Annotated in this window: 54 protein-coding genes, 1 tRNA gene and 2 pseudogenes (1 of these 57 running past the window's edge); 28 read left to right on the forward strand and 29 right to left on the reverse strand. The window is 71.6% G+C overall.

Annotation, left to right across the window (positions count from 1 at the left end; all coding sequences use genetic code 11):
* Together ACZ68L_RS29360 and dapD are read left to right on the forward strand one after the other, a co-directional pair.
* Positions 1-868, forward strand: an 868-nt coding sequence (locus ACZ68L_RS29360) for an MFS transporter (RefSeq protein ID WP_469582527.1), incomplete at its 5' end; no start/stop codon positions are given.
* 80 nt (positions 869-948) lie between these two features.
* Positions 949-1,938 (forward strand): 2,3,4,5-tetrahydropyridine-2,6-dicarboxylate N-succinyltransferase, encoded by a 990-nt coding sequence (gene dapD, locus ACZ68L_RS29365; protein ID WP_469582530.1) that lies wholly within the window; start codon positions 949-951, stop codon positions 1,936-1,938.
* A gap of 71 nt (positions 1,939-2,009) precedes the next feature.
* Here the strand turns inward: dapD and dapA are convergent, their stop codons facing one another.
* From dapA to ACZ68L_RS29380, 3 genes are all read right to left on the reverse strand, one after another.
* Positions 2,010-2,894, reverse strand: a complete 885-nt coding sequence (gene dapA, locus ACZ68L_RS29370; RefSeq protein ID WP_469582533.1) for a 4-hydroxy-tetrahydrodipicolinate synthase — start codon at positions 2,892-2,894, stop codon at positions 2,010-2,012.
* Between the two features lie 95 nt (positions 2,895-2,989).
* On the reverse strand, positions 2,990-3,172 hold the full coding sequence (locus ACZ68L_RS29375; protein ID WP_469582536.1) for a GNAT family N-acetyltransferase: 183 nt from the start codon (positions 3,170-3,172) through the stop codon (positions 2,990-2,992).
* A gap of 300 nt (positions 3,173-3,472) precedes the next feature.
* Complete coding sequence (locus tag ACZ68L_RS29380) at positions 3,473-4,606, reverse strand: lipid II:glycine glycyltransferase FemX (protein ID WP_469582539.1); 1,134 nt, start codon at positions 4,604-4,606, stop codon at positions 3,473-3,475.
* A 153-nt stretch (positions 4,607-4,759) separates the two neighbouring features.
* Between ACZ68L_RS29380 and ACZ68L_RS29385 the strand changes: the two genes are divergently transcribed.
* Positions 4,760-5,473, forward strand: coding sequence for an antibiotic biosynthesis monooxygenase (locus ACZ68L_RS29385; protein WP_469582543.1), 714 nt, complete (start codon positions 4,760-4,762; stop codon positions 5,471-5,473).
* 12 nt (positions 5,474-5,485) lie between these two features.
* Here ACZ68L_RS29385 and ACZ68L_RS29390 read toward each other — a convergent pair whose 3' ends face one another.
* Entirely contained in the window at positions 5,486-7,351 is a 1,866-nt protein-coding gene (locus ACZ68L_RS29390) for an endonuclease/exonuclease/phosphatase family protein (protein ID WP_469582546.1), read from the reverse strand.
* A 195-nt stretch (positions 7,352-7,546) separates the two neighbouring features.
* Here ACZ68L_RS29390 and ACZ68L_RS29395 point away from each other — a divergent pair, with 195 nt between their 5' ends.
* The 5 genes from ACZ68L_RS29395 (at position 7,547) to ACZ68L_RS29415 (ending at position 13,142) form a co-directional block, all read left to right on the forward strand.
* Positions 7,547-9,001, forward strand: a complete 1,455-nt coding sequence (locus tag ACZ68L_RS29395; protein ID WP_469582549.1) for a hypothetical protein — start codon at positions 7,547-7,549, stop codon at positions 8,999-9,001.
* Between the two features lie 273 nt (positions 9,002-9,274).
* Positions 9,275-10,732 (forward strand): alkaline phosphatase PhoX, encoded by a 1,458-nt coding sequence (locus tag ACZ68L_RS29400; RefSeq protein ID WP_469582553.1) that lies wholly within the window; start codon positions 9,275-9,277, stop codon positions 10,730-10,732.
* Positions 10,733-10,813: 81 nt separating this feature from the next.
* Positions 10,814-10,895, forward strand: a tRNA-Ile gene (locus tag ACZ68L_RS29405).
* A gap of 358 nt (positions 10,896-11,253) precedes the next feature.
* Positions 11,254-12,837 (forward strand): TROVE domain-containing protein, encoded by a 1,584-nt coding sequence (locus ACZ68L_RS29410; RefSeq protein ID WP_469582557.1) that lies wholly within the window; start codon positions 11,254-11,256, stop codon positions 12,835-12,837.
* A gap of 74 nt (positions 12,838-12,911) precedes the next feature.
* The gene (locus ACZ68L_RS29415) at positions 12,912-13,142 is read left to right on the forward strand and encodes a hypothetical protein (protein WP_037711258.1); all 231 of its coding nucleotides are present in this window, start codon (positions 12,912-12,914) and stop codon (positions 13,140-13,142) included.
* 108 nt (positions 13,143-13,250) lie between these two features.
* On the opposite strand, the gene ACZ68L_RS29420 is transcribed toward ACZ68L_RS29415, so the two are convergent.
* Positions 13,251-14,462 carry a TerD family protein gene (locus ACZ68L_RS29420; RefSeq protein WP_469582562.1) on the reverse strand — a complete coding sequence of 404 codons (1,212 nt, stop codon included), beginning with the start codon at positions 14,460-14,462 and terminating at the stop codon, positions 13,251-13,253.
* Positions 14,463-14,585: 123 nt separating this feature from the next.
* The gene (locus tag ACZ68L_RS29425) at positions 14,586-15,395 is read right to left on the reverse strand and encodes an NAD-dependent epimerase/dehydratase family protein (RefSeq protein ID WP_469582565.1); all 810 of its coding nucleotides are present in this window, start codon (positions 15,393-15,395) and stop codon (positions 14,586-14,588) included.
* Positions 15,396-15,724: 329 nt separating this feature from the next.
* Between ACZ68L_RS29425 and ACZ68L_RS29430 the strand changes: the two genes are divergently transcribed.
* Positions 15,725-16,684: a 5-dehydro-4-deoxyglucarate dehydratase gene (locus tag ACZ68L_RS29430; RefSeq protein ID WP_469582569.1), complete on the forward strand. Its 960-nt coding sequence runs from the start codon at positions 15,725-15,727 to the stop codon at positions 16,682-16,684.
* Positions 16,681-17,859, forward strand: coding sequence for a hypothetical protein (locus ACZ68L_RS29435; protein ID WP_469582571.1), 1,179 nt, complete (start codon positions 16,681-16,683; stop codon positions 17,857-17,859). The genes ACZ68L_RS29430 and ACZ68L_RS29435 overlap by 4 nt, the downstream gene beginning before the upstream one ends.
* A 43-nt stretch (positions 17,860-17,902) precedes the next feature.
* Here the strand turns inward: ACZ68L_RS29435 and ACZ68L_RS29440 are convergent, their stop codons facing one another.
* On the reverse strand, positions 17,903-19,111 hold the full coding sequence (locus ACZ68L_RS29440) for an MFS transporter (protein ID WP_469582830.1): 1,209 nt from the start codon (positions 19,109-19,111) through the stop codon (positions 17,903-17,905).
* Positions 19,112-19,374: 263 nt separating this feature from the next.
* Here ACZ68L_RS29440 and ACZ68L_RS29445 point away from each other — a divergent pair.
* From ACZ68L_RS29445 to ACZ68L_RS29455, 3 genes and pseudogenes are all read left to right on the forward strand, one after another.
* Positions 19,375-19,527: pseudogene (locus tag ACZ68L_RS29445) on the forward strand (GntR family transcriptional regulator); the annotation flags it as partial.
* Positions 19,528-19,873: 346 nt separating this feature from the next.
* Positions 19,874-20,587, forward strand: coding sequence for a tectonin domain-containing protein (locus tag ACZ68L_RS29450; RefSeq protein WP_469582574.1), 714 nt, complete (start codon positions 19,874-19,876; stop codon positions 20,585-20,587).
* 204 nt (positions 20,588-20,791) lie between these two features.
* Entirely contained in the window at positions 20,792-20,977 is a 186-nt protein-coding gene (locus ACZ68L_RS29455; RefSeq protein WP_469582849.1) for a hypothetical protein, read from the forward strand.
* A 70-nt stretch (positions 20,978-21,047) separates the two neighbouring features.
* Here ACZ68L_RS29455 and ACZ68L_RS29460 read toward each other — a convergent pair whose 3' ends face one another.
* The 3 genes from ACZ68L_RS29460 to ACZ68L_RS29470 all read right to left on the reverse strand — a co-directional run bounded on the left by ACZ68L_RS29460 (position 21,048) and on the right by ACZ68L_RS29470 (position 23,938).
* The gene (locus ACZ68L_RS29460; RefSeq protein ID WP_469582577.1) at positions 21,048-22,499 is read right to left on the reverse strand and encodes a penicillin-binding transpeptidase domain-containing protein; all 1,452 of its coding nucleotides are present in this window, start codon (positions 22,497-22,499) and stop codon (positions 21,048-21,050) included.
* Between the two features lie 192 nt (positions 22,500-22,691).
* The gene (locus ACZ68L_RS29465; RefSeq protein WP_469582580.1) at positions 22,692-23,165 is read right to left on the reverse strand and encodes a GNAT family N-acetyltransferase; all 474 of its coding nucleotides are present in this window, start codon (positions 23,163-23,165) and stop codon (positions 22,692-22,694) included.
* Between the two features lie 2 nt (positions 23,166-23,167).
* Positions 23,168-23,938, reverse strand: a complete 771-nt coding sequence (locus ACZ68L_RS29470) for an IclR family transcriptional regulator (RefSeq protein WP_351078905.1) — start codon at positions 23,936-23,938, stop codon at positions 23,168-23,170.
* A 172-nt stretch (positions 23,939-24,110) separates the two neighbouring features.
* Here ACZ68L_RS29470 and ACZ68L_RS29475 point away from each other — a divergent pair, with 172 nt between their 5' ends.
* The 4 genes from ACZ68L_RS29475 to ACZ68L_RS29490 all read left to right on the forward strand — a co-directional run bounded on the left by ACZ68L_RS29475 (position 24,111) and on the right by ACZ68L_RS29490 (position 27,885).
* The gene (locus tag ACZ68L_RS29475) at positions 24,111-25,625 is read left to right on the forward strand and encodes an aldehyde dehydrogenase (NADP(+)) (protein ID WP_469582584.1); all 1,515 of its coding nucleotides are present in this window, start codon (positions 24,111-24,113) and stop codon (positions 25,623-25,625) included.
* On the forward strand, positions 25,622-26,233 hold the full coding sequence (locus ACZ68L_RS29480) for a DUF1349 domain-containing protein (RefSeq protein WP_469582587.1): 612 nt from the start codon (positions 25,622-25,624) through the stop codon (positions 26,231-26,233). The genes ACZ68L_RS29475 and ACZ68L_RS29480 overlap by 4 nt, the downstream gene beginning before the upstream one ends.
* A 108-nt stretch (positions 26,234-26,341) precedes the next feature.
* A complete protein-coding gene (locus tag ACZ68L_RS29485) occupies positions 26,342-26,713 on the forward strand; it encodes a hypothetical protein (RefSeq protein WP_469582590.1) in 372 nt (123 codons plus the stop codon).
* Between the two features lie 218 nt (positions 26,714-26,931).
* On the forward strand, positions 26,932-27,885 hold the full coding sequence (locus ACZ68L_RS29490; protein WP_469582593.1) for an immunity 49 family protein: 954 nt from the start codon (positions 26,932-26,934) through the stop codon (positions 27,883-27,885).
* 83 nt (positions 27,886-27,968) lie between these two features.
* Here ACZ68L_RS29490 and ACZ68L_RS29495 read toward each other — a convergent pair whose 3' ends face one another.
* Positions 27,969-28,529: a GNAT family N-acetyltransferase gene (locus ACZ68L_RS29495; protein ID WP_469582595.1), complete on the reverse strand. Its 561-nt coding sequence runs from the start codon at positions 28,527-28,529 to the stop codon at positions 27,969-27,971.
* Positions 28,530-28,643: 114 nt separating this feature from the next.
* Complete coding sequence (locus ACZ68L_RS29500; protein ID WP_469582599.1) at positions 28,644-28,802, reverse strand: DUF397 domain-containing protein; 159 nt, start codon at positions 28,800-28,802, stop codon at positions 28,644-28,646.
* Positions 28,803-29,031: 229 nt separating this feature from the next.
* Here ACZ68L_RS29500 and ACZ68L_RS29505 point away from each other — a divergent pair, with 229 nt between their 5' ends.
* From ACZ68L_RS29505 to ACZ68L_RS29535, 7 genes are all read left to right on the forward strand, one after another.
* The gene (locus ACZ68L_RS29505; protein ID WP_469582604.1) at positions 29,032-29,688 is read left to right on the forward strand and encodes a hypothetical protein; all 657 of its coding nucleotides are present in this window, start codon (positions 29,032-29,034) and stop codon (positions 29,686-29,688) included.
* A gap of 119 nt (positions 29,689-29,807) precedes the next feature.
* On the forward strand, positions 29,808-30,002 hold the full coding sequence (locus ACZ68L_RS29510; RefSeq protein WP_469582607.1) for a hypothetical protein: 195 nt from the start codon (positions 29,808-29,810) through the stop codon (positions 30,000-30,002).
* 312 nt (positions 30,003-30,314) lie between these two features.
* Complete coding sequence (locus ACZ68L_RS29515; protein ID WP_469582610.1) at positions 30,315-30,704, forward strand: hypothetical protein; 390 nt, start codon at positions 30,315-30,317, stop codon at positions 30,702-30,704.
* 244 nt (positions 30,705-30,948) lie between these two features.
* On the forward strand, positions 30,949-31,197 hold the full coding sequence (locus ACZ68L_RS29520; protein ID WP_469582613.1) for a hypothetical protein: 249 nt from the start codon (positions 30,949-30,951) through the stop codon (positions 31,195-31,197).
* A complete protein-coding gene (locus tag ACZ68L_RS29525; protein WP_469582616.1) occupies positions 31,194-31,745 on the forward strand; it encodes a hypothetical protein in 552 nt (183 codons plus the stop codon). Before ACZ68L_RS29520 ends, ACZ68L_RS29525 begins: the two co-directional genes overlap by 4 nt.
* Positions 31,746-31,836: 91 nt before the next feature.
* Positions 31,837-32,556 carry a DsbA family oxidoreductase gene (locus ACZ68L_RS29530; protein WP_469582833.1) on the forward strand — a complete coding sequence of 240 codons (720 nt, stop codon included), beginning with the start codon at positions 31,837-31,839 and terminating at the stop codon, positions 32,554-32,556.
* 244 nt (positions 32,557-32,800) lie between these two features.
* Positions 32,801-33,862, forward strand: coding sequence for an aminotransferase class V-fold PLP-dependent enzyme (locus ACZ68L_RS29535; protein ID WP_469582619.1), 1,062 nt, complete (start codon positions 32,801-32,803; stop codon positions 33,860-33,862).
* Positions 33,863-33,883: 21 nt separating this feature from the next.
* On the opposite strand, the gene ACZ68L_RS29540 is transcribed toward ACZ68L_RS29535, so the two are convergent.
* Positions 33,884-34,369, reverse strand: a complete 486-nt coding sequence (locus tag ACZ68L_RS29540) for a MarR family winged helix-turn-helix transcriptional regulator (protein ID WP_469582622.1) — start codon at positions 34,367-34,369, stop codon at positions 33,884-33,886.
* Between the two features lie 168 nt (positions 34,370-34,537).
* Here ACZ68L_RS29540 and ACZ68L_RS29545 point away from each other — a divergent pair, with 168 nt between their 5' ends.
* Positions 34,538-35,614: an alkene reductase gene (locus ACZ68L_RS29545; protein ID WP_469582625.1), complete on the forward strand. Its 1,077-nt coding sequence runs from the start codon at positions 34,538-34,540 to the stop codon at positions 35,612-35,614.
* Positions 35,615-35,703: 89 nt separating this feature from the next.
* On the opposite strand, the gene ACZ68L_RS29550 is transcribed toward ACZ68L_RS29545, so the two are convergent.
* From ACZ68L_RS29550 to ACZ68L_RS29575, 6 genes are all read right to left on the reverse strand, one after another.
* On the reverse strand, positions 35,704-36,714 hold the full coding sequence (locus ACZ68L_RS29550) for a VOC family protein (protein WP_469582627.1): 1,011 nt from the start codon (positions 36,712-36,714) through the stop codon (positions 35,704-35,706).
* A 128-nt stretch (positions 36,715-36,842) separates the two neighbouring features.
* On the reverse strand, positions 36,843-37,736 hold the full coding sequence (gene thpD, locus ACZ68L_RS29555) for an ectoine hydroxylase (protein WP_469582630.1): 894 nt from the start codon (positions 37,734-37,736) through the stop codon (positions 36,843-36,845).
* Positions 37,737-37,739: 3 nt separating this feature from the next.
* Positions 37,740-38,138, reverse strand: a complete 399-nt coding sequence (locus ACZ68L_RS29560) for an ectoine synthase (RefSeq protein WP_469582633.1) — start codon at positions 38,136-38,138, stop codon at positions 37,740-37,742.
* Between the two features lie 76 nt (positions 38,139-38,214).
* Entirely contained in the window at positions 38,215-39,483 is a 1,269-nt protein-coding gene (ectB, locus tag ACZ68L_RS29565; RefSeq protein ID WP_469582636.1) for a diaminobutyrate--2-oxoglutarate transaminase, read from the reverse strand.
* Positions 39,484-39,614: 131 nt separating this feature from the next.
* Entirely contained in the window at positions 39,615-40,145 is a 531-nt protein-coding gene (gene ectA / locus ACZ68L_RS29570) for a diaminobutyrate acetyltransferase (RefSeq protein WP_469582639.1), read from the reverse strand.
* Positions 40,146-40,484: 339 nt separating this feature from the next.
* A complete protein-coding gene (locus ACZ68L_RS29575; protein WP_469582641.1) occupies positions 40,485-41,591 on the reverse strand; it encodes a pyridoxal-phosphate-dependent aminotransferase family protein in 1,107 nt (368 codons plus the stop codon).
* 133 nt (positions 41,592-41,724) lie between these two features.
* Here ACZ68L_RS29575 and ACZ68L_RS29580 point away from each other — a divergent pair, with 133 nt between their 5' ends.
* Together ACZ68L_RS29580 and ACZ68L_RS29585 are read left to right on the forward strand one after the other, a co-directional pair.
* On the forward strand, positions 41,725-42,801 hold the full coding sequence (locus tag ACZ68L_RS29580) for an amidohydrolase family protein (RefSeq protein WP_469582836.1): 1,077 nt from the start codon (positions 41,725-41,727) through the stop codon (positions 42,799-42,801).
* A 333-nt stretch (positions 42,802-43,134) separates the two neighbouring features.
* Positions 43,135-44,175 (forward strand): SCO1860 family LAETG-anchored protein, encoded by a 1,041-nt coding sequence (locus ACZ68L_RS29585; protein WP_469582643.1) that lies wholly within the window; start codon positions 43,135-43,137, stop codon positions 44,173-44,175.
* 105 nt (positions 44,176-44,280) lie between these two features.
* Here the strand turns inward: ACZ68L_RS29585 and cobC are convergent.
* The 6 genes and pseudogenes from cobC to cobM all read right to left on the reverse strand — a co-directional run.
* Positions 44,281-45,375 (reverse strand): annotated as a pseudogene (gene cobC / locus ACZ68L_RS29590) (Rv2231c family pyridoxal phosphate-dependent protein CobC); the annotation flags it as partial.
* The gene (locus ACZ68L_RS29595) at positions 45,359-46,270 is read right to left on the reverse strand and encodes a sirohydrochlorin chelatase (protein ID WP_469582645.1); all 912 of its coding nucleotides are present in this window, start codon (positions 46,268-46,270) and stop codon (positions 45,359-45,361) included. The pseudogene cobC and the gene ACZ68L_RS29595, both read right to left, overlap by 17 nt.
* Positions 46,267-46,875, reverse strand: coding sequence for a precorrin-8X methylmutase (locus ACZ68L_RS29600; RefSeq protein ID WP_469582650.1), 609 nt, complete (start codon positions 46,873-46,875; stop codon positions 46,267-46,269). The genes ACZ68L_RS29595 and ACZ68L_RS29600 overlap by 4 nt, the downstream gene beginning before the upstream one ends.
* The gene (gene cobJ, locus ACZ68L_RS29605) at positions 46,872-48,752 is read right to left on the reverse strand and encodes a precorrin-3B C(17)-methyltransferase (protein WP_469582653.1); all 1,881 of its coding nucleotides are present in this window, start codon (positions 48,750-48,752) and stop codon (positions 46,872-46,874) included. The genes ACZ68L_RS29600 and cobJ overlap by 4 nt, the downstream gene beginning before the upstream one ends.
* Positions 48,749-50,035, reverse strand: coding sequence for a precorrin-6y C5,15-methyltransferase (decarboxylating) subunit CbiE (gene cbiE / locus ACZ68L_RS29610; RefSeq protein WP_469582654.1), 1,287 nt, complete (start codon positions 50,033-50,035; stop codon positions 48,749-48,751). Before cbiE ends, cobJ begins: the two co-directional genes overlap by 4 nt.
* The gene (cobM, locus tag ACZ68L_RS29615) at positions 50,032-50,880 is read right to left on the reverse strand and encodes a precorrin-4 C(11)-methyltransferase (RefSeq protein ID WP_469582657.1); all 849 of its coding nucleotides are present in this window, start codon (positions 50,878-50,880) and stop codon (positions 50,032-50,034) included. Before cobM ends, cbiE begins: the two co-directional genes overlap by 4 nt.
* 104 nt (positions 50,881-50,984) lie before the next feature.
* On the opposite strand from cobM, the gene ACZ68L_RS29620 reads away from it, so the two are divergent.
* On the forward strand, positions 50,985-51,707 hold the full coding sequence (locus tag ACZ68L_RS29620; protein ID WP_469582659.1) for a ZIP family metal transporter: 723 nt from the start codon (positions 50,985-50,987) through the stop codon (positions 51,705-51,707).
* Between the two features lie 23 nt (positions 51,708-51,730).
* Here ACZ68L_RS29620 and cobI read toward each other — a convergent pair whose 3' ends face one another.
* The 4 genes in view from cobI to ACZ68L_RS29640 are tightly spaced (each overlapping or abutting the next) and all read right to left on the reverse strand, a layout consistent with a single transcriptional unit that may run on beyond the window.
* Positions 51,731-52,477 (reverse strand): precorrin-2 C(20)-methyltransferase, encoded by a 747-nt coding sequence (gene cobI, locus ACZ68L_RS29625; protein WP_469582660.1) that lies wholly within the window; start codon positions 52,475-52,477, stop codon positions 51,731-51,733.
* Positions 52,474-53,880: a cobyrinate a,c-diamide synthase gene (locus ACZ68L_RS29630; RefSeq protein ID WP_469582663.1), complete on the reverse strand. Its 1,407-nt coding sequence runs from the start codon at positions 53,878-53,880 to the stop codon at positions 52,474-52,476. The genes cobI and ACZ68L_RS29630 overlap by 4 nt, the downstream gene beginning before the upstream one ends.
* Positions 53,843-54,442, reverse strand: a complete 600-nt coding sequence (cobO, locus tag ACZ68L_RS29635) for a cob(I)yrinic acid a,c-diamide adenosyltransferase (RefSeq protein ID WP_469582664.1) — start codon at positions 54,440-54,442, stop codon at positions 53,843-53,845. Before cobO ends, ACZ68L_RS29630 begins: the two co-directional genes overlap by 38 nt.
* Positions 54,442-56,051, reverse strand: partial view of a putative cobaltochelatase gene (locus ACZ68L_RS29640; protein WP_469582667.1) — the 3' portion only. Its footprint extends 400 nt past the window's final position; the window shows 1,610 of its 2,010 coding nt (coding positions 401-2,010); the start codon falls outside the window, past its right edge; its stop codon occupies positions 54,442-54,444. The genes cobO and ACZ68L_RS29640 overlap by 1 nt, the downstream gene beginning before the upstream one ends.

Genomic DNA, 56,051 nt, shown 5'->3' on the forward strand with positions numbered 1-56,051 from the left:
GGTTGAGATCAGCTGGATGAACCGCCGGATGCGTGACCCGCATGTCCGGTGGTGTGAGAGGAGGGACGGGCGACCCGTCCCTCCTACTCGATTCTCGTACGACTGGCTGTTCGTCGCCGACGGTCTCGGGACGCTGCTCTTCGCGGGGTACGCGGCCATGGTGCTGCCGGCGCACGGCACCGCGCAGAGCCGGCCGGCCCGCGAACCCGGCGCACCCGGGCTCCGGCGGGAGCTGCGGGCCAGGCCCGCGGTGCTGGTCCTGCTCGCCGCGATCCTCTGCGTCGACCTCGTCTACCGCCAGCAGTACTCGACCCTGCCCGTCTTCCTGTCCGAGCACGGCCACAGCGCCCAGTTCTACGGCTGGCTGCTCGCCATCAACGGCGGCCTCATCCTCCTGCTGGAGCTTCCCGTGGCGCACGCGCTGCGCCGACGGGAGCCACTGGGCATCGTGGGCACCGGGCTGTTGCTCGTCGGGCTGGGCTACGCGGTGCTCATCCCGGGGGCCGGAGCGCTGTTCGCCGTCACCATGATGGCGTCCTTGACCGCGGGCGAGATCCTGTACAAGACCACCGCGACGGCGTACGTCGCCGATCGGGCTCCCGACCATGCGCAGGGCCGTTTCCAGAGCCTGTACGCGGGTGCCTCCATCAGTGGCCAGGTGCTGGCGCCACCGCTCGGCGGCGCCCTCTACGCCGCCGCGCCCGGTCTGCTCTGGCCGGCCTGCGCGGTGCTGGCCTGCGGCGCGGGGGTGGCGGTACTGGCGGCACGGCGGCTGCGGGGGGCGGGACCGGGGCCGGCGGCGGTGCGGGCGCCGGTGCGCGAGGAGGTCTCCGAGGCGGCGCCCGAACGGCAGGCGCAGTCCGGCTGACCGGGTGGTCATGGGTTCTGGACGACCACCCGGCGAGACCGGTTGGCTCCGGCGGCGCCCCGCCGGTTAGGTTTCCTGTCATGACCGACACGACTCCTGCTCGCACCACCGGCGCCGTCGCCGCCGGCCTCGCCACCATCGCCGGCGACGGTTCCGTTCTCGACACCTGGTTCCCCGCCCCCGAGCTCACCGCCGACCCGGGCCCGGCCGGAACCGAACGGCTCACCCCCGACCGGGCCGTCGACCTCCTGGGCTCAGGTGCCGCCAAGGCCATCGGTGTGGACGCCCGCCGCGGTGTCGAGATCGTCGCCGTACGTACGGTCATCGCCTCGCTCGACGACAAGCCGCTCGACGCCCACGACGCGTATCTGCGTCTGCACCTCCTCTCGCACCGCCTCGTCCGGCCGCACGGCCAGAACCTGGACGGCCTCTTCGGCCTCCTCGCCAACGTCGCCTGGACCTCGCTCGGCCCGGTCGCCGTGGACGACGTGGAGAAGGTCCGGCTGAACGCCCGCGCCGAGGGCCTGCACCTCCAGGTCACCTCGGTCGACAAGTTCCCCCGGATGACGGACTACGTCGCGCCCAAGGGCGTACGGATCGCCGACGCCGACCGGGTCAGGCTCGGCGCGCACCTCGCCTCCGGTACCACCGTCATGCACGAGGGCTTCGTCAACTTCAACGCGGGCACCCTCGGCACGTCGATGGTCGAGGGCCGGATCTCCGCGGGTGTCGTCGTCGGCAACGGCTCCGACATCGGCGGCGGCGCCTCCACCATGGGCACCCTCTCCGGTGGCGGCAAGGAACGCATCGTCATCGGAGAACGCTGCCTGATCGGCGCCGAGGCCGGTGTCGGGATCGCGCTCGGCGACGAGTGCGTCGTCGAGGCCGGGCTCTACATCACGGCCGGCAGCCGCATCACGCTGCCGGACGGGCAGATCGTCAAGGCCCGTGAGCTCTCCGGCGCCTCGAACATCCTCTTCCGTCGCAACTCGGTCACCGGAGCTGTGGAGGCGCGGCCGAACAACGCGGTCTGGGACGGCCTCAACGACGTCCTGCACAGCCACAACTAGGATCTTTCGTTCGGATCGGGCCGGAACGGCGAGCGGGGCACGCGAGCCCGGCCTGATCCGAACGAGAGACCTCAGCGGGTAGCGACGAGAAGTTCCTCGTACACCCTCCGCAGCCCGTCGGCCGCCTCGCGCCCGGCGGGCTGCAGTGGTTCCCGGACCGGTCCGGCGTCGAGCAGTGCCTTCGCCGTGACCGTGCCGGGCAGCCCGGACGCCATCATCAGCTCGGCGAGCGGGATCGTCAGCCGGTTGAGCCGGGCGGCCTCGGTGGTGTCCCCGGCGTCGAAGGCGTCCAGGACCGCCCTCAGTTGCCGGGGCGCCACATTGGCGACCGTGCTGACATAGCCCGCCGCGCCCACCGCGTACAACGGAAGATTCAGCTCCTCGCAGCCCGAGTAGTACGCCAGCGAGGTCGCGCCGATCACCTTCGTGGAGCCGAGCAGGTCGTACGCGCAGTCCTTCACTGCCACGACGCGCGGGTGCTCCGCGAGCCGCAGCAGGGTCTCCGGCTCGATGCGGGTGCCCGTGCGGCCGGGGATGTCGTACAGCATCAGCGGCAGACCGGTCGCGTCGGCGACGCGCCGGAAGTGCGCCTCGACGGCGGCCTGCGGCGGTCTGCTGTAGTAGGGCGTCACCACCAACAGGCCGTCCGCGCCCGCCTGTTCGGCCTGCCGGGCAAGGTCCACGGTGTGCCGGGTGTCCGGGCCGCCGACCCCGGCGACGACCGGCACACCGTCGCCGACCGCCGCCCTGACCGCCCGCACCAGCGAGGCCTTCTCGGCGTCGGTCGTGGTCGGGGACTCGCCCGTGGTGCCGCTGAGCACCAGACCGTCGCAGCCGTCGGCGACCAGCGAGGCGGCATGCTTCCCTGCCGCGTCCGGGTCCAGCGCGCCGGAGGCGGTGAACGGTGTGATCATCGCGCAGAGCGCGTGGCCGAAAGGTGCTGAAGGTGCTGTCATACCCGAAGTGTCAGCCGACCCGACCGTGAAGGTCCACTTAGTTCTGCTTGGGATGAAAGGTAAGAATCGTTCAACAGTGTTGCTGGTCAGCTGCATCAGTCCGCACCCCGCAGCCGGGCCCGGTCGACGGCCTGCTTCATCAGCTCCCGGCCCGGACCGCCGCCCCGCCGGTCGGCCCTGATGCGCATCGCCTCGATCAGGGCCCGCTCCTCGCCGTGCTTGCCGAGCCCCGGTATGTACGTCGCCTGCAGACAGCCCACCACGGCGTCCCCCTTCACCAGGGACGGGCATCTCGTTGCGCGGATCGCCCTCGATGGCGGCGAAGGCCCTCTCGTACGTCTCGTCGACCACGGCCGAAGCCGGGGCGACGACCCGGTCCTCGTCCGCGAGCAGGGCGAGGACGGCGGGCAGGTCCGCGCGGGTGGCGGTGCGAAGGAGCATGTTCGGGAGTCCGGCACGGACGCCTGGACGCTCAGTACGCGGCCATGGGCGCGCCGCGTGAGCGACCGGCACGGTGTGCGTGACCCAGGGCGCCCGCGGCCCGTCGCCGCCGGGCCCGTCGACCGCCGCCGTTGTGGTCAGCGGCGTGCCATGTAGAGCGAAAAGGCCTTGTGGAGCACCTTGTTGATCGGGTAGTCCCACTCGCCGACGTATTCGGCGGCCCGGCCGCCGGTGCCGGCCTTGAAGCGGAGCAGGCCCAGGAGGTGGTTGCCCTCGTCCAGGGTGTCGGTGATGCCGCGCAGGTCGTAGACGGCCGCGCCCCGCTCGTGCGCGTCGCTCATCATGCGCCACTGGATGGCGTTGTTGGGCTGGACCTCGCGCTTGCGGCCGGTCGAGGCGCCGTAGGAGTACCAGACATGGTTCCCGACGGTCAGCATCGTCGCCGCGGCGAGCGCTTCGCCGTCGTGGTGGGCGAGGTAGAGCCGCATCCGGCCGGGGTCCTCGGCGCGCAGTGCGGTCCACATGCGCTGGAAGTAGCCGAGCGGGCGGGGGATGAAGCGGTCGCGCCCGGCCGTCTCGCGGTACAGCTCGTAGAAGGTGGGGAGGTCCTCGTAGCCGCCCTCGACGACCTTGACGCCCGCCTTCTCCGCCTTCTTGATGTTGCGCCGCCACTGCTGGTTCAGATTGCGCCGGATCTCCTCCAGCGGCAGCCCGGCGAACGGCACCTGGAACACGTACCGGGGCTGTCCGGCACTGAAACCGTCCTCGCCGTCCTCCTCGCCCTGCCGCCAGCCCAGTGCGCGCAACCGCTCCACGACCTGTGCCGCCTGCGGCTCGTCCGCATCCGCCGCCACGTCGCGCAGCCGCCCGGTGGACGGGTCGGCGATGGCGTCCTTGACGGTCTCGGCGTCCCAGCGCCGGGCGACCACGGGCGGCCCCATGCGCACCGAGAACGCCCCCCGCGCCTTCAGATGTGCCAGCATCGGCTCCAGCCACCGCCGCAGGCCGGTGTCGTGCCAGTCGATGACGGGCCCCTCGGGCAGATAGGCCAGGGTGCGTTTCGTCCGGGGGATCGGCCGGTGGAGGACGAGCCCGGCGCCCACGATCCGTTCCCGGCCGGATGAGTCCCGCTCGAACCAGCCGATGCTCTCCGCACGCCAGTCGGGCTTCACATCGCCCCACGACGGGACCTGCATATGGCTCACGGCGGGCCGGCTCGCGACGAACGCCAGATGTTCCTCGCGGGTGATCGCCCTGAGACGCAGATCCATGAGGTGCTCCGTTCGTGGTTCTGTCGAGTCGTTGTTCTTTCGAGGGACCTGACGGCGCCGACGCGGGAGTGGTGTTGACCTCAAGCGCACTTGACGTACCAGTGTGGTCGGCAGTGGCGCACCGCAGGGGTGCACCGGTCAGGAGGGCTCGTCATGAGCGTCCGGTTCCAGTCCCGTCCCGATCTTGCCGGTAACGACGTCGGACTGGTCAAGGCGAGCACCTGGGACGTCGGCACGCCCGAGCGGCAGCGGCGGACGATCGAGGCCGTCCGCAAGGCGTGGGACAGCCGGGAGTGGCCGCACCCGGGGCTGCTCTCGTACACCGTCCATGCGGGTGAGGACGGGAAGACGTTGTTCCACTACAGCCAGTGGAGTGGGGAGCAGGCCTATCAGGACTTCTTCCGGCGCGGCCGGGACGAGCGCAACGCGGACATCGACGCCGCCGTGCCGGGCATCCGCCGGCTCGGTCTGCACACCCTTGAGCCGTACCGCTCCACGCCGCCGAGGGAGGGGGACACGCGGGAGCCGGGGTGCGTCGTGATCGTCGACGTCGAGTTCGACGGCGCGGACAAGGCGCGGCAGCGGGACTGGGTGGACACCGTGTTCGAGGCCCTGGGGACCGATCCGGCGCCTGCCCCCGGAGGCATCTCCGCGCACTTCCATGTGAGCGTCGACGGAACGCGCGTCCTCAATTACGCCGAATGGGAGAGCGCGCAGGCCCATGCCGCCGCGCTGGCCGCCCCCGGTGACGGGGTCGGATCGAGGACGCCCCAGTGGGAGCGGGTGCAGTCCTACCCGGGTGTGACCGGCGGCGGCGTGCACCGGTACACGCCCGCGCTCAGCATGCGGCCGGGGGCGGGCGCGTAACGGCGAGACGGGCTACGGCCGGAAGCGGAGCACCTGCGGGTCGTGATCGCTGTTCTGCGCGGCGAACTCGGCGTTGATGTGCACGCTGTCGTAACTGAAGCCGTGGATCGACGGGCTGGTCAGGATCTGGTCCAGCACCTGGGTGTTGCCCTGGTAGACGTACGAGTAACGCTCCGAGCGCGGCAGGGACTTGATCGCCGGGTACAGCACGCCACCGGCCGTCAGCGCCTCGGTCGTGCCGGAGAACTCGAAGTCGTTGATGTCGCCGACGACCAGGACGTCCGCGTTCTTCTGGACGCCCAGCAGCTTCTTGACGAAGGTGTTGACCGCCGCGCCCTGTGCGTACCGCTGGACCTCCGACGAGCGGGTGGGCGGCTGGTGCTGCGAGACGATGGACTCGTCGCCGCCCTTGGACGCGAAGTGGTTGGCGACGACGAAGACCGTGCGGCCGCGGAAGCCGAACTCGCCGGCGAGCGGCTTGCGGCTGTTCGTCCACGCCGCGTTCGCCGGGTCGATCCGGCCGGGGGAGAGGGTCAGCGCCGCCCGGCCCTGCTGGCGCACGACATCGGTCGCGGTCGTCGCGTCGCCGCCCGCGCGGTCGGTGAACGACACCCGCGCGGGGTTGAAGAGGAACACCTGGCGGATGTTGCCGCCGGGCTCGCCGCCGTCCTTCTTGTCCTCCGGGTCGATGGAACGCCACTGGTACGCCGGGCCGCCCGCGGCCACGATCGCGTCGGTGAACTTCTTGACCGTCTGCTCGGCGGAGACCGTACCGTCGTCCTTCGCGCCGTTGTTGTCCTGGATCTCCTCCAGCGCCACGATGTCGGGGGCGGCGAGGTTGCGGACGACGGCGGCGGCGAGCGCGTCGAACTTCTCCTGCGGGTCGGTGGGGTCGAGGTTCTCGACGTTGTACGTCGCCACCGCCAGCTCGTCGGCGTGCTGCTTGCGGGTCGTCTCCCGGCTCAGCCCCTTGGCGGTGACCTTGCCCAGGGTGCGGGCGGTCAGCGTGTAGCCGCCGTACTGGTTGAAGTCGAGCGGGCCCTCGGTCGTACCGGAGAGCACATCACCGACATCGGCGGTCGGGAAGGGCTGCTCGGCGAGCGGCACCAGCGACTGGATCTGGAGCCGGCCGGTGTTCTGCGCGGTGTACGAGCCGTAGACCGTACCGCCGCGACGGCTCGCGTTCTCGTGCGGCTTCACCGTCACCCACAGCTCGGCGTGCGGGTCGGTGGCGCCGACCACCCGCGAGGTGCCGACGCGGACGTTCATGCCCTCCAGGGACTCGTAGTAGTCCAGGGCGTAGCGGGACGGTTCGAGGGGGAGCGCGTTGATGGAGCCGCCCGCCGCGGGGTCGCCGGCCGGGGCGTACCGGGACGGGACCGAGCGCTCCGAGATCGTCACCGGCGCGGGCAGGGGGTTGCCGGAGGACACCACCGTGACGGTGGGCTTGGTGATCTGAGTGAGCGACTGATTGCCGGAGGCGGCGCCGCCCGGGACGTACTCGGTGACCGTGCCGGAGACCGTCACCGCGTCACCGACCGCGACGGTCGGCGCGGAGCTGGTGAAGACGAAGATGCCCTCGCTGGTGGCCGGGTCGGCGTCGGGCTTCGGGTCCTGGAACCAGAAGCCCTTCGAACCGTACGTCCGCACACCCGTGACGATGCCCGTGACCCCGCTGACCTGCCGGCCGTCGAGCGGGGATATCCGGGTGGTGCCCTGGATGTCGTGGATCCGGACCTGGCCGTCGGCGGACGCGGAGGGGGAGGGGGCCGGGGAGGCGGACGCGGAGGTGGCGGCTGCGCCGGTGAGCAGACCCGCGGCGAGCGCGGCGGCGACTACGGCGGATACGGCGGTCGTTCTGGACGATGCGGCGGGCATCACGGACTCCGGGGGGATCGAGGGTGGTGGAGAGGTCTACGCGCGTCAATCTCTTGTGTGCGCAAGGCGGTTGTCAAGGTCCTCAGAGTGGACTGCGGCCGTCCGTTGCATGAACCGGGCGGCATGGGGCGAAATGCGTCTACGCTTGGGCCGCCCGACCCCGTACGCCCCGTACGTCCCGAGGAGAACCACCTGATGTCCGCAGAGCACTCCACCCTGCCGCCCGTACGGCTGCACTCCGAGGCCGAGCTGGCACGGGACGCGCTCGCCGCGCCGCTGCTCGCCCGCGCCGTCCGGCTCGCCCGCTGGGCGGGCCCCGGGACCAGGGTCGGTGCCGGTGGCGAGCTCGTCGACGCACAACTGCCCGCGGCGGCCGAGTACCTCGGCCTCACGGCGGACGAGGACGGTGCGGCGGAGGCGAGCGAGGCGTGGCGGCTCGCGGTCGACGCGGGGCTCGTGGACGTCGAGGATCCGCAGGAGCAGGCGGGGGAGGACGCGGAGGGGACCGCCGCCGCCGGTGAGAACCTGGCGTTGATCACCGGCGGTTCACCGCGGGAGGTCCTGTCGATCTGGCTCGACGGACTGGAGGCCGTGTACGCCGACGCCACCGCTCCCGTCTTCGAGGACTTCGCCGATCTCATCGGCGAGGACGGCTCGGTCGACTTCGAATCCCTGGACTGGGACCCGGAGGTGGAGGCGGAGTTCCTCGACGGGGTCCTCGCCAATCTGTATCTGCTCACCGTCGGCGACGGCGGCGCGGACACGGACCCCGTACCGCTGCCCGCACTCGCCGCGTCCGTGATCGTGCCCGACGACATGAGCGAGCCCACCGACGACGTTCTTGAGCAGGTGTCCGAGGCGATGATGCGTCTCGACGACCAGTTCCGGGTCCTCGAACCCATCGGGATCGTCGAATACCGCCCGGTGGACGAGGCGTTGCTGGTCGAGGAGGGTGACGACACCGCTCCGGGGACCGACGACGAGGACATCACCCGGTACGGAATGGTGCGACTGACCGCCCTCGGCCTGTACGGCGTCCGGGCCCGGATGCGGGAGGCCGGAGTGGACGCCCCGGCGATCGGCGACCTCGCGGAGAAGGGCGCCGACGCGCTCCTCGGCGGCATCGCCCACTACCCCGAGACGGCGGCCCGCGACGAGTTCCGGCTGTGGCTCGCCGGCCGCGGTGCGGACGGTGCCGCGGCCGAACTCCTGGCGGCGGCACGCGGAACGGACGGGCAGGCGCCGCTGCGCCGGCTTCACTGCCAGCAGGCGCTCGCGCTGGCCGGCGCGGAGGCGGAGCCCGCGGTGCGCGCGGTGCTGGACGACCCCGAGCTCGGCGGGCTGGCACGGGTCTGGCTCGCGGAGCTGGGGGCGGCGGACGTTCCCGCGCCGCCGGAGCCGATGATCTTCTGGCTCGCCATCGACACGATCGCGGCCCAGTTGGCGGCCGAGGGCGATCTGGACGAGCTCCAGGGCCTGGTCGAGGGGCTCGCGGGCCGGCACGGCGGCTTCTTCGACGAGGCGTGGCGGGTGGAGCACCCGGCGACGGCGGACGTCCTCGAAGCGATGGGGCGGCTGCACAGCGACAAGAAAAAGGCCAAGGAGGCCCGCAAGGCGGCGTTCAAGGCGCGGTCGCGGACGGGGGCCTGAGAACGGACGGGCGCGCGGGCCGCGCGCCCGCGCCCGTGCGGGAGGCGTGAGCGTCGCGGTCCGGGTGCGGTCCGGCGTGTGTGCGGCGGTCCGTGGCGGACGGTGTGGAGCGGGCTGGGCCGCGCAGTGTGGCCGGCCGTGTCGGGCCGACCGCATCCGGCCAACTGCACAGGAAGGATGCCCCTCGACGTCGTCCGTAGTTCAACTCGTGTTGGCGCAGGGGCGCGACGGTGGGCGCGCCAACAACCCGCCCAGTCGCTCCAGGAGTACGTGATGCCCTTCACGCGCAGGGAATTCACCAGACAGTCCGCCCTCACCGGTGCCGGCATCGCCCTGACCGGCACCGTCGCCGCGCTGGCCACCGCGCCCGGCGCCCTGGCCGCCGAGGACTCGAAGCACGGTCACGGACACGACCACGACCACGGGCACCACGACGAGCCGGGCTACGGACCGCTGGTCACCGACCCCGAGGGCCTTCTCTCGCTGCCGGCCGGATTCTCGTACAAGGTCATCACCCACAGTGGTGTCACCAAGCTGGAGACCGGTGAGTACACCCCCTCCAACCACGACGGGACGGCCACCTTCGAGGGACCGCGCGGCGTCACGCTGCTCGTCAACAACCATGAGCTGAGCGGCACCCGCGCCGGCTGGGAGCACCCGGTGCCGCTCGCCGAGGGCCTCGTCTACGACCCGGTCGCGGCGGGCGGCTGCACCGTCGTGGAGACCCGGCGCGACGGCCGTACCGCCGAGTGGGTCGGCATCGCCGGTACGTCCACCAACTGCGCGGGTGGCGCCTCCCCGTGGGGCACCTGGCTCACCTGCGAGGAGACCGAGGACAAGGCGGGCAAGAACGGCCTGCTCAAGGACCATGGCTACGTCTTCGAGGTCGACCCGTACGACAGGCGCGCCAACCGCGACCCGCGCCCGATCAAGGCGCTCGGCCGGTACGCCCACGAGGCCGTCGTCATCGACCCCAAGAACGGCCACGCCTATCTGACCGAGGATGCCGCGGGCCCCAACGGGCTGCTGTACCGCTGGGTCCCGCCGCAGGGCTTCCGGCACGGCCGCGGCAAGCTCCGCACCCTCGCCGACGACGCCGGTGTCCTCCAGGCCGCCAAGTGCTTCGACAGCGGCGGCACCTTCGTCGACGACCTGTCCCGCGCCACGAAGATCGGCACGGTGTACGGCGTGGACTGGACCGATGTGCCCGACCGCGACGCGAAGACCGTCTCGGTGCGCAAGCAGTTCACGGACGGCCAGGTCACCCGCGCCCGTAAGCTCGAAGGCATGTGGTGGGGCGACGGCGGCGCGTACATCGTCTCCTCGTTCGCCCGCGCCGAGAGCCCCGTCCAGCACGACGGCCAGGTCTGGTTCTACGACCCGAAGCGCCGCACGCTGACGCTGAAGGTGCTCCTGGGCGTGAACGCCGACCCGTCGAAGGACGGCGCCTTCGACGGCCCGGACAACATCACCGTCTCGCCGTACGGCGGTCTGGTCATCGCCGAGGACGGCAACGGCCTCCAGCACCTGTTCGGGGCGACCGAGAGCGGCCGCACGTACCCGATCGCCCGCAACGAGCTGAACATCGGCAGCGAGGAGGAGCCGGAGTACAGCGAGTTCACCGGTGTCACCTTCTCGCCCGACGGCAGGACGCTGTACGCCAACATCCAGACGCCGGGCATCATGCTCGCCATCACCGGTCCGTGGAAGCGCCAGCCGAACCGCCACTGACTGCCGGTAGCGCCGGAAGTCCCCCGAAGGGCATTTCGCGCGCGTAATTCCCTCGCGCGCATCGGAGTTCCCCCTCTAGAGTCCTGTCCGTGTCCAGGTGCGCAGGCAGGACCTACTTCCACTGATAATGGGGATGTCGCGGGTTCGAGTCCCGTCACCGGATCCCGTTCCGGTGTAGCTCAGTCGGCAGAGCACCTTCGTCGGTTCCGCCGACCTCGATCTCTGGACACATCACAACTTCATCAGCAATGACTGCAGGCACCTCCCGGTGCGCAGGCAGCGGTTACTTCTTGAAACGAAAACGCCGCCGCCGACTCTGATCTCGGGAGGCACAGATGCCGGGGGGTGCCCGGTGCGCAGGTGACGGATACTTCTCGGATCCGACGGTTGTGGGTTCAAGTCCCGCCCGGCCACGGCCGGTAGCTCAAAGCGGTAGAGCATCGGGCAAGCCCGTCGCCGACCCCTGATCTCGGGCACCCTTTTCCGCTGTGCCTTCTCCCAATGAATTCGGGGGAATTCACATGGCACGCTTCAATATCCGCACCACCCGGCCCCGCGCCAAATCGCCCGTGAAGTCGACCGGGCAGACGGCACGGACCCATGAGGGCGGCCGGGGACATCTCCGCGACCATCGCTCCGAACTCTTCCTGCTCGCCGTCGCCAATTTCGTTTCGCAGCAGACCTTCTACGAGGACGGCGAGCAGCGCGACGACCGGTTCGCCCAGCTGGTGCGGGTACTCGCCGTCGGCGACCCCGAGTGGACCGCCGGTCTGCTCCACTGGCTGCGCCGCGACGGCCAGATGCGTACCGCTTCGATCGTCGGCGCCGCCGAGTACGTGAAGGCGCGGCTCGACGCGGGCGCCGAGGACGGCCCGTCCAACCGGCAGGTCGTCGACTCCGTCCTGTTGCGCGCCGACGAACCCGGGGAACTCCTCGGCTACTGGACCTCGCGCTACGGCCGGGCCGTACCCAAGCCCGTCAAGCGCGGCGTCGCCGATGCCGTACGCCGTCTCTACCACGGCAAGTCGCTGCTGAAGTACGACACCGCGTCCAAGGGCTACCGCTTCGGCGACATCCTGAATCTGGTGCATGCCTCTCCCGACCCGCAGAAGCCGTGGCAGGGCGAGCTGTTCCGGTACGCCCTCGACCGTCGCCACCACCCGGAGACGGCCGTGGCGCCGGTCTCCGACCGCACCCTCACCGCCCACCGCGCGCTGATGGAACTGCCGGTCGAGGAGCGCCGGGCCGTCGTCACCGGCGAGGACGGCGCGGAACGGCTGGCTGACGCGGGCATGACCTGGGAGGCGCTGGCCGGGTGGCTGCAGGGGCCCATGGACGCCGCGGCCTGGGAAGCGGTCATCCCGTCGATGGGTGCGATGGCGCTCCTGCGCAATCTGCGCAACTTCGACGAGGCGGGCGTCTCGGACGAGGTCGCCGCGCAGGTGGCGGCGAAGATCTGCGACCCGGACGTGGTCGCCGCGTCGCGGCAGTTCCCGTTCCGCTATCTCGCCGCCTACCGGCACGCGCCCTCGCTGCGCTGGGCCCACCCGCTGGAGAAGGCGCTCGGCCACTCCCTGCGCAATGTGCCCGCACTGCCTGGGCGGACGCTGATCCTGGTCGACCGCTCGGGCTCGATGTCGTTGCCGCTCTCGGACCGTTCACAGCTCAACCGGGCCGACGCCGCCGCGATCTTCGGTACGGCACTGGCGCTGCGGGCGTCCCATGCCGATCTGGTGCAATTCGGCACAAACAGCGCACCAGTGACATACCGACGCGGCGAGTCCGTGCTGAAGGTCCTGGAACGTTTCGGTGACCTCGGCGGCACCAACACCGCGGAAGCGGTGCGCCTGCACTACCGGACCCACGACCGCGTACTGATCGTCACGGACGAGCAGGCGGCGTTCTCGTGCGCCGCGGACGCCACCGCGGCCGTGCCGTCCACCGTGCCCGTGTACACCTGGAACCTCGCCGGATACCGGGCGGGACACGCTCCGTCGGGAGGTGCGAACCGCCACACCTTCGGGGGGCTTTCGGACGCGGCCTTCCGCATGGTGCCGCTGCTGGAAGCGGGCCGGGACGCGGACTGGCCCTGGAACGGCCGATGACGAATCAGGTGTCCGTACGCCCCAGGAGTGGACGGGCATGGCGTCGGGCCCTCCCAGGGCGCATACTCAAGGTAATGAAACAGTCAGCCGGATCCCGGCGCCACCTGCCCTCCAGTCCCTTCAACCGCCCGGCCCAGGCGGCCCCACCGGTCGAATTGTTCGATGTGGGCGACAGGGTGTCCCACGATCAGTTCGGGCTCGGTCGTGTCCTTGCCGTCGAGGGCGACAACGACGCGGTGCTCATCGACTTCTCGGGGCGACAGGGGAGGATCCTGAGCCCGTACTCCAAGCTGACCAAGCTCTGAGCGAGCCGACGAGCGCGCGGGGCTTGTGCGTCCCGTGGATTCCGTGGTCCTCAGGGGCACCTGGCCATCGCAGGTGCCCCTGAAGTCGCGTCGCGGGCCTTCGCCGCGTCAGAGCGCCTGGGCGGCGGGCTTCACCATGCCGCGGACAGTGCGCGACTTCACGAAGTCACCCATGGCCGTCATCTCCCACTCGCCGGAGAACTGCTTGATCAGCTTGGCCATCATCACGCCGGTCTGCGGCTCCGCGCCCGTCAGGTCGAAGCGGACCAGCTCCTCGTCGGTGGTGGCGTCGACCAGTCGGCAGTAGGCCTTGGCGACCTCGGTGAACTTCTGGCCGGTGAACGAGTTGACCGTGAAGACCAGACCGGTCGCCTCCGCCGGGATCCGGCCCAGGTCGACGACGATCACCTCGTCGTCACCCGCGCCCTCACCCGTGAGGTTGTCGCCGGAGTGCTTGATCGCGCCGTTCAGGATGGAGAGCTTGCCGAAGTAGCAGCTGTCCAGATGGTTCCGGTTGGGGCCGTAGGCGATCACCGAGGCGTCCAGGTCGATGTCCTTGCCGCGGAACGCGGGCTCCCAGCCGAGGCCCATCTTGACCTGGGAGAGCAGCGGCCGGCCGGCCTTGACCAGCGAGACCGTCTGGTTCTTCTGGAGGCTGACCCGGCCCTTGTCGAGGTTGATCTTGCCCGAGGCGGCGGGTGCGGGCGGGGCGGCGGGGGCCGGGGGCGCGGCCGGGGCCTCAGGCGCGGCGATCCGCGGGTCCACGGGCGGGGCCGCCGGCATCGGCGGTGCGGCGGGCACGGGTGCGGCGGCGGGCTCCTCCTCGACCGAGACGCCGAAGTCCGTGGCGATACCTGCCAGTCCGTTCGCGTAGCCCTGGCCGACCGCGCGGGCCTTCCAGGCGCCGTTGCGGAGGTAGACCTCGATGACCACGAGCGCCGTCTCGGCGCCGAGCTGCGGCGGGGTGAACGTGGCGATCACACTGCCGTCGTCGGCGTTGCGCACGGTCGCGGTGGGCTCGATGCCCTGGAAGGTCTGGCCCGCCGCGTCCGGGCTCGCCGTGATGACGATCTTCTCGATGCCGGGCGGGACCGCGGCGGTGTCCACCAGGATCGCGTCCGGCGCGGTCCCGCCGCCGGAGCGGTGGGTCACCCCGGGGCCGGCGGGCTGGTTGTAGAAGATGAAGTCGTCGTCCGAGCGCACCTTGCCGTCGACGGTGAGCAGCAGGCCCGAGACGTCGAGCCGCACCGGAGCGGAGACGTCCACTGCCACGCGGGCGGCGGAGAGAGGGATGTTCGAGCCGGGGGTCATAGCGGTCATGCACGAGGTAACGAACGACCTGGCTTTGCCGTTCCCTTACCTTCACCCGCCTTGGCGCACTCTTGACACGACCGCCCGGACCTCCCCGACCGCCCGGACCTCCCCGACCGCCCGGACCTTGCGTCAGTGCGGCCAGATCGGCGGGTTGGTGCAGAAGTGGCCGCCGAGGTGGGCGTGGTCGGGGTTGTCCGGGTCCAGCTCCCCCTGTTCGGCGACGAGTGCGGCCGCGTACGGCTCCGAGTCGTCCTTCGGCTCGTATCCGAGCGAACGGGCCGTGGTCAGGTCCCACCACAGCCGGGTGTTGTCGGAGGAGCCGTGGACGACGGTGTGCCGCACGTTCTCGGCGGTGAGCGCGGCGTGGAAGAGCCGGGCACCGTCCTCGGGGCTCATCCAGACCGAGAGCATCCGTACGGACGTCGGCTCCGGGAAGCAGGAGCCGATGCGTACGGAGACGGTCTCCATGCCGTGCCGGTCCCAGTACAGCTGGGCGAGGTCCTCGCCGAAGGACTTGGACAGGCCGTAGAAGGTGTCGGGGCGGCGCGGCGTCTCGACGGGGATCAGTGGATCGCCGGGGAGCGGACGGGGCGTGTAGCCGACGACGTGGTTCGAGGAGGCGAACACGACGCGTCCGACGCCCTCTTCGCGCGCGGCCTCGTAGAGGTTGTACGTCCCCTCGATGTTCGCCTTGAGGATCTTGTCGAACGAGGCCTCCAGGGAGATGCCCGCGAGGTGGATGATCGCGTCGACGCCCCGCACGGCCTCGCGCAGTGCCACCCTGTCGCCGAGGTCGGCCGTGATCGCGTCCGGTTCGCCCTCGATGGGGACGATGTCGAGGAGGCGGAGCTCGTAGCCGTACGCGGGCAGCAGCCCGCGCATCAGGGTGCCGAGGCCGCCGGCGGCGCCGGTGAGCAGGACGGTGCGGGGAGCGGGCATACGCGGATCTCCTCGGTACACAGGTGCACGCGCGCGCAGCCCGCGCGGGTGCACAGCCCCGGCGGTACCGGCGGTACGCGGCGCGGGACATCAAAACCATGGACTGCATTCATATGCGTGGACAAACTAAGAAGCCATCGCGTTGCGCGTCAAGTGCCGGGCACTTCCCGGTGGAGTCGCTCGCGGAGTCGGCGACTCCGGGTCTGCGGCCGGATGGGCCGCGCGCTCTCGTCTTGACCCGCGCCGGGCGGCTGCCCTAGCGTGAGGGCGTTCATGAATATGGACATCGATCAGAATTGTGCACGCCTGAACCTGCTCAGGGAGCGCCCGTGACCTCAGCCCCTCTTGCCGCCCGGCTCAACCGCGTCGCCGGGCCGCTCTTCTTCCCCGTCACCGCGTACGGACCGGACGGCTCCGTCGACCTCGATGTCTTCCGGGCGCATGTGCGCACCGGCGTCGACGCCGGTGCGGCGGCCGTCTTCGCCTGCTGCGGCACCGGTGAGTTCCACGCGTTGACACCGGAGGAGTTCCGTCTCCTCGTCGCCGCGGCCGTCGAGGAGACCGCCGGTGAGGTGCCCGTCGTCGCGGGGGCCGGATACGGCACGGCGCTCGCGATCCAGTACGCGCGGCTCGCGGAGGAGGCGGGCGCGGACGGGCTCCTCGCCATGCCCCCCTATCTCGTCGTCGCCGACCAGGCGGGACTGCTGAGCCACTACGCGGCACTGGCCGCGGCCACCGGTCTGGAGACGATCGTCTACCAGCGCGACAACGCCGTCTTCACCCCGGAGACCGTCGTCGCACTGGCCGAAACGCCCGGCGTCATCGGCCTCAAGGACGGCTACGGCGACCTCGATCTGATGCAGCGCATCGTCAGCGCCGTCCGCACCGAACTGCCCGGCCGGGACTTCCTGTACTTCAACGGAATGCCCACCGCCGAACTCACCGGGCTCGCCTACCGGGGCATCGGCGTGACGCTCTACTCCTCCGCCGTCTTCGCCTTCGCGCCCAACATCGCGCTGGCCTTCTACCGGGCGCTGGACTCCGGCGACGACGACCTGGCGGGCGCGCTCCTGGACCACTTCTACCGGCCGCTCGTCGAACTGCGCGCCAAGGGCCGCGGCTACGCCGTCTCGCTCGTCAAGGCCGCGGTCCGGCTGGGCGGTCTGGACGTGGGCGAGGTCCGCACCCCGCTCACCGAGCCGCCCGCCGCCCACATCGAGGAACTCGCCGAGATCATCGCGCGCGGCCGTGCCCTGCTGGAGAAGTACGGACAGGAGCGGCGCGGATGAGGACTTCCGCCTTCCTCTACCCCTGGGACGTCGTCGGCGACCCGGACGCGGCCGCACGCGTCGCGGACCTGGGTGTCCAGCAGGTGACGCTCGCCGCCGCCTACCACTCCACCCGGGCGCTCACCCCGCGCCACCCCGGCCATCGCATCGTCACCGCAGAGCACGCCGCGGTGCTCTACCCGCCGGACGCCGCACGGTGGGCCGGGCGCGCACTGCGTCCGTACGAGCAGTCCTGGGTGGCCTCGGACGATCCGTACGCGGAGGCCGCGCAGGCCCTTTGCGACGCCGGGCTTCAGGTGCACACCTGGGTGGTGCTCGCGCACAACTCCCGGCTGGGCGCCGAGCATCCGGACACCTCCGTGGTCAACGCGTACGGCGACCGCTGTCCCTGGGCGCCCTGCATCGCGCGGCCCGCGGTCCGCGCGTACCTGGTCGACCTGGCGGCGGAGGCGGCGGTACGGGGTGGCGCGCGCGGCACCGAGCTGGAGTCCTGCGGCTGGTACGGCTTCGCGCATCTGCACGCCCACGACAAGATCGCGGGCGTCGGTCTCGGGGACGCGGCGCAGTATCTGATGTCGCTCTGCTTCTGCCCCGACTGCCGGACCGGCTACGCCGGACACGGCCTGGAAGCGGCCGAGCTGGCCGCCTCCGTGCGCCGGGCACTGGAGCCCGCCTGGTCCGGTTCCGGCTCTCCGGAGGCCGGGTGGGCCGGTGTCGAGAAGCTCCTCGGCGCCGACCTCGCCGCCGCCACCCTCCAGTGGCGCGGCCGGGTCGCCCGTACGCTCCAGGAGTCCGTGGTCGCCGCCGTGCGGGCGGCGGCGGGGCCGGACTTCCAGGTGTTGCTGCACGCCGACCCCGCGCCGTACCGCTGCGGTGCGAACGTCGGGGTCGACCCGGAGCACATCGTGTCCGTGGCGGACGGTGTGGTGCTGCCCTGCACCGGCGGCGACGCGGCGCGCGAGGCGGTGCTCGGCCCGTTCGCCGGGCGCGAGGGCGTGCTCGCGGCCAACTTCACCGTGGTCAGCGGGATGGGGGGCAGCCCCGCCACGCTGGAGCGGGACGCGGCGCACGCGGCCTCGTTCGGCGCGAACCAACTGCGCCTCTACCACGCCGGGCTGGCCTCCGACCCGGACCTTCGAGCCGTCGCCGGAGCACTGTCACGCCTCGGTCGATGAGGGGACCGGGCCGGTGGGGCGTCCGTCGGCCGTCCCCGGGCTCTCAACTCCGTTCGAGCAGGGGAGACGCCGCTCGCCGGCCCGTGACCAGCAGGACAGCGGTCAGCAGCGCCGCCGCACCGACCACCGGCAGCAGCACCCGGATGTCCACCAGCGCGATCAGCCCCGCGCCGAGCGCCAGCGCCACCGCGTTCGGCACCATGATCATCGTGTTGGCGGTCGCGGTGGTGCGGCCCAGCACGGCGTCCGGAGTCTCCCGCTGCACCGCCGTCATTGCGGCGATCAGCACACACGGCAGCCCGAACCCGATGGCCGCGCTCGCCACCAGCGCCACCGCGTCGTACGGCAGCGCCCGCGACGCCACCGCCACCGCGAACAGCGCGACCCCCGCCGCCGTGAACACCCGCTCGGGCAGCCGCCGCAGCAGCGGCCCGGCCAGCAGCCCGACGGCCACGGACCCGACGCCCTGCACCGCGTACAGCACCCCCGCGTACGTGGGGGAGTGCCCGAGACCGTCATCGACGACGGCATAGACCGCGGCCCCGTTGAGCCCCGCGCAGAGCATCGTCACCGAACCCGTCAGCACCAGGGGCCGCAGTACCGGCGATGTCCACACCAACCGTACGCCGGCGGCGAGTTCGCCCCGCCGGGCGGCCGGAGCGGTCCCGGCCGGCTCCCGCGGCGGCAGCATCGCGCAGACACCCGCCGCCAGCGCGAACGACACCGCGTCCAGCAGCGCCACGGTGCCGCCCCCGAAGCGGGCGTACAGTCCGGCGCCGGTCAGCGGCGCCAGCAGCTTCATGCCCTCACTCGCCATCATCCGCAGCCCGTTGAAATCACCCAGCAGCCGGCTGTCGACGGCCCCGGCGATCAGTGCCGACTCGGCCGCGCCCATGAGTACGAAACTCGCCCCGTACAGGACGAGCACGGTGAACAGGATCCAGATCCGCCCCGCCGAATCGACCAGGACCAGCGAGGCCAGCAGCCCGGCCATGACGAGGTTCGACCAGACGAGGAGCGGCTTTCTGGGGAGCCGGTCGGCGAGCGTCCCGAGGGCGGGCCCGATGAGCACCGGCAGCCACATGGCGAAGACGGCGAGCGCCGCCAGACTGTCCGACCCGGTGAGCGACTTGACCCAGACCCCGGCCGCCAGCCACATCGCGGACGTCCCGAAACCGGAGATGACGACCGCCGCCAGAAACAGCCCCGCCGTACGGTCCCGCAGCACCCGCACCGTCGCCGACCCCGACATCGCACCCACCACGACCCTCCTGACCCGCGCCTTTGTCACGTCATCAGGCTGGTGACTAAGGACGCCCGGCGGCATCGGGCGGATGCCCTACCCCGGTCCCCCGGGCCGTCGTCCTCCCGTCGGCCCTACGGCGCATGCCGGATGACGGCGAAGTTCTCTTGTCAGAAGCGTTGAGAAACATTCCGGCCCGCTCCAGCTTCATCACGTCGTACTTCGTACGTCATATATGAGACGCGACGCGCGAGTGTGAGAGCCCTTCACCCATGACTTTCGCCCCCGCCCCGATTCCGTCCCGCACCCAGTACGTGCTGGAGGCGATCAAGCACGCCATCCTCACTGCACGGCTGAGGCCGGGGCAGGCGCTCGTGGAGACCGAACCGGCCGCACAGTTCGAGCCTTCCGTGACGGTCTGCCGCAGATAATGCGCCGCTATCCGCGGTACCGGTCACCGTGAGCTGCGGGTCAGGGCGGTTCGGGATGCGCGAAGCGGACCCGGCCGCGCGCTGGTCCGCCCCTTCCGGCCGGGTCGTCCCGGGCGCACGCATGAACCGGCGCCTCTGTCGATCACCCTTGGGCAGGACAGCTCTTTCAGCCGACCTACTCCGAGCCGAGCTGTCCGTGCCCCCACCCCGTAAGGCAGCCGAAGGCGAAACATCGATTTATCGCCTCATTGGATACTCGGGTAGAAACCATCCCGCTCTGTCGGCTCATTTCGTCGCCCATGATGGCTGCCAACACCGTTCGACGAAGGGTGATTTCAGCATGGCTGATTGGGTGAAGGTCACGGGCGGTCTCTCTGCCGTCTCGGCGGGGTCCAGGACCACGGTGTGGGGTGTGAACGCGGCAACCGCCATCTACCGGTACACCAACTACGACGGCAGTCCGTGGATCAACATCCCGGGGGGCCTCAGTGACATCGGCGCGGGCGCCGACGGCACCGTATGGGGCGTCAACGGCGGCAACCAGATCTACCGGTACGCCGGAGACCAGGGGGCGTCGGACCCGTGGGTAGGCATCTCCGGCAGCCTGGTCCGCATCGACGCGGGCTCCAGGACGAACGTGTGGGGGGTGGACTCCGCCGGCGCGATCTACCGGTACACCAACTACGACGGCAGTCCGTGGATCAAGATCCCGGGGGCGCTGAGTGACATCGGCGCGGGGGCCGACGGCACCGTATGGGGCGTCAACGGCGGCAACCAGATCTACCGGTACACCGGGGACCAGGACGGCTCGAACCCGTGGAAGAGCGTCTCCGGCAGCCTCAAGCGCATCGCGGTGGGCTCCCGGACGAATGTGTGGGGCGTCGATCCCGCCGGCAGCATCTACCGGTACACCAACAACGACGCCAGCGGCGCCAACCCATGGATCAAGATCCCCGGCACCGCCACCGACATCGCAGCCGGCGCCGACGGCACCGCGTGGCACATCAACAGCGGCGGCGAGATCTACCGGTACACCGGCGACCAGCCGAGCTGACCCCGTCCTGGCATGCCGTGCGGGCCCCTGGCCGGGACAGGCCAGGGGCCCGCACCGGCGTCCTGGTCGGGCCGCGTCCGGATCGCACAGGAGCAGCAACCTCTCGTCCGGCCCCAGTCACGTGGGGGCCGCCGCAACCTGGCCCTCTTGTCACTTCGCGGCAGCTTCGGGAGAACAGGGCCAGGTAGGAGTTGAGGATCATCCATGTCAGATCGTGACGTCACGGACGAGGAGTTGGCGCGGCGCAGGGTCGCGTGGACCCCGCCACCCACCCTTTACGGGCGCGGCTACGGGGCGCTGTACCACGACCAGATCACCCAGGCCGACACCGGCCGTGACTTCGTGTTCCTGGCCCGGCACGGAGACGTGCCCGGCCCGTACGCCGGCTGAACCGCCGCACGGCCCGTACGCCGGCTGAGCCGGCCGACTCGTGTCGCGGCTGAACCGCCCCGCCCCTCCCTCAGCCCGCCAGCGCCGCCTTCATCATCTTCTGGGCGATCGGCGCCGCCAGACCGTTGCCGCTGACCTCCGCGCGGGCCGCGCCCGAGTCCTCGACGACGACCGCCACCGCGACCTCCTTGCCGCTGGACTTGTCCTTCGCGTACGAGGTGAACCAGGCGTACGGGCTCTTGTTGTTGCCCACGCCGTTCTGCGCGGTACCCGTCTTGCCGCCCACCTCGGCCCCGTCGATCCTGGCGTTGCTGCCGGTGCCCTCCTCGACGACGGTCACCATCGCGCTGCGCAGCTGCTCCGCGGTCGACTGCGAGACCACGCGCCTGGTGTCCCCGTCCGCGAAGTCCTGCAAGGTGTTGCCCTTGGAGTCCGTCACCGCGGACACCATGTGGGGTGCGGCCAGTTCCCCGCCGTTGGCGAGGATGGCCGAGACCATGGCGATCTGCAGCGGCGTCGCGGTGACCTCGAACTGGCCGATGCCCGACAGGGCCGTCTGCGGCTTGTCCATGCCGGACGGGTAGATGCTCTTGGAAGCCCGCACCGGCATGTCGAGCTTCTCGGTGTTGAAGCCGAACTTCTCCGCCATCGCCCTGACCTTGTCCTGGCCGAGGTCGACGGCGACCTTCCCGAAGACGTTGTTGCAGGAGTACTGGAGCGCGGTGCGCAGGGTGGCGTTCTCGCAGGGGGCCGAGGCGCTCTCGTTCTCCAGGTACCGGCTGGTGTCGGGCAGCAGGTACGGATTGGGGCTGTCCGTGCGCACGTCGATCGAGCTGTACAGCCCGTCCTCCAGCGCCGCGGCCGCCACCACCAGCTTGAACGTCGAACCGGGGGCCAGCGGCTGCCGCAGCGCACGGTTGACCATCGGCTTGTCCTTGTCGTCCTGCAGCTGCTTCCAGGCGTCGCCGTCCGCCGTCCCGCTGATCTTCGACGGGTCGTACGAGGGGGTGGAGACCACGCCCAGGACCTTCCCGGTCTTCGGGTCGATCGCGACCGCCGCGCCCTTGTCGTTGCCGAGCGCCTCGTACGCCGCCTTCTGCACATCGGGGTCGATCGTGGTCAGGACGTTCCCGGGGGCCGCCTGCTTGCCCGTCGCCACGTCCATCGGGCTCTTCAGCCGGTTGTCGGTGCCGTCCAGCACATGGCTGTAGATCCCTTCGAGCTGCGTGGCGCCGTAGGCCTGGGAGCTGTAGCCGGTGACGGCCGCGTAGAGCTCGCCCTGCTTGTAGGTGCGCTTGTACGCGAGGTCGCTGCCCACCGTCCTCTTCGATCCGGTGACCGGGTTCCCGGCCACGATGATGTCGCCGAGCGGCTGCGCGTACTGCGCTATGACCTTCCGCCGGTTGTGGTCGTCGTCTGCGAGCGCCCGTGCCTGGTACGCCTGCACCCAGGTCGCCCGAACCAGCAGGGCGAGGACCAGCAGCAGGCAGAAGACCGAGGTGCGCCTGATCGTCTTGTTCATCCCCCAAAGGGACGAGCCGGGCGCCGGGTGGGGTTCCCGGTTGTACCGTTTCTCACCTATTCCTCATGATCGGCCGGGGGTGCGATCTGCGCGGCGGTGTCCGCGCCGCGCCCGCCGGGTCCGAGAGATCGGGGACCCCGGTCCGCGGCGGCGTCCCCCTCCGCAGCGCGGAGGGCGCGGACCGTCGCCGCGTCACCCCGGCAGGGTGAACAGCAACTCGTCGGTCTCCTCGCCGCGGACGTGCGAGAACCCGTGGTCCTCGCCGGTGACGGCGAACCCGCACTTCTCCAGCACCCGGCGCGAACCGGTGTTGTCGGCCGCGGCCCGTGCGTGCAGCGGGCGTTCCGGTACGGCGTCGAGCAGCGCGCACAGCGCGGCCGTCGCCAGCCCGCGGCCCCAGTGCGCCCGGTCGATCCAGTAGGTGACCTGGCGGTGGCCCGGCGGCCCGTACACCCCGGCGTTGCCGACCACCACGCCGTCCGCGACCACCGTCCGCATCACGACGGACGCGTCGGCCAGGATCCTTCGCCAGTGCGCGTCGAACGCGTGCCGGTCGGTGGGGTCCTCGCTGGTGAAGGCCGCCGTCCTGACCGACTCCGGATCGGACATGAACGCGAAGAACAGGGACAGATCTCCGTCGCACACCTCGCGCAGTGCAACCCGCATGATCAGAGCCTCCGGGTGGCCAGCGTCAGCCGGTCCCGCGCGTCGAACAGTGCGTCCTTCACCATCTGCTCGTGCGCGGGTGTGAGCCGGGCCACCGGCACCGAGCAGCTGATGGCATCGCGGGCGGGGGTGCGGTACGGGATGGCCACGCCGAAGCAGCGCAGTCCGAGGGTGTTCTCCTCGCGGTCCACCGCGTATCCCTGCTCGCGGATGAGGTGCAGCTCCTCGATGAGCTTCTCGCGGTCGGTGATGGTGTGTTCGGTCAGCGCGGGCAGGGTCTCCGGGAGCATCTTGCGGACCTGCTCGTCGCTGTGGGTGGCCAGGAGCGCCTTGCCGAGCGACGTGGAGTGGGCGGGCAGCCTGCGGCCGACGCGGGTGAAGGGGCGCAGATAGTGCTGGGACTGCCGGGTGGCGAGGTACACCACGTTCGTGCCGTCGAGGCGGGCCAGGTGGATGGTCTCCGTCGTGTCGTCGGAGAGCCGGTCCAGGGTCGGGCGGGAGGCCGCGACGACCTCGTCGCCGTCGATGTAGGAGGTGCCGACCAGCAGGGCGCGTACGCCGATCCCGTACCGTGTGCCCGTCGCGTCGGTCTCCACCCAGCCCAGCTCGACCAGCGTGCGCAGCAGCATGTAGAGGCTCGACTTCGGGTAGCCGACGGCCTCCTGCACTGCCGCGAGCGAGTGCATGCCGGGCCGACCGGCGAAGTATTCGAGAAGTTCCACCGTCCGCACGGCGGATTTGACCTGTGCTCCACCAGACTCGGCAGCCGACATCGCCCTACGCCCCTTCCAACCCACTTATGAAACCCTGCGACTTCTTGACCTCAGCGACTTCTTGCCAACGCTGAACGCCCGGAAATAGAGTCGCCTCATATTCACGATCGAGAACTCTGTTCAGAATACCGAACAACTTCTGATGTGTGGCAGCGGAGCGGAAGGAATCACGGTGGCAGCAGCACCAGTCTGGAGCGTCGACCCCCGCACCGGGAACCCGCGTGAGCAGGTTGCGGTGGAGGCTACAGCCGAGGAGGTCGACCGCGCGGTCCGGGCCTCCCACGCGGTACGCGAATCGCTCGTCGACCGCACCCTGCGCGCCGCGTTCCTGCGCGCCGCGGCCGATCTGCTCACCGGGGCCGGGGAGCACGTCATCGAGGCCGCCGACGCGGAGACCGCGCTCGGACCGGCCCGGCTCACCGGCGAACTCGCCCGCACCGCAGCCCAGTTGAGAGCCTTCGCCGAGGTCGTCGACGAGGGGGCCTACCTCGACATCCACATCGACCACGAGGACGCCACCCGGACTCCGCCCTGGCCCGACCTGCGTCGCTACAAGATCCCGCTCGGCGTCGTCGCCGTGTACGCGGCCAGCAACTTCCCGCTCGCCTTCTCCGTCCCCGGCGGCGACACCGCGAGCGCACTGGCGGCCGGCTGCCCGGTCGTCGTCAAGGCGCACCCCGACCACCCCGCCACCTCCGAACTGTGCGCCTCCCTCCTGCGCCGGGCGGCAGCGCAGGTCGGCCTGCCCGAGGACGTACTGATCCTGGTGCACGGCTTCGAGGCGGGCATCGAACTGATCAGGCACCCACTCGTCGCCGCCGCCGGTTTCACCGGCTCCGTACGCGGCGGCCGTGCCCTGTTCGACGCGGCGGCGGCCCGCCCGGCGCCGATCCCCTTCCACGGTGAGCTGGGCTCCCTCAACCCCGTCGTCGTCACGGAGGCGGCAGCCGCCGAACGCGGCGAGCAGATCGGCGCCGGGCTCGCGGGCTCGATGACCATGGGGGCAGGCCAGTTCTGCACCAAACCCGGCTTCGTCCTGGCCCCGGCGGGGGAGACCGGCGACCGGCTGCTGAAGTCGCTGACCGACGCCGTCAGCGACACCGAGGCCTCGGTGCTGCTCGACCACCGGATGCGTGACGCCTTCGTCGCGGGGGTACGGGAACGCGCCGAACTCCCCGGCGTGGACGCCCCGGTCACCCCCGGCTCGGGCGGCGACCACACCGTCGCGGCCGGCTTCCTCACCGTACCGGCGCACCTCCTCACCGCGCAGGGCCCGCACGACGCGCTGCTGGAAGAGTGCTTCGGTCCGGTCACGGTCGTCGCCCGCTACGCCCGCGAGGACGAGATCACCGCCATCCTCTCCCGCCTCCCCGGCAACCTCACCGCCACCCTCCAGATCGCCACGGACGACGCCGACGCCCCCGGACTCCTCGCGGCCCTCACGCCCCTGGCAGGCCGGATCCTCGTCAACGGCTGGCCGACCGGCGTCGCCGTCGCCCCCGCCCAGCACCACGGCGGCCCCTACCCGGCCACCACCTCCACGTCCACCTCGGTCGGCGCCACCGCCGTCGAACGCTGGCTGCGCCCGGTCACCTACCAGACCACCCCCGAGGCCCTGCTCCCCCCGGAGCTACGCGAGGACAACCCCCTGAACCTGCCCCGCCGAGTGAACGGCCGCCGCGCATGACCCCGGATCTTCCCGAACTCCCCTTTGAGGTACGCCCGTTCGGCCCCGAGGTCGACTGGACGTACGAGAACGGCACACTGACCGGCCGGGCCGGAGCCCGCCAGGACCGCTTCGTACCACCCGGCGGCGAAGCCCTGGACTCCGCGAGCGACGCACCCCGCCTCCTCGGCACGGCACCACGGGGCGACTTCCAGCTGCTCGCCCGGGTCACGGTCGACTTCGCCGCGGCCTTCGACGCGGGGGTCCTCTACCTCCACGTCGGGGAACGGGAGTGGGCCAAGATCTGCCTGGAGCTCTCCCCGAACCTGCCCACCGTCTGCACGGTCGTCACCCGCGGCCACTCCGACGACGTCAACTCCTTCGTCGTGGACGGCAACAGCTGCTGGCTGCGCCTCAGCCGCACGGGCGACGCGTTCGCCTTCCACGCCTCGCCCGACGGCGAGAAGTGGACCTTCGTCCGCGTCTTCGCCCTAGGCGAGCCGGAGCGTGCGGCCGAGGCGTCGGTCGGCTTCCTGGTCCAGTCACCGACGGGCGAGGGCTGCGAGGCATCGTTCGACCGGATCGCGTTCCGTACGACGGGACTTGAGGATCTGCGCGACGGGAGCTGAGTTCTCCCGAACGTCCGTCGAACCGTCGAATGAATGAGCGCGCGTACTCAGGGGAAACGAGTACCGGCCCCCAACCCTCCGGCTTCCGCGGAGGGTTGGGTGGACCGCATGAACGCCACACCCGCCTGCGACGAGGTCCGCACGGCCGACACCGAACCCGCCGACCATGAACGCACGGACCGCAATATCCGCACAGCCTCCTGGTTCGCCCTGTGCATGCTCGTGCCCGTGCTGATCGGTTGCGGCCTCTTCGTGCTGAGCACAACCCGGGCGTCCGGCTGTGTGACGTACGGCGTGGACTGCGCCCACGTCCCCCAGGGCTGGATCCCCGGGTGTTTCGTGGCGGCGATCGTGCTCGGCATCGCGGCCGTCGCGTGGCCGAGAAGGTGGCTGCCGTTCGTCCACGCACGCGCCTGGCTGCTGCTCCTGCACGTCGTGGCGCAGTTCATGACGGCATTGCTGATCCTCGGCTACACCTGACCCCCCACTGGTCCGACAGGTCGTCCCGGCCCCGGCGGCTCCGTCCGCGGGGATGCCCATGCCGTGCTCCGCGGCCTGTGGCCGGGCGATTTCCCGGGCGCCGCCGCCCACTCGACGCCCCTGTTGCTGCCCGGATCCAGCGGCCGGACCCGGGCGGTGTCCGAACCCGCTGGTAGCGTGCCGCGTCCAGCCGGAATGATCACGGGAGGACGGCAGTTGTGCAGGAAGTGACGCGTCATGAGGTCGGCGGACAGAGGATGTCCCAGGCGCTCGACGACATCCGCGGACGGACCCGCGGGCGGTGGCACGGGATGCGCTACGACGACGCGTCCCCGGAGAAGCTGCAGGAGATGCGTGACGAACTCCTCGACCACATAGCCGCCCGCACGGTGGCGGAACCGGTGCTCGACGAGCAGGCGCACACAGCACTGCGGACCGCGGCGGAGTGCTCCCTGGGCGTGCTGAGCATCGGCTGCTTCCCCGACGGTGACCAGGAGATCCTCTTCCCGCTCATCGACGAGGGGCTCAGCAGCGAGCACATCGCCTTCGGCGACATCGTCGAGCAGGCCCCCACGGCCAGGACGTGGATCGATACATTTGAGATGTGCCTGGTCAGCGGACTGGTATGGGACTGGCAGCGGGTGATCGGTCTGCTGCTGCGGGACGACTACGCGCCCGAGATCCGCGAGGGGGTGCCGTACGCGAAGCAGGCCTCGACGTCGGATGCGGCGGACCTTGCGACGATGGACGCACTGTGCGGCTACCTGGCCGAGGCACGCGGGCACCTGCCCCGCGACTGGCCCACGGTGACCATGTGCAAGCCGGACGCCGCACGGCGCGCCGAGGCGGCCGGGAAGCTGGACGCGGCCGGCTCCCTGACACCGGACCAGCGCCTCCTTCGCGTGCTCCTCGACGACGATCAGCACGCCTTCGAGCAGGCCCTCGTGGCCCGGCTCGTCGAGCACCGGGAGAGCGTGGGCGCCGATCCCTCCCCCAGGACCCTGCTGCCGCTCGGCGCACTTGCCCTGGCCGCCCTCGCGGTCCAGGTGCACGAGTGGGAGCTGGGCGTCCGGTCCGGTTATCTGCCGGACGGCATGCTGGGTTCCCCGCACGCGCTGCGGCGAGCGGCGGACCCCGAGGTGAACGACCTGGGCCTTTGGACCGCCAAGTAGGACAGGGCCGCGGCCTCGGCCACTCGGCCGAGGCCCTGCAAAACATCTGCGTCGCGAGCCGGTGAATCTTTCCGGCCACAGCACTAGCGAGACTTCTCCCACGCGGTCCGGGTGAGTTCGTATTCGACCTCGCCGTGCTCGGAACCCTCGATCGCCTCCGGCCAGTCCCCGGTGAAGTTCCGGACGAAGGACAGGCCCGACTTCTCCATGACGCGGCGGGAACGGGCATTGACGGCCATGGTGTTCGCCGTGACCCGCTCGACCCCCAGTTCCGTGAACCCCTTGTGGATCAGGGCCCGGGATCCCTCGGTGGCACAGCCCCGCCCCCATGCCGTCCGGTTCAGCCGGTAGCCGAGTTCGACGACGGCGGGGCTGTCCTGCTGGAGCGGCCGGAACTCGAACCAGCCCAGGAAGGCGCCGGTGGCCCTGTCCTGCGCGGCCCAGTAGCCGCGGGCCCCCCAGCAGGGGTGGTCGAGCAGGAGTCGGGGCAGGGTCCGCTCCTGGATCGCCTCACGGCTGGTGGGACGGCCGCCGTTGATGAAACGCATGACCTCGGGGTCGTTGTCCAGCGCGACCAGGTGGTCGGTGTCGGCCGCCGTGAACTCGCGCAGGACGAGCCGGTCGGTCTCCAGGAAGATGGGCATGCCGCGATCTTCACCACGGACGGGCCCGGCCCGCCACCGGATTTCCCGTCGGCGGGCGACGGCCCGCGGATGAACGCCCGGCGTCGTGCGGCCGGCACCGGGCGGTCCCGACGTTCAGGCCCCGGCCGCGTATCGCACGAAGCGCGTCCAGCCGGTGCGGTCGAGTGTCAGGTGGGGGAGGGCCGTGTCCTTGGAGTCGCGGATGCGGACCGTTTGTTCTGCTCTCGCCCGGGCGTGGCCCGGCGAAGATGCAGCCGGCCCCTTCCTGCTCACGAACCTTCAGTCCGCACGATCCTGGCATGGCGATCGTCGGGCCCGGCTCACCTCCGCAAGTCGGCGTGGCCGACCGTGTCGCACAAAGTGCCCATACTTACCTAGATGGAGGGGTTTGGCGCAGCGAAATCCATGCCCGGCGTACGAAAGTCTTCACCGCCAGGCAAACTCACTAACTGCAACGACATGCACGCAGAAAGTGATGAAGGGGATCCTTGTGCTCCGCACCATGAAGCAGCGTGTGGCCGCCTGCGCCGCCGCCGCAGCACTCACCGCCACCGCCGCCGCGCTCGCCGCCCCCACGACGGCTGCGGGCGCAGCAGCCCGCAGCGATCTCACCTATGGCAGCGTCATCCTGCTGCAGAACCAGTACGGCGGTGACGGCGGCTACCTCGACACCAACGGCCACTCCACCCAGTCCGGCGCCACCTACGACGTCAGCACCAACCAGACCCCCAACAGCCGCGGCCCGGCGACATCGGTCTGGAAGGTCGTCTCCGCCACCGGCAAGACGAACGGCACCCGTGTCACCAGCGGCGACGTCATCTACCTCATCAACCAGTACGGCAGCGGCACCTACCTCGACACCAACGGCCATTCCACCCGGCAGGGCGCCAAGTACGAAGTGTCCACCACCGTCACCAAGGACCGCGGCCAGGGCACCGGCAAGTGGCACATCTTCGCCAAGACGTCCTCCCCCAGGGACGGCCACATCCGCACCGACGACATCGTGCACCTGCTCAACGACTACGGCTCCGCCAACGGCGGCTTCCTCGACACCAACGGCCATTCCGCCCGGCAGGGCGCCAAGTACGACGTCTCCACCAGCCCCTACACCGACCGCGGCACCGGCACCGGCTCCTGGAAGGTACTGCCCACCACCTGAGCGCGACCACGCGGCTGCGGCCCGCCCCGACGGTACGGGGCGGGCCGCAGCCATTCCCGGCATGGTCGCGGCGGGCCGCTGCCGGTGTCATCTCGGCAGTCATTCACTTCATCATCTTCATGGCCGTCGTCTACTTCCTCATCGTCGTGCCGTACAAGCGTTATTCGCTGCGGCATGGTGTGGTGGCCTTCAAGGAGCCAGGCCCTGTCAAGACGTCTCCGGCCTGCCTGTTCGAGGACCTGCAGGCCGCTGCTGCCAAATGTCGGTACTGCGGCACCGAGCAGCCGCCAACGACCGGAACGCCACAGCCCTGACCTTCCAAGATGGCGACCTGCGCGTTACGGGCAACTTCCCGGCGCTCCCCGTCACTTCCCATTTCCGGAACCCGGGAAGGTCCCCCGGCCCTCCGTGCGCATTGCTGTCCGGCTCCCGCAGGTAGTCGGCCAGGCTCACCCCGGAGAGCTCGATCCGCGCCAGGCCGCTGGACAGCGACGTCACCTTGGCCTTGATGGGGCGGTCCGTCTGGGCGTAGGGAATCTGCTCCGAGGTCTTCTCCCACAACTCCTTGGTCGTATCGATCTGGAAGGCCGCTCGCCCGGACGCTCGGCGCGCTGACCCTGGTGGCGGTGGCCGTCGGCGCGCGAGCGGATGGATGGCTGATCCCGCTGCTGTCCGTACTCGTCCTGATGCCGGGCGGTGCCACGCCGGCCAGGACCGACCGGTGGACGGCCTCGGCCTTCGCCGTCGTGGCCTGGCTGCCGTCGCTCTGCACGGCGGTCACCGGTGGGGCCGACCCCGGGCTCGGCATGGTCGGGCAGCTCGGACCAGCCGTGCTCGTGCTCGCGATCCGGATGGTCGCCGGGGACGGCCGCTCACGGCACGCCCTCGCCATCCTCGTCGGCACCGCTCCGTGGATCGTGACGGCGACCGCGTCCCCCATCGGACTCGCCGTCGTCGTCATCGTGCTGGCCCTCGGCCTCGGGGCCGGCCGGGCCGGCCGCCGGGCCACCGCGTAGCGCACAACCCTTCGGATGCTGCGTCCTCGGCACTGGTGAGCAGGCGGATGAGTCGCATGCCAGGAGGAGCGCGGCGAATGTGGCCACCCCCGTGACGGTGGCGGGGAGATCGTGGGCCGGCGAGTCCTGCGCGTGCCGGTCGTGGGGCAACTCGGCGGCGGTAAGCGGTGCTTGGGCGAGGTTCTCCGTCGGCTTGCGCCCGGCCCGACGATCGGTCCCGGCGTACAGTGGTGGCCCGAATGCCATGCATCCGGAGGTTCTGGCCATGCCGCCGCCCGCGCTCCGTGTCGTCGTCATCCCGCCCCTGCCCGTATCGATGTTCGACATCGCCGTCCCCGAGCTGCTGTTCGGCAAAGTCGCCCGCGCCGGCGGCCTGGCCACCTCCGGCTCGATGTGCCGGCACATCCAGTGCCGCCTCGGCCTCACCCCCGGCGCGTACCGTGCTTCCTTCAGCGGACTGGCCGCGGCGCCCGTCGAGATGGCAGTGCTGTGACCGCCCGGAGCGGTGAGACGTTCGCGACCGGCCGGGCGGTGTCCGACATCGAGGCGCTGCTCGCCGGGCCCGTACCGGCCGTGGGGCCGACGGTCGACGAGGGCGAGCCGGACACCGGGGAGTGGTCCGCGACCGAGGGCGAGGGCTTCCGGATCGTGCCGCTCTGGGAGAGCGACGGCCTCGTGGGGGTGTACGGGCCCGCGTGGAACGAGGCCGAGGAGGTCGCCGCAGGTCATCTGGCCGGCCTCGTGGGCGAGTTGGACCGGAGCTGGGGCGGGCATCGGATGGCGGGGATGCGGGTGCCGATCTTCCGCGACCTGGCGGACGAGCCCTTGCCGCCGCTGTACCGGGCACTGTGCGACCGGGACTGTCTCGGTGATCTGGCGGTGTGGGGTCCGGTGGCCGACCGGTGGGTGGCGGTTTCCCTCAACCAGAGCGACGGCGACGCAGCGATGATCATCGTGGCCGTGGTCGCCGACCGCCCGGTCGTCGAACTCGACGACCGGAGCACCCCGGCGGGGGAGCCGCCGCACGCGGGCGGGGAATGAGGGCGTCCGTTCCCGCGTTGTGTCACGGGAGCGGAGGGCCGCTCCGTGCTGCCCGAACCGTAGTCACGAGAACATGGAGAGAAGAAGAGACATGCGCGTCGAGATCTGGAGCGACATCGCCTGCCCCTGGTGCTACATAGGCAAGGCCCGCTTCGAGAAGGGCCTGGCGGGGTTCGCCCACCGCGACGAGGTGGAGGTCGTGCACCGGTCCTTCGAGCTCGACCCCGGGCGCGCCAAGGGCGACACCGCACAGGTGATCGACATGCTGGCGCAGAAGTACGGGCGCACCCGTGAAGAGGCGCAGGCCATGGAGGCGAACGTCGCGGCCAACGCGCAGGCCGAAGGGCTCGGCTATCTCACCGAGGGCCGTGACCACGGCAACACCTTCGACATCCACCGGCTGCTCCACCTCGCCAAGGCCCGCGGCCGTCAGGACGAGCTGCTGGGCCTCGCGTACCGGGCGAACTTCGCCGAGGAGCGTTCCGTCTACGACGGTGACGTGCTGGTCGAGCTGGCCGTCGAGGCCGGGCTCGACGCCGACGAGGCGCGCGCCGTCCTCGCCGACCCGCAGGCGTACGCCGCCGAGGTGCGGGCCGATGAGCGCGAGGCGTCCGAGCTGGGGGCGAACGCGGTGCCGTTCTTCGTGTTCGACCGGCGGTACGGGATCTCCGGCGGCCAGCCCGCCGAGGTCTTCGCCCAGGCACTCGAACAGGCGTGGAAGGACCGGCCGCTGACCGTGATCGGCGGCGACGCCGCGGCCTGCGACGCCGACGGCGCCTGCGAGGTCCCGCAGCCGGGAACCGGCGCCTGAGCGGGTCTGCGGGCGGGCGGTGACGGCGCCAGAGCCGGGGGCGGCGGCGCCCCAGCGGGCCTGCGGGCGGGTGGTTGCGGTGTCCGCACGGCCCCGTAAGCAAGCGGTGGCGTCGCCTGCGCGGCCGGTACGCCGGTGGCGACGTCCGACGGCCCGTCCTGAGCCGTATGCATAAGCATTACTTGGGTGCACCCCTTGATTCGTGGTGATTGACGATGAATCAAGGGGGCTTCAGGCTGGGCTCATGGAGACTACTTCGCTCAGCCGTGCGGTGGACGACGAGTTCGCGCCGGAGACCACCTACCTCAACACCTCCAGCTGCGGGCTGCTGCCCCGGCGCACGGTGGCGGCGGTCGGGGAGCTCGCCGAGGCGCTCGCCGCGGGGCGCAGGAACGGTTCCGGCGACTTCGAGGCGGTGGACGCCGCCCGCGCCGGGTTCGCCCGCCTGGCCGGAGTCGGCGCCGATCGGGTCGCCACCGGCAGCTCGGTCTCCGTACACGTCGGGCTGATCGCGGCCTCGCTGCCGTCGGGGGCCGAAGTCGTGGCGCCCGAGGGGGAGTTCAGCTCCGTCGTCAGTCCGTTCGCGGTCCGTGGCGATCTCAGGATGCGCTATGTCCCGCTGGACAAGCTGGCCGACGCGGTACGGCCCGGCACCGATCTCGTCGCCTTCTCCTCCGTGCAGTCCGCCGACGGCCGGAGCGCCGATCTGGACGCGGTACGCGAAGCGGCCGCCGCCCACGGCGCCCGGACACTGCTCGACGCCACCCAGTCGGCCGGCTGGCTTCCACTGGACGCCGGGTCGTACGACTACACGGTCACCGGCGGCTTCAAGTTCCTGCTCTGCCCGCGCGGCGCGTCGTTCCTCACCGTCACCGAGGAGGCCCAGCGCACCCTGCCGGCCGTCTTCGCCGCGTGGGTCGCCTCCGACGACCCCTGGAACAGCACATACGGCCCGGTCGAGCGGCTCGCTCCGGGCGCGCGCCGGTACGACGAGCCGCCCGCCTTCCTCTCGTACCACGGCGCCGAGCGTTCCCTCGCGCTGCTGGGCGAGGTCGGGATCGACGCCGTCCGCGCTCACGCCACCGGTCTCGCGGCCCGCATGCGGGCGGGGCTGGCCGGCATGGGGCACGAGGCGGTGCCGGGGGAGTCGGCGATCGTCGCCGTGCCCGGACTCGGCGGGCGGGTGCCGGAGCTGGCGCGGGCCGGAGTGGTGGTCTCGGACCGGGCGGGCAGTCTGCGCGCGGCCTTCCATCTGTACAACACGGAGGCGGATGTGGACCGGGCCCTGGACGTGCTCTCGGGCTGAGCCCGCCCGGACGCCGGGGGATCAGCGGCGCTCGGGGCAGTCCGCGGTCTCCTGGCAGAGGTTCTCCTCGACCTTGCCGAGCAGCCGCGCCAACTCCTCGCGCTCGGCCGTGTCCAGTCCGGCGAGGGTGTGCTCCTCCAGATTCGTCCAGGCCCGCTCGACGGCGCTGTGCAGCGCACAGCTGTCGTCGGTGGCCTCGACCAGGACGGCCCGGCGGTCGTCCGGGTCGGGGGAGCGGCGGACGTGCCCGGTCTGTTCGAGGCGCTGGAGCATCTTGGTGACGGTGGAGGGGTCGAGGTCCATGACCTTGATCAGCTCGGACTGGCGCACCGCACCCGCGTCCCACAGGTACATCATCAGGAACTCCTGGCCGGGGTAGAGCCCGAGCCCCTTGAGCAGCTTGCCCGCGGCGATCCGGTGCAGCCGGGCGACCCGTGAGACGGCGTGGCTGACAGGGCCGCCGAGGGCGGCGCTCGGCAGCTCGGTACAGGCGGGATCGGCCTTCATCGGGACTCCTCGGGGTGGTGCCGGGCCGGCGCCCCCGGCGGTGCGGAGCGGGCCGGAAGCGCGGATCCGGGCGCTTTCTGCGAACTTTACCTTGGTCGGCCAATCAATGGGCTACAGTGGCGCAGGCGGAAATACTTGGCCGACCATATAAATTTTCCGGGAGCTCTCATGACCACCGCTTTCGACCCGATCGACCTGTCCGGCACCCAGCTCGCCAACCGCATAGCGATGGCTCCGATGACCCGCAGCCGGGCCGGTGAGGGCGGCATCGCCACCGATCTCGTCGTCGAGTACTACACCCAGCGCGCGTCGGCGGGCCTGATCATCACGGAGGGCATCCAGCCGTCGGTGGTGGGGCAGGGTTACCCCGACACCCCGGGACTGCACAGCGCGGAGCAGATCGCGTCCTGGCGCAAGGTCACCGACGCGGTGCACGCGGCGGGCGGCCGGATCTTCGCCCAGCTCATGCACGCGGGCCGGATCGGCCACCCGGTCGTGCTGCCGGACGGACTCACCCCGGTCAGCGCCTCAGCGGTCAAGCCCGCCGGTCAGCTCTACACCGGCGCGGGACTGGAGGACTTCACCACCCCGCGCGAACTGACCGGCGACGAAGTGCGGCAGACCATCGCCGACTACGCGACGGCCGCGCGCAACGCGATCGACGCCGGCTTCGACGGGGTCGAGCTGCACGGTGCCAACGGCTACCTCATCCACCAGTTCCTCTCGCCCAACACCAACCTGCGCGACGACGAGTGGGGCGGCTCCGAGGAGGCCCGCATCCGGTTCGCCGTCGAGGTGGTCAAGGCCGTCGCCGCCGAGATCGGTGCGGAGCGGACCGGGCTGCGCATCTCGCCCGGAAACACGTACAACGACATCGACGAGCCCGTGCCGGCCTCCGTCTACACCGCGCTGGTGCGGGAGATCGAGCCGCTCGGCCTCGCCTATCTGCACGTCCTGGAGGCGGTGGAGATCCGCGAGCTGACGCTCGCGCTGCGCAAGCAGTTCTCCGGCACGTTCCTTCTCAACGCGCTGACGGACGGGCCGACCGGGCCGGACGACCACTCGCTGATCGACGACGGGATCGCCGACATCATCTCGTACGGCGCGCTGTTCATCGCCAACCCGGATCTGCCCGCCCGGCTGAAGGCCGGCGGCCCGTTCAACACCCCGGACCCGTCGACCTTCTTCGGCGGGGACGCGAAGGGGTACGTCGACTACCCGGCCCTGGACACCGATCGGTCCTGAGGCCGGGAAGGCACTGGGGTCTTCCGCCGGGATCAGGCCGGATCAGCCGGCCGGGGCACGCGAGTCAGGCGTGATCCAAACGGAAGGCCCTAGTCCAGCGGCGCGCTCTGCCACTTCCACGACGTGACCCGCGGCCGGCCGGGCAGCTCGGCGCGGCCGGTGGCCCAGAGCAGGACGGCCCACCGGTCGGCGTCCTTCGGCGCGTCCGGGAACAGCCGGGCCAGCACCCGGTCACAGAGGTCGGCGGGCGGCGCCCAGGCGATCTCCAGGCTCGCGGCGAGGTCCTGCGTGTGCACCAGGGTCTCCACGATGCCCATGGCGGCGAAGCCCTCCGGATCGGACACCCCGTAGGAGTGGAACGAGCGGGCCTTCGGCGAGGCCGTCCGTACCATCGCCGCGAGCAGCGCGCCGCTCGCCTCCAGCGTCTGGAGCAGTCCGCCGGGCCCGGCCGACCGGTCCGCGAAGATCGCGTTCAACGGACCGCCCTCGCGGGTGGCTTCCCAGCGGTACGGGACGTAGGTGTCCAGCGCCGGCCGGCGGGGGCCCAGCTGGGTGGCGTAGGAGAAGAGGTCGTCGCTCAAGTGCTCCGCGGTCTCCCAGCAGTTCCACTCCAACGACCCGGCCGGGACCAGCCAGTCGTCCACCGGGGACCGGCGGAGCGCGTCGACCGCGAGACGGACCGCGGTGGTCACGTCGTCCGCCGTGACCGGCAGCCGGGTTCCGGTGAGCGACGCCCGCTCCGCCGCGCTGCACTCGACGCAGAACTCATTGCCCTCCGGGTCGGCGAGCGTCGCCCAGCCCCGCCCGTTCGGCCGGCGGTGGTCGGCCACGAGGGTCGCGCCCAGGCCGAGCAGCCGCTCCACCTCCTCGTCCCGGGTGCGGTCCTGCGGCTGGATGTCCAGGTGCAGACGGTTCTTGGTGCTCTTGGGCTCCGGCACCGAGATGAACAGCAGCGCGGCGCCGGGGGCTTCGACGAGCGCCTCGGGATCGCCGGGGGCGTCCTCGTCGGAGAGCGGGGCGCCGAGCACCTCGGCCCAGAAACCGCCGAGCTCGTAGGCGTCGGCGCAGTCGATCGTGATGTGACGTACCAGTGAGGTCATGGGCCCCACTGTCGCCGCTGACGGCCGTCCCGGTCCACCGACTTCGAGCGCGGTCCACCCACGCGAAGAAGAGGGTGGGGCGACGGATGTCGCCCCACCCCCTTGCCCGGTCCGGGTTCGCCGGTACGTCACCTCACGGGTGTGAAGTCCCGCGCCCCGATGAACTCCGGACGCCGTGCCGGAGCCGCGAACGGCTCCTCGGCGGCGTTCTCCACGCTGTTGAAGACGATGAAGACATTGCTGCGCGGGTAGGGGGTGATGTTGTCCCCCGAGCCGTGCATGCAGTTGCAGTCGAACCAGGTGGCCGAACCCGGCCTGCCCGTGAAGAGCTTGATGCCGTGCCGGTCGGCCAGCTTCGTCAGCGCCTCGTCGGACGGGGTGCCGGCGTCCTGCATCTTCAGGGACTTCTTGTAGTTGTCCTCCGGCGTCTCGCCCGCACAGCCGAGGAACGACTTGTGCGAACCGGGCATGATCATCAGCCCGCCGTTGGTGTCGAGGTTCTCGGTCAGCGCGATCGACACGGACACCGCCCGCATGTTCGGCAGACCGTCCTCGGCGTGCCAGGTCTCGAAGTCCGAGTGCCAGTAGAAGCCCGAAGCGCCGAAGCCGGGCTTGACGTTGATCCGGGACTGGTGGACGTACACGTCCGAGCCGAGGATCTGCCGGGCCCGGCCCACCACGCGCTCGTCGCCGACCAGCCGGGCGAAGACCTCGCTGATCCGGTGGACCTCGAAGACCGACCGCACCTTCTGCGACTTCGGCTCCACGATCGAGCGTTCGTCGGCCCGCACCGCCGGATCGGCGATCAGCCGGTCCAGTTCGGCGTGGCAGACGGCGACCTCGTCCGGCGTGATCAGCTCGTCGACGGTGAGGAACCCGTCGCGTTCGAAGCCCTGCAGGTCCTTCACGGAGACCGGCCCCGGGGCGCCGGGGGCGGACCAGATGACCGGGTCCTGGCGAGGAGTGGTCATCTCGGCCGCACCGCGTGTGGGGTACAGATCGGCGCGTACATCAGTGGTCATGGTTCAGCGCTCCTCGGTCAACAGCGGGTAGATACCGTTCTCGTCGTGCTCCTCCCGCCCGGTGACCGGAGGATTGAAGACGCAGACGCAGCGGAAGTCGGTCTTCGGCCGCATGGTGTGGTGCTCATGGCCGTCCAGCAGGTACATCGTGCCGGGGGTGATCCAGTGCTTCTCGCCGGTCTCGTCATTGGTGAGCTCGGCCTCGCCCTCGACGCACAGGACGGCCTCGATGTGGTTCGCGTACCACATCGACGTCTCGGTGCCCGCGTACATCGTGGTCTCATGGAGCGAGAAGCCCACCTTCTCCTGGGCGAGCACGATGCGCTTGCTCTCCCAGGTTCCGGAAGCGGCCTTCACATGCCGGTCGGTGTTCTCGATGTCACTGAACGATCGGACGATCACGGTGGGTCGGTGCCTTTCTCTCTGCGGCGGTGCTTGTGTGCGTACCTGTCCGGGACGGGAGGGCCCGGACAGGTGGTCAGGTGGTCTCGCGGACCGCGCGGGCCAGCGTCCGCAGGCCCTCGTCCAGTTCCTCGGGGGTGCTGGTCAGCGGCGGCAGCAGCTTCACGACCTCGCTCCGCGGACCGGAGGTCTCGACCAGGAGGCCCAGCTCGAAGGCGCGGGCGCAGATGGCGGCGGCGCGCGAGGTGTCGGTGAACTCCACGCCCCAGACCAGGCCGCGGCCCCGGAACCGCGCACCCAGCCGGGCGTGTTCGTCGCAGATCGCGAGCAGCGCCTGCTCGATCTGCTCGCCCCTGGCCAGGGTCTGCTTCTCCATCTGCCCGTCCGCCCAGTAGGCGTCCAGCGCGGCGGCGGCCGTGACGAACGCCGGGTTGTTGCCGCGGAAGGTGCCGTTGTGCTCGCCCGGCCCCCAGATGTCCAGCTCCGGCTTGAACAGACAGAGCGACATGGGCAGTCCGTAGCCACTGATGGACTTCGACAGGGTGACGATGTCGGGGGTGACGCCGGCCTCCTCGAACGAGAAGAACGCCCCCGTGCGCCCGCAGCCCATCTGGATGTCGTCGACGATCAGGAGCATGTCGCGGCGGTGGCACAGATCGGCGAGCGCCCGCAGCCACTCGGGGCGCGCCACATTGATGCCGCCCTCGCCCTGCACCGTCTCGACGATCACGGCGGCGGGCTTGTTGAGACCGGATCCCTGGTCCTCCAGGAGCCGTTCGAACCAGAGGAAGTCGGGCACTCTGCCGTCGAGGTAGTTGTCGAACGGCATCGGGGTGCCGTGCACCAGCGGGATGCCCGCCCCGGCCCGTTTGAAGGCGTTGCCGGTGACGGCGAGCGAGCCCAGCGACATGCCGTGGAAGGCGTTGGTGAACGAGACGATCGACTCGCGCCCCTTCACCTTGCGGGCCAGCTTCAGCGCCGCCTCGACCGCGTTGGTGCCGGTCGGGCCGGGGAACATCACCTTGTACGGGAGGTCGCGCGGGCGCAGCACGTTGTTCTGGAAGGACTCCAGGAAGGCGCGCTTGGCGGTGGTGGCCATGTCGAGGCCGTGGGTGATGCCGTCGCGCTCGATGTAGTCGATCAGCGCGCGTTTCAGCACGGGGTTGTTGTGGCCGTAGTTGAGAGATCCCGCGCCGGCGAAGAAGTCGAGGTAGCTGTGGCCGTCCTCGTCGGTCAGACGGGAGCCCTGCGCACGGTCGAACACCGCGGGCCAGCCGCGGCAGTAGCTCCGTACCTCCGACTCCAGGGTCTCGAAGACACTCAGTGCGGGCGGGGTGATGGTCACAGGGAATCTCCTGCTTGAGGGGGGTGTGACGGACGACGGTGCGAGGCTGCGGGAGTGCTCGGAAGCAGAGCGGCCGGGGTGCTCGGGCGCGGCGGTGGCCGACGCGCCCGGAGGCGGACAGGCAAAGGCGCTCAGGCGTGGAACGGGCCGATGCGGTACAGCACTTCCGGCAGATGCGTTCCCTCGGGGAACAGTTCGCCCTCGAAGAGCACTTCGCGCTCCAGGGCGACGTCGTGGCGCTGCGCATAGGAGGTGAACAGCCGGTCCGACGCGGTGTTGTCCGGGGTGACGGTCGTCTCGACCGAGGCCAGGCCCTGTGCGGCGGCGACCCGCGAGGTCAGCGCGTCCAGCAGCTTTCCCGCCAGTCCGCTCCCGCGGTGGCCGTGGTCGACGGCCACCTGCCAGACGACGAGCGTCCCGGGGCGGTCCGGCCGGAGGTATCCCGTCACGAAGGCGATGGGCTCGCCGGTCTCGTCGCGGGCGACCACGGAGGTCTCCGCGAAGTCACGGCACCACAGCAGGTAGCTGTACGAGGAGTTGAGGTCCAGGACCTCGGAGTCGCGGGCGATGCGCCAGATCGCGGCCCCGTCCTCCACTCGTGGGGTGTCGATGGTGAGGAATTCGCTTCGGGCACTTGCAAAATCTGCTGGTGCGGCGGTCATGTGAATTGAATTTACCCAGCAAATTCGGAAATTGCATCGACGCAAGGGGTTGGGTGGGGCGATCCGCTGTGTTATCACGCGGGCGCGCACGCCGGTGCGATGCGGCTGCGCTTTCTGCCGTTTTGGGGGCTATTTATCCGGCATAACGGTCTCGCTGTGGAGTCGGTCACAAGGTCGTAACTCTCGGGTGACGCAACAGAATTGCGTGGATCGACCCCAGGATGACCGCCGGAAAACTCGGGTGTTTAGGGATCGGGAAAGCGGGCAGAAGAATGCGGGGAGCTGCTCTGAATAAAGCAGCTCCCCGCATTTGTGGAATATTGATGTCCCGGAGTGGATTTACTCGCTCGGCCAGGTTTCCGAAACGGCTTTGCGGGCAGCTTCGAAGTCGACCTGCCGGCCCGCATCGGCCAGCGCCGCCCCCAGAGCCGCGAGCGAGGACCGCACCGCGCCCCGCGTCGCATCCACACCGTAGTGATTGACCCGGATCATCTCCTTGGACAGCGCCCCGCCGCCCGCGATCAGCGGCAGCGACGGGTCGGCCGCGAGCGCCCGAGCGACCAGCTCCGCGGCGTCGACCCCATCGGGGGCGCGCAGCGTGGTCGCGACCGGTGCCGCCTCCTTCGCCTCGTGCACATACGGCGACAGCCCGCCGCCGAGCGCCACCGCGCCGGCGCGGGTCGCCGCTGCGGCCGAGGCGTGCCGGGCCATCAGCGTGTTCAGGCCCTCGGCCTCGATCCGCTCCACACAGGCCTCCAGGGCCAGCATCTCCAGCTGGGCGGGGGCGTGCAGCAGCGCCTTGCGACCGCCGTCGATCCAGCGCTCCTTCCAGTCCAGGAGCGAGAGGTACGAGCGGCGCGGGGCCTCGGGGTTGGCGGCGATCCGCTCCCAGGCACGTTCGCTTACCGACACCGCCGAGACCCCGGCCGGGCCGCCCATCGCCTTCTGCGCGCCGATCACACAGAGGTCGACGCCCCACACGTCCGGCAGCAGCGGCTCGGCGCCCACCGAGGCGACGGCGTCCAGCATGAACAGCGCCCCGTGCGAACGGACCACCTCACCGATCTCGGCGACCGGATTGGTGTTGCCCGTCGCCGCCTCCGCGTGCACCAGGGAGACGAAGTCGATCTCCGGGTGCTCGGCCAGCGCCCGCGCGACCTGGTCGGCGGTGACCGCCGTGTGGAACGGGACCGCCAGGTCGACCACATTGGCACCGCAGTCCCGCAGCCAGTTCCCGAAGGTCTGCCCGTACGGGCCGGTGACGACGTTCAGCGCGGTCGAGCCGGGCCGGGCGCCGCCCCGGATGCAGCCTTCGAGGGGGAGCAGCGCCTCGCCCTGCGTGATGACGACGTCCTGCTCGGTGGCGAGGAGGCCGGCCACCCGCTTCTCGATGGCCGCGAAGCGCGCGGCGGTGAGCGGGGCGAGGTCGAGGAAGGGGTGCGTCACGGTGGTGCTCTCTTCGGATCGGATCGGTGCGCCGCGGGTGCCGCGTACGGACGGGGTTTCCGTCGAAGCGTACCCAGGGGGCCGGACGCCGCCTCGTACAGTGCTGCTCATGAGTGATCACACGGCACCGCGGGTGCTGCACGTGAAGGGGCGGGTGCTCGTCGGTCCCGAGGACGTCCGGGACGAGCTCTGGGCCGTCGACGGACGGATCTCGTACGGGAGGCCGGCCGGCGCGGACGAGGCGGTGACCGTCACCGGCTGGGCGCTGCCGGGTCTGGTCGACGCGCACTGCCACGTCGGGCTCGACCACCACGGCGCCGTCGACGCGGCCACCAGCGAGAAGCAGGCCCTCACCGACCGGGAGGCGGGCGCGCTGCTGCTGCGGGACGCGGGTTCGCCGGCCGACACCCGGTGGATCGACGACCGGGAGGACCTGCCGAAGATCATCAGGGCCGGCCGCCACATCGCCAGGCCCCGCAGGTACACCCGGAACTACGCCCACGAGATCGAGCCCGACGAGCTGGTCGCGTACGTCGCGCAGGAGGCGCGCCGCGGCGACGGCTGGGTGAAGCTGGTCGGCGACTGGATCGACCGGGAGGTGGGCGACCTGACCGCCCTCTGGCCGCGTGAGGCGGTCGAGGCGGCCATCGCCGAGGCGCACCGGCTCGGCGCCCGGGTCACCGCGCACTGCTTCGCCGAGGACTCGCTGCGCGATCTCGTCGAGGCCGGGATCGACTGCATCGAGCACGCCACCGGGCTCACCCAGGAGACCATTCCGCTCTTCGCCGAACGCGGTGTCGCGATCGTCCCGACCCTGGTCAACATCGCCACGTTCCCCTCGCTCGCGGCGAACGGCGACGCCAAGTTCCCCCGCTGGTCGGCGCATATGCGGCGGCTGCACGAGCGGCGCTACGACACCGTGCGCGCCGCGTACGACGCCGGGATTCCGGTCTTCGTCGGCACCGACGCGGGCGGCGTCCTCGCCCACGGACTGGTGGCGGACGAGGTCGCCGAGCTGGTGAAGGCGGGCATCCCGGCCCTGGACGCGCTGTCCGCGACCACCTGGGGCGCGCGTCGATGGCTGGGGCGGCCGGTGCTGGAGGAGGGCGCCCCTGCGGACCTGGTGGTGTACGACGAGGATCCGCGGGCGGACGTACGGGTGCTGGCGGCGCCGCGACGCGTGGTGCTGAACGGGCGGGTGATCGGCTGAGGGGCGGGCCGCCGGGCCCCTTCCGGCCGGGGGCGTCGCGTTGACAGGCAGTTACCGGCTCCCTGCCGTGTCGTTGAACCACTTTCGCTCGCACTCCGGCGCAGTCGGCCTCCGAGCCGTCCACGCTCAGCGGATCGGGTGACGGCGAGGAACGAACGTCCCGAGATATTCGAATACAGGCGCGGAAACCCCTCTTTGGGGTGAACTCACGTCAGGTGTCTGCCAGTTCACCCTCCGTGCGTAAAGCTTTCGGGGTCGAGGTCACCGGTGCCCGCGATGTCCCCCATTGGACGGCGCCGGTGGCTCCATGTCTCATGTGGGGGTTCCACCATTTTGAACAGCAACACCTTCCGTCTGGCCGCCCTGGCGGTCGCCGTCGCTCCCGTCGCCCTGCTGGCCGCCGTCCCGGCGCACGCCACCAACGCGACCACCACGACCACCGGCGACGGGAAGGCGAGCGCGGTCGTGCTCCGTACCGCACTCGACGTCTCGCTCCTGAACAAGACGATCGACGTGCCGCTCAAGGCCACGCTCAACGAGGTGCAGGCGCCCGCCAGCGCCGACCGGACCGCGCTGAGCGTCCGGCTCGACGGGGTGGACGACGGACGGCCGTTCAGCGTGCTGAGCGCCGATGTGGCCACCGCGAGGGCCACCGTCGACAAGCACAGGGCCGAGGGGTACAGCAATGTGGCGAAGGCCCGCGTCCATGTGCCCGGACTGCCGCTGCTCTCCCTGATCGAGGTCGAGCAGGTCACCTCCAAGGCGGTCTGCGAGGTGGGCAGGAAGCCGGTCGCCGAGTCGAACGTGCTGGGACACGTGACGATCCTCGGCAAGCGGATCAGCCTCACCGCGGGCGGCACCACCCAGCTGAAGGTGCCCGGCGTCGGAGAGGTGACCCTCGACCTGTCGAAGACGCACACCACCTCGCGCACCGCGGCGGCGGCAGCGCTCCAGCTGAAGGTCTCCGTCAATCCGCTCAAGCTGAATGTCGCCGATGTGCAGGGCGAGGTCACCCTCGCCGAGGCGACCTGCGAGACCCCGAAGGGGACGGGGCCGGGCGGCGGTGACAACGGTGGCTCCGGCAATGGCGGTTCGACCGGTGGTGGTTCCAGCGACGGCGGTTCGACCAGTAGTGGCTCCGGCGACGGTGGCTCCGGCAACGGCGGGACCAGTGGCGCGAACACCTCCGGCGGCGGCAGCACGGGCGGCGATGTGAAGCCCCAGACCGGCACTGGCCATGCCCCGGACGTCGACTCCAACCTCGCCGAGACGGGCGGCAGTTCCGCGACACCGTTCATCGCGGGTGGCGCGGCCCTGCTGCTGGCGGTGGGCGCCGGCGCGATGGTCGTGGCCAGGCGGCGCGCCCAGGACTGAGCCGCACGGCTCAGGGCCCGGGGCCCGAGGGGGTGGCCGTGGGCCAGGGGGGTGCGGGGAGCGGCGTTCGCATGGACGGAACGCCGCTCCCCGCGAGCCGTCCGGTCAGCGCGTGACGACGGTCAGCGTCTGCAACGCCTGGTCGAGCGCCTGCAGGAAGCGATTGGTCGTCGCCCGGTCGCGTACCGCCAGCCGCAGCCACTGCGGACCGAGCCCGGGAAACGTATCTCCACGCCGCGCCGCGAACCCGAGCGCCCGCAAGCGCTCCCGTACCTCGTCGGCCCCTTCCAGCCGTACCAGGACGAACGGCGCCTCGGCCGGCTCCATCACCCGCACCTCGGCGAACTCCCGGAGCCCCGCGACCAGATGGGCCCGGTCCACCGCGATCCGTTCCGCCGCGGCAGCCGCCTCGGCCAGGGCCCGCGGCTCCACGCACGCCTCGGCCGCCGCCAGCGCCGGGGCCGACACCGGCCACAGCGGCTGCGCCTCCTCCAGTGCGCGGACCGTCTCCGGGGCGGCCAGTACGTAACCGATCCGCAGCCCCGCGAGCCCCCAGGTCTTGGTGAGGCTGCGCAGCACCAAGAGCCCGGGGACGTCCGTACGTCCGCACAGCGCCTCGCGCTCGCCCGGTACCGCGTCCATGAACGCCTCGTCGACGACCAGCGTCCGCCCGGGTCGCGCCAGTTCCTCCAGCACGGCCGCCGGATGCAGGACCGACGTGGGATTGGTCGGATTGCCGACCACCACCAGATCCGCGTCCTCGGGCACGGCCGCCGGATCCAGCCGGAAGCCGTCCTCGGCCGGCAGCAGCACCCGCCGCACCTCGTGCCCGGCCGCGCGCAGCGCCGACTCCGGCTCGGTGAACTGCGGATGGACCACGACCGGACGGCGAGCCGGCAGCGCCCGTGCGATCAGCACGAACGCCTCCGCCGCCCCCGCCGTCAGGAGCACGCGCTCCGCCGGAAGCCCGTGCCGGGCCGCGACCGCCGCCCGCGCCGGACGGCCGTCCGGGTAGGCGGCGAGCGTGCCCAGCGACGCGGCTATCCGCGCCCTCAGCCACGCCGGGGGCGTATCCGCCCGTACGTTGACGGCGAGATCGGTCAGATCCCGTCCCCGTCCCCGTACTTCCGCGTCACCGTGGTGCCGCAGATCGTGCGCGCCCGCGCCTGTCGCGTCGGGACTTTCAGTGGGAGTGTGCATGACCGCCGTGTGGGTGGTGGTGATGGTGGCCGTCGTCGTCAGGGTGGAAGTGCGGCTGCTGCGGCAGCCCCACCTTGTCCTCGAAGCCCGGCAGTGCGATCCGGTACACGCAAGAGTCGCAGTTCATCCGCAGATCGCCCTCGACGGCCTCCCGATAGCGCTCCATGACCAGGTCGTACAGTTCCTCGGCAGCGCCGATGACCTCGGCCGGGCGGACATCGAGCCCCGGGTGGGCGGCGGCCCACTCCTCAGTCTGACGACGCACCCGGTCCGGCAGGATGCCGGTGAAGAGGAAGTACGGCAGAACGACTATGCGCCCGGCACCCAGCTTCACGCAACGGTCGAGACCGGACGGTACGTCGGGCGCCGCGAGCGAGACGAACGCCGTCTCCACTCCCGCGTAACCCCGGCCCTCCCAGAACAGCCGCGCCGCCTTGTACACCTCGGCGTTGGCGTCCGGGTCCGTCGAACCCCGCCCCACCAGCAGCACCGTCACCTCGGACCGGTCGGTGTCGCCGAGCACCGCGTCGACCCGGCGCTCCAGCACCTTCAGCAGCGCCGGGTGCGGGCCGAGCGGGCGGCCGTAGGTGTACGCGATGCCGGGGTGGCGCTCCTTCTCACGGGCCAGCGCCGCCGGAATGTCCCCCTTGGCGTGCCCGGCCGACACCAGCATCAGCGGCACGGCGGCGAACCGCCGCACACCTCGCCCGACCAGTTCGCTCACGGCGTCGCCGAGCGGCGGCGGGGACAGCTCGATGAAGCCGCCCGCCACGGGCAGTTGCGGGTGGCGCTCGCCCAGCTCGGTCACGAAGTCACGGAACGCCGCGGCCCCGCCCTCGTCCCTGGTGCCATGGCCGGCGATGAGCAGTGCGGGCCGGTCGGACGCGGTGGTCACAGGTTCTCCTCGGTGTTCGTGGGGGGCACGGGGTGGTACAGCAGGGCGTTCAGGGCGGCGGCGGCGACCGCCGAGCCACCCTTCTCGGACACATTGCTCACGGCGGGCAGACCGCTCTCGCGCAGCGCCGCCTTCGACTCGGTCGCGCCGACGAAACCGACCGGCAGCCCGATGACGAGCACGGGCGCGGTGTCGAGGACGAGCAGTTCCTCCAGCGCGGTCGGCGCGTTGCCGATCACCCAGATCGCGCCGGGCCCGACCTGCTCGTACGCGAGCCGGATCGCGTGTGCCGAACGGGTCAGCCCGGGAGTGGACCTGGCCTCCTTCAGGCGGCACACGGTCTCGCGGCGGGTGATGCCCGCCGCGACCATCTCCACGTCGGTGACGACCGGAGCGCCGGCGTGCAGCGCCGCGTGCGCGACGACGAGCGACGCCTCGTCGCAGACCAGGTCCGTCGCGTACGCCGGATCCGCCGCGGAGTGGATGACCCGCTCCACGACGGCCCGGGTCAGCGGGGGGAAGTGCGAGGTGTCCAGACGGGCGCGCAGCCGCCGGTACGACTCCTGCTCGATGGGGTGGACGGTTCTCTCCCAGGGCCGGCTCACTTCGCACCTCCCTGCGGGGCGGGGGCCGACTGCCAGCGGTAGCCGCGCGGCGTCACCATGCGGCCGGCGATCTCCCGGGTCGCGGTGTTGCCGACCGTCACCACCGTCATCATGTCCACCGTCGCCGGGTCCAGAGCCGCCAGCGAGGTCACCCGGCTGCTCTCGTCGGGGCGCGAGGCGTTGCGCACGACACCGACCGGTGTCGCCGCCTCCCGGTGCTCGGCCAGGATCGACAGGGCCTTCGGGAGCTGCCAGTCGCGGCCCCGGCTGCGCGGGTTGTAGAACGTCACGATGAGGTCGGCCTCGGCCGCCGCCCTCACCCGGCGTTCGATGACCTCCCACGGCGTGTGCAGATCGGAGAGGCTGATCGATACGTGGTCGTGGCCCAGCGGCGCGCCCAGGATCGCGGCGGCTGCCAGCGCGGCCGTCACACCTGGCACACCCACCACATCGATGTCGGCGCCGGCCTCGGCGAGCGCGGGTGACGCCATCGCGTACACGCCCGCGTCACCGCTGCCGATCAGTGCCACCGCACGCCCCTCGCGCGCCGCCGCGACCGCGGTGCGGGCCCGCTCCTCCTCGGCGCCCAGCCCCGACTCCAGGACCGCGGTGCCCGGCCGCAGCAGGTCCCGGATCTGGTCGACGTACTGGTCGAGCCCGACCAGGACCGAGGCCCGCCGCAACTCCTCACGGGCGCGCGGCGTCAGCAGATCGCGCGCACCCGGGCCGAGACCGACGACGGCCAGGCGCCCGCGCGGGGCCCGGCGCACCACCGCGCAGGTGGCCATCGCGGCCCGCCCCGCGGGGCCAGGGGGCGGCCAGCCGGGCAGGCCGGGCTCGCGTGCCCCGGGGCGCGCATCTGCGGCGTTGTCGTCGCTCGCCGACGCTCCGCGTCGACTCCCTCCTCCGCCTTGCAGCTGCACACCCCGGACCCCGCTCCCTGGTCCGGCCTGCCCGGCTGGCCACCCCCTCGACTTCCGCTTCGGCACGAGGAGTTCGCCACCCTCGGCGAGCGCGGCGGCCTCCGCGACGGACGGTGTTCCGACGGCGGCGAGCGGTGCGCCGGACGGATTGGGCACCTCGATACGGGCCAACTCGTCGGCGGCGTACGTGCGCAGCGGTACGCCGAGCTGCGAGGCCGCGGCGACGATTCCGGGCTCGTCCGCCTTCGCGTCGACCGTGACCAACTCCGCGATGCTCAGCGGCGAGAGCCCGGCCGCGTCCAGGGCGTCCCGGATCAGCCCGACGATCTCCTCGACCGGAGCATCCTTGGACGCGCCGACCCCGACAGCGAGTGACGCGGGACGCAACACGGCGTTCTGCGGCCCGAGTTCCACGGTCCGGTCGGTGACATGCAGCACCGCACCACCCCCGGGGCCGGAGGAAACATTCGACGGCAACGGCGGCAACGGCCACACCGCGTCCGCCCGCAGCTCCACTCCCGCCCCGTCGAGGATCGCGCGTGACACCCCCGCCACATCGCCCTCCACGGGCAGGCCGAGCATGTCCAGCCCGGGTACGCCCGTCGCGTCCGTCGCCGTCGTCACGACCGGCGCCGCGCCCAGCACGTCACCGACCGCCTCGGCCAGCGCGTTCGCCCCGCCGCCGTGCCCGCCGAGCAGCGCCACCGCATGGCGCCCCGCCTCGTCGACGCAGACGACACCCGGATCCACGGACTTGTCCGAGAGCAGCGGCGCGAGCAGCCGCACCACGGCCCCCGTCGCCAGGAAACACACCAGCTGCTCGCACTCGGCGAACGCCCGCTGCACGGCCTCGCGCACCGGTCCCTCGTAGACCGCGGTGCGGCCGGGCCAGGCCGCGGCCAGCCGGTCGCGGGCGACGGTGCCCGCCGCCGTGGCGGAGATCAGGCCGATCACTGGGTTGCTCCTTCATTTGCACGAACCGCGGGGCGGGTGCCCCACAGCAGAAAGACCGGGTTGGTCGCGGCGAGCCGCGACACCTCACCGGGCAGCGGCGCCAGCCGGGAGGACTGCAGCAGCACGCCCTCGGGCACGAGCCCGGCACCGGCCAGCGCCGCCCGCACCTCGGGCACCCGGTCCAGCGCCGCCAGCGCCACCACCACGGAGCGCCGCGCCCGCCGGGCGCACGCCGTCACGACGGCGGGCAGCTCACGCCCGCCGCCCCCGACGAACACCGCGTCCGGATCGGGCAGACCGTCCAGTGCGGCGGGCGCCGAGCCGTGCACCGCGTGGACGTACACCCCGTGCGCCGCCGCGTTCGCCCTGATCCTCGCGACCCCGTCCGCGGCCTTCTCCACGGCGACGGCGGCGGCACCGAGCCGCGCGCACTCCACCGCCACCGAACCCGAACCCGCGCCGATGTCCCACACCAGATCACCGGTGCGCGGCCCCAGCCGGGCCAGCGCCAGCGCCCGCACCTCGAACTTGGTGATCATGGAGTCGCGGTGCTCGAACTCCGCCTCGTCCAGCGCCCATCCGCCCGGCCCGGCGGGCGCCCCCGCCAGGGTCCGTACCGGGGAGAGCACCCGGGGCTCGTCCAGACACAGCACCACGCTCACCGGATCCGGCCAGTCGCGGGCCATCGCCTCGGCGGGGGTGAGCCGCTCGACGTGCTCGCGCCCCGGATCGCCGAGCGCCGTCGCGACGACCAGGGTGCGCCCCGTTGTTCCGTGCGCCAGCCCGGCCGCCAGCTCGGCGGGCCCGGCACCGGGCCCGGTCAGGACGGCCACCTTCGGGTGCGCCAGGCACACATGCACCGCGGTCCGCGGGTCGCGGCCGTGCGCACTGACCACGACCGCGTCGTCCCAGGCCAGCCCCAGCCGGGCGAACGCGACCGCGACGGACGGCGCACCCGGCCGCACATCGAGCGCGCCCGCCCCGAAACGCTCCGCCAGCGCCCGTACGATCCCGAAGAACCCGGGGTCGCCGGAGGCCAGCACGACCACCCGCGCTCCGTCCCCGGGCGCGTGCTCCGCGATCCGGTCGAGCGCGGGGGCCAGCGGACCGAGCACGATGCGCTCGGTCCGGTCGGGCAGCCCGGCGGCCTGAAGATGACGCCGGGCGCCGACCACCAGCGTGGCCGCGTCCAGCGCCCGGCGGGCCTCGGGGCCGAGCGGTTCACCCGTCCCCGTGCCGAAGACCCGGATCGGCGCGGTCCCCGTGCCGAAGAGCGGGTTCACGAGCCGGACCGCCGGGCGCGCAGTTCGGCCCGCGCCGCCTTGTCGGCCTTGCGGAAGCCGTGGAAGTGCCCCGGATGGTAGAGGTGCGAACGCGTCCCCGACGCCGACAGCGCCGGACCGACCAGGAAGAGCGTGTGCTTCCAGAGCTTGTGCTCCTTGACCGTGGCCTCCAGAGTCTCGATCGTGCAGTGCAGGATCAGCTCCTCCGGCCAGGTCGCCTGATACGCGATCACGACCGGAGTCGACGTCGGATAGCCGCCCTCCAACAGCTCCTGGGTGAGCTGGCCGGACCGTGCCGCCGACAGGAACAGCGCCATCGTCGTGCCGTGGCGCGCGAACTCACGGACCTCCTCGCCCGGCGGCATCGGCGTCTTGCCGCCACCGAGACGGGTCAGGATCACCGACTGCGCGACCTCCGGAATCGTCAGCTCCCGCTGCGCGATCGCCGCGACCGCCGAGAACGACGACACCCCGGGCACGATCTCCACCGCGACACCCAGCCCGGCACACCGGTCGACCTGCTCCTGCGTGCCGCCCCAGAGCGCCGGATCGCCGGAGTGGATACGGGCCACCTTCAGCCCCTCGGCCGCCGCGCGTTCGTAGACGGCGACGACCTGCTCCAGCGACATCTGCGCCGAGTCGAGGATCTCCGCGCCCTCCCGGGCATGCTCCAGGACCTCCGCCTGTACCAGGCTCGCCGCCCAGATGACGATGTCGGCGTCCGCGATGGCCCGCGCCGCCCGGAACGTCAGCAGATCGGCGGCGCCGGGGCCGGCACCGACGAACGTCACTCTGCCGTGGGTGGGCGCGGCGGCCGTACCGGCTGCGTCGACTGCTTCGGACATGGGACGGGGTCCTTTCGGGAAACGGGACAGAAGGATGGGACGGACGGCAGGGCGTGCCGCGTGCTGAGATGCGCGCAGCGGGGTCAGTCGGCTAGCAAGAGCGCATGGCGGTGTTCGTCGCGCTCGGCGCGTTCCTGATGACCCTGGCCGGCGGCTGGGTCGCGCAACGCGTCACCGACCGCCGCCACCTGGTGCTCGGCTTCGCCGGCGGACTGATGCTCGGCGTGGTCGGCCTGGACCTGCTGCCGGAAGCGATCGGTGCCGCGGGCGATCCGGTCTTCGGCGTCCCGGCGGCCCTGCTGCTGTTCGTGGGCGGCTTCCTGGTCGCCCATCTGGTGGAGCGTCTGCTCGCCGTACGCCAGGCGGCACACGGCGCGGGTGAGGGCAGGGTGCCGCAGGTCGGACTCACGGCAGCGGCGGCGATGGTCGGCCACAGCCTGATGGACGGTGTCGCGCTCGGCGCGGCCTTCCAGGTGGGCGCCGGCATGGGAGCCGCCGTCGCCCTCGCCGTCATCACGCACGACTTCGCCGACGGCTTCAACACGTACACGGTCACCAGCCTGTACGGGAACGCCCGCCGCAAGGCGATGTTCATGCTGTTCGCGGACGCCATGGCACCGCTCGTGGGCGCGGCGACGACGCTGCTGTTCACCCTTCCGGAGGAAGCGCTCGGCTGCTATCTCGGCTTCTTCGGCGGTGTACTGCTCTACCTCGCCGCCGCCGAGATCCTGCCCGAGGCACACCACGAACACCCGGCCCGCTCCACGCTGCTGTGCACCGTGGCGGGGGTGGGCTTCATCTGGCTGGTGGTGGGCATCGCGGGCTGACCACCGCGCCGGACCCCGGTGCCTCACAATTTCCCGCCCCGCCCGCCGTCGCGCGGCGCGGGCGCGATCAGCGTCGACAGATACGGCAGCGGCCCCTCGTCCAGCTCCGCCGCCGGCCGGATCGACTCCTCGGGCAGCCCGAGCGCCGAACCCCACACCGCGTCCTCGGTGCGTCCCGTCTCCCGCAGCGCCGTGGCCACCTCCGCGGCCAGTCGCCCGAACTTGTACGCGACGACCGTGCCCGGACCTTCGAGAGCCTCCTTGAGGACCGCGGCCCCGGCGGTCACCGGCACCAGCGTCAACGGCTCCGTGCCCTCCGTCAGCACCGCACCGCTGCGGGCGGCCAGATCCTGCATGGCCGTGATCCCCGGCACGGTCTCCACGGCCGTCCCCGGCAGCGACTCACCGATCGTGTGCGCGAGATACGTGAACGTCGAGTACACATTGGGGTCGCCGATCGTCGCGAACGCCACCGAACCGTGCGTACGCAGCAGCTCCGCGACCCGCTCGCCCGCCGCGTCCCACGCCGCTTCCCGGCGCGCCCGGTCCGTCCGCTCGTTCAGCGCGAACACCACCCGTACGACCTTGTCGGCCGCCACGTAGTGCAGCACCGTAGCCTCGGCCCGCCCCCGCTCACCGGTGTCCATCACCGGCACGACGACGACCGCCGCGGCACGCAGCGCGTTCACGCCCTTGACGGTCACCAGCTCCGGGTCACCGGGCCCGACACCGACGCCGACCAGCCTGCTCGTACCGTGACCGTGGTTCATCCCTTGCACCTCTCAACGAATCGGCGGGCCATACCGGGTGCCGAAGCCCCGTGCGTATGCAGATAACTCGCGTGCACGCCCTGCTGTACGAACCCCTCCACGCGCCGCTCCGGCTGATGCAGGCCCCACGCCGGTTCCGTCCCGGCGCCCGGCTCCAGCACGGTCCGGTGGAACTCGTGCCCGCGCACCCGGGTCCCGGGCGCCGCCAGCACGCTGTCGGAGACCGCCACGGCCTCCCGGTAGCCGAGCGTCAGCCGTTCGGACATCCGCGCCCCGGCGTCGAGGACCCCGCACATCGGCAGTCCGTCGAGCGAACGCGCCAGATACAGCAGCCCCGCACACTCGGCGGCCACCGGAGCCCCGGAGGCCGCCAGCCGGGCGACGGCCCGGCGCAGCGCCGCGTTGGCGGACAGCTCCGAGGCGTACACCTCAGGGAAACCCCCGCCGATGACCAGCCCCCGGGCGCCCTCGGGCAGCGCCTCGTCCCGCAACGGATCGAACGGCACGACCTCGGCCCCGGCGGCGGCGAGCAGCTCGGTGTGCTCGGCGTAGGAGAACGTGAACGCGGGCCCGGCCGCGACGGCGACCCTTCCGGCCCCGGCGACGGGCCCGCCGCATCCGGCCACCGCCCCGGCCGCGTCCCACACCTCACCCGGTACCGCGGGCGCCGACCGGGCCAACGCCATGAGCGCGTCCAGGTCGCACCCCGCCCGCACCCGGTCCGCCATCGCCGCCACGGCGGCCGACGCGTCGGCCCGCCGCTCGGCCACCGGCACCAGCCCCAGATGCCGCGACGGGACGGCCACCTGCTCCGTCCGCCGCAGCACCCCCAGCACCGGCACGCCCGACTCGTCCAACGCGTCCCGCAACAGCGCCTCGTGCCGCTGCGAGCCGACCTTGTTCAGGATCACCCCGCCGATCCGCACCCGCGGATCCCACGAGGCGAAGCCGTGCACCAGCGCGGCCACGGACCGCGACTGCGACGACGCGTCGACGACCAGCACCACGGGCGCCCGCAGCAGCTTCGCGACCTGGGCGGTGGACGCCAGCTCGCCCTCGCCCGACGCCCCGTCGTACAGCCCCATCACCCCCTCGACGACCGCCAGATCGCAGCCCAGCGCCCCGTGCGCGAACAGCGGGGCGATCAGCTCGGGCCCGCACATGTACGCGTCGAGATTGCGCCCCGGGCGCCCCGTGGCCAGCGTGTGGTAGCCGGGATCGATGTAGTCGGGCCCGACCTTGTGCGCGGACACGGCAAGCCCCCGCCCCGCGAAGACCGCCATCAGCCCCGTGGCCACGGTGGTCTTGCCGCTCCCCGAGGAGGGCGCGGCGATCACCAGACGCGGAACGTTCACCGCGGGCCCCTCACCATTCGATGCCCCGCTGACCCTTCTGACCGGCATCCATCGGGTGCTTGACCTTCGACATGTCGGTCACCAGGTCGGCCGCCGCCACCAGCTTCTCGGGCGCGTTGCGCCCGGTGACGACCACATGCTGCGTACCGGGACGGTTCCGCAGCACCTCGATCACCTCGTCGGTGTCGACCCAGCCCCAGTGCATCGGGTACGCGAACTCGTCCAGGACGTACAGCCGGTACGTCTCGGCCGCCAGGTCGCGCTTGACCTGCTCCCAGCCCTCGCGCGCCGCCTCCTCGTTGTCGAGCTGCTGGTCGCGCTGCACCCACGACCAGCCCTCGCCCATCTTGTGCCAGGCGACGGACCCGCCCTCGCCGCTGGCCCCGAGGACCTTCAGCGCGTTCTCCTCGCCGACCTTCCACTTCGCCGACTTGACGAACTGGAAGACGCCGATCGGCCACCCCTGATTCCAGGCGCGCAGCGCCAGCCCGAAGGCCGCCGTCGATTTCCCCTTCCCGATGCCGGTGTGCACCACCAGCAGCGGACGGTTGCGGCGCTGACGAGTGGTGAGCCCGTCGTCCGGCACGGTGGTCGGCTGTCCCTGCGGCATTACGCGGCCCTCCTGCTGGTTCCCCGGACGTCCTTCACGAGCCCCGCGATCGAGTCGGCCCGCAGCTCGTCGAGCGTGACGGCGCTGCCCCCGAGATCGCGCGCGAGATCGCCCGCGAGACCGAGCCGTACGGGCCCCGACTCGCAGTCCACGACGACGGACGCGGTGCCCTCGGCCTCGTGCAGCCGCGCCGCCCGCGCCGCCAGCACCACCGGATCGGGCCCCCCGGTCGCCCGCCCGTCCGTCACCACGACCAGCAACGGCCGCCGCGACGGATCACGCAGCCGCTCCACCCGCAGCACCTCATGGGCCTTCAGCAGCCCGGCCGCGACGGGGGTCCGCCCACCGGTCGGCAGCATCTCCAGCCGTGCCGCCGCAGCGTCCACCGACGACGTCGGCGGCAGCACCACCTCGGCGTCCTTGCCCCGGAAGGTGATCAGCCCGACCTTGTCCCGCCGCTGATACGCATCCAGCAGCAGCGAAAGGACCGCACCCTTCACGGCGCTCATCCGCTGCCGGGCAGCCATCGATCCGGACGCATCCACCACGAAGAGAACGAGGTTTCCCTCCCGTCCCTCCCGGGTCGCCTGCCGCAGATCGTCCCGCCGGACCACCAGCCCCCGTCCCGACCGCCCCCGCGCCCGCTGATGCGGGGCAGCGGCCTGCACGGTCGCGGCCAGATGCAGTTTGGTCAGGGCGCCCTGCGGGCGCCGAGCACCGGTCGTACGCCCGTGCTCGGTACGCGCCCGGGACCGCCGCCCCGCCGCGCCCTCGCCCAGACCCGGCACGCTCAGCATCTTCGTACGGAACGGCTCGGCAGCGCGTACGGGCTGCTGCTCGCCGCCCCCGGAAGACTGCTGCCCCTGCCCCTGCTCGGGAACGGTCTGCGCGGGCGTGTCGCCCGCCTCGCCCTCGGGCCGCGGCGGTGTGTCGGGCCCGTCGCCCTGCGGGGGCCGGCCGCCACCACCGGGGCCGTCCGGGTCCGGATCGTCGTCCTCGCCGCTGTTCTGCTCCAGCGTGTCGTCGAGCTTGTTCTCGTCCAGGCCCGGCGCGTCGAAGGGATTGCGCCGACGCCGGTGGGGGAGCGCGAGCAGGGCGGCCTGGCGCACGTCCTCGGCAAGCACGTCCGTACGTCCCGCCCACGCCGCCAGGGCGGTGGCCGTCCGTGCCATCACGATGTCCGCGCGCATCCCGTCGACCTCGAAGGCCGCACAGGTGGCCGCGATCTGCCGCAACGCCCCGTCCCCGAGCCGCACCGACGGCAGCAACGCTCGTGCCGCCATGATCCGTTGGCGTACGGCGTCCTCCTCGTCCGCCCAACGCGCAGCGAAATCGTCGGGATCGTCGTCGTACCCGAGCCGTCGCCGCACGACTTCCACCCGCTGCTCCGGCTCCCGCGAGGCCGCGACCTCCACGGTCAGCCCGAAACGATCGAGGAGTTGGGGTCTGAGCTCCCCCTCCTCGGGGTTCATGGTCCCGACCAGGAGGAATCGAGCCGCGTGCCGTACGGAAACCCCTTCGCGTTCGACATACGAGGCGCCCATCGCGGCGGCGTCCAACAGGAGGTCGACCAAATGATCGTGCAGCAGATTGACTTCGTCGACGTAGA

The organism is Streptomyces sp. NPDC104309 (assembly GCF_055584025.1).

Coding starts and splice junctions, on each gene's coding strand:
- dapD (WP_469582530.1), top strand. CDS start 949: ATGACCGACACGACTCCTGCTCGCACCACCGGCGCCGTCGCCGCCGGC.
- dapA (WP_469582533.1), bottom strand. CDS start 2,894: ATGACAGCACCTTCAGCACCTTTCGGCCACGCGCTCTGCGCGATGATC.
- ACZ68L_RS29380 (WP_469582539.1), bottom strand. CDS start 4,606: ATGGATCTGCGTCTCAGGGCGATCACCCGCGAGGAACATCTGGCGTTC.
- ACZ68L_RS29385 (WP_469582543.1), top strand. CDS start 4,760: ATGAGCGTCCGGTTCCAGTCCCGTCCCGATCTTGCCGGTAACGACGTC.
- ACZ68L_RS29390 (WP_469582546.1), bottom strand. CDS start 7,351: ATGCCCGCCGCATCGTCCAGAACGACCGCCGTATCCGCCGTAGTCGCC.
- ACZ68L_RS29395 (WP_469582549.1), top strand. CDS start 7,547: ATGTCCGCAGAGCACTCCACCCTGCCGCCCGTACGGCTGCACTCCGAG.
- ACZ68L_RS29400 (WP_469582553.1), top strand. CDS start 9,275: ATGCCCTTCACGCGCAGGGAATTCACCAGACAGTCCGCCCTCACCGGT.
- ACZ68L_RS29410 (WP_469582557.1), top strand. CDS start 11,254: ATGGCACGCTTCAATATCCGCACCACCCGGCCCCGCGCCAAATCGCCC.
- ACZ68L_RS29415 (WP_037711258.1), top strand. CDS start 12,912: ATGAAACAGTCAGCCGGATCCCGGCGCCACCTGCCCTCCAGTCCCTTC.
- ACZ68L_RS29420 (WP_469582562.1), bottom strand. CDS start 14,462: ATGACCGCTATGACCCCCGGCTCGAACATCCCTCTCTCCGCCGCCCGC.
- ACZ68L_RS29425 (WP_469582565.1), bottom strand. CDS start 15,395: ATGCCCGCTCCCCGCACCGTCCTGCTCACCGGCGCCGCCGGCGGCCTC.
- ACZ68L_RS29435 (WP_469582571.1), top strand. CDS start 16,681: ATGAGGACTTCCGCCTTCCTCTACCCCTGGGACGTCGTCGGCGACCCG.
- ACZ68L_RS29440 (WP_469582830.1), bottom strand. CDS start 19,111: ATGTCGGGGTCGGCGACGGTGCGGGTGCTGCGGGACCGTACGGCGGGG.
- ACZ68L_RS29450 (WP_469582574.1), top strand. CDS start 19,874: ATGGCTGATTGGGTGAAGGTCACGGGCGGTCTCTCTGCCGTCTCGGCG.
- ACZ68L_RS29455 (WP_469582849.1), top strand. CDS start 20,792: ATGTCAGATCGTGACGTCACGGACGAGGAGTTGGCGCGGCGCAGGGTC.
- ACZ68L_RS29460 (WP_469582577.1), bottom strand. CDS start 22,499: ATGAACAAGACGATCAGGCGCACCTCGGTCTTCTGCCTGCTGCTGGTC.
- ACZ68L_RS29465 (WP_469582580.1), bottom strand. CDS start 23,165: ATGCGGGTTGCACTGCGCGAGGTGTGCGACGGAGATCTGTCCCTGTTC.
- ACZ68L_RS29470 (WP_351078905.1), bottom strand. CDS start 23,938: ATGTCGGCTGCCGAGTCTGGTGGAGCACAGGTCAAATCCGCCGTGCGG.
- ACZ68L_RS29480 (WP_469582587.1), top strand. CDS start 25,622: ATGACCCCGGATCTTCCCGAACTCCCCTTTGAGGTACGCCCGTTCGGC.
- ACZ68L_RS29485 (WP_469582590.1), top strand. CDS start 26,342: ATGAACGCCACACCCGCCTGCGACGAGGTCCGCACGGCCGACACCGAA.
- ACZ68L_RS29495 (WP_469582595.1), bottom strand. CDS start 28,529: ATGCCCATCTTCCTGGAGACCGACCGGCTCGTCCTGCGCGAGTTCACG.
- ACZ68L_RS29505 (WP_469582604.1), top strand. CDS start 29,032: ATGAAGCAGCGTGTGGCCGCCTGCGCCGCCGCCGCAGCACTCACCGCC.
- ACZ68L_RS29510 (WP_469582607.1), top strand. CDS start 29,808: ATGGCCGTCGTCTACTTCCTCATCGTCGTGCCGTACAAGCGTTATTCG.
- ACZ68L_RS29520 (WP_469582613.1), top strand. CDS start 30,949: ATGCATCCGGAGGTTCTGGCCATGCCGCCGCCCGCGCTCCGTGTCGTC.
- ACZ68L_RS29530 (WP_469582833.1), top strand. CDS start 31,837: ATGCGCGTCGAGATCTGGAGCGACATCGCCTGCCCCTGGTGCTACATA.
- ACZ68L_RS29535 (WP_469582619.1), top strand. CDS start 32,801: ATGGAGACTACTTCGCTCAGCCGTGCGGTGGACGACGAGTTCGCGCCG.
- ACZ68L_RS29540 (WP_469582622.1), bottom strand. CDS start 34,369: ATGAAGGCCGATCCCGCCTGTACCGAGCTGCCGAGCGCCGCCCTCGGC.
- ACZ68L_RS29545 (WP_469582625.1), top strand. CDS start 34,538: ATGACCACCGCTTTCGACCCGATCGACCTGTCCGGCACCCAGCTCGCC.
- ACZ68L_RS29550 (WP_469582627.1), bottom strand. CDS start 36,714: ATGACCTCACTGGTACGTCACATCACGATCGACTGCGCCGACGCCTAC.
- thpD (WP_469582630.1), bottom strand. CDS start 37,736: ATGACCACTGATGTACGCGCCGATCTGTACCCCACACGCGGTGCGGCC.
- ectA (WP_469582639.1), bottom strand. CDS start 40,145: ATGACCGCCGCACCAGCAGATTTTGCAAGTGCCCGAAGCGAATTCCTC.
- cobM (WP_469582657.1), bottom strand. CDS start 50,880: ATGTCCGAAGCAGTCGACGCAGCCGGTACGGCCGCCGCGCCCACCCAC.
- ACZ68L_RS29620 (WP_469582659.1), top strand. CDS start 50,985: ATGGCGGTGTTCGTCGCGCTCGGCGCGTTCCTGATGACCCTGGCCGGC.
- cobI (WP_469582660.1), bottom strand. CDS start 52,477: ATGAACCACGGTCACGGTACGAGCAGGCTGGTCGGCGTCGGTGTCGGG.
- ACZ68L_RS29630 (WP_469582663.1), bottom strand. CDS start 53,880: ATGCCGGTCAGAAGGGTCAGCGGGGCATCGAATGGTGAGGGGCCCGCG.
- cobO (WP_469582664.1), bottom strand. CDS start 54,442: ATGCCGCAGGGACAGCCGACCACCGTGCCGGACGACGGGCTCACCACT.